The following is a 55,281-nucleotide window of genomic DNA, read 5'->3' on the forward strand; positions in this document are numbered from 1 at the left end:
GCGTTCGAGTTCGAGCGGGCCGGGCTGGAGGGACTGCACCGAGATGTTCGGGCGGGCGAGCAGGTCGGTGATGCGCTCCTTGACGTGGACCTGGGCCACCACTCCCGGAGCCGGGACGGGCCCACCGAAGTCGAGCCTGATGTCGCCGAAGATCGTGGGGCTCTGGATCTTGGAGATGTCGCCGGGGTTGAGGGAGAGCCGCAGGTCCGCGCCGTAGTTGAGGGTGTCAGCGGGGCTGGGGAAGAGCGTCGTCGCGGCCACGCCGCCGCTGTTGCAGGCGACGAAGAGCAGCACGAGCGCGCCGAACCGGAGCAGCCACGCGGACACACGCCTCCAGCGACGTGGGCTCTCCGGGGGCGTGCTCACCGGTCCACCGTAACCGGCGGCCGTCGGCGCCTCCTAGGCTGGCGGGTATGCCGCGACGCCTGGGGACGCTGGAAGGCCGCACCTTCGCTGCGGTCCTGTTCGACATGGACGGCACGCTGATCGACTCGATCCCCGTGGTGATCCGGTCGTGGCTGCGGTGGGCGCAGGAGGAAGGCGTCGACCCCCACGACCTGGCGGGCTTCCACGGGGTCCCCGCGCGTGGGGTCATCTCGGCGCTGCTGCCTCCGGACCGCGTGGACTCCGCCTTCGAGCGGATCGAGGCGATCGAGGTCGCCGACACCGAGGGCATCACCATCCTGCCCGGCACGCTCGACGCGCTCGCCGTCCTCACCGGCGACGTGGACCGGTGCGCCATCGCCACGTCCTGCACCCGACCCCTCGCGGACGCGCGCCTCGTCGCCACCGCACTGCCCGCGCCGCGGGTGGTCGTCACCGCGAGCGACGTGGCGCAGGGCAAGCCGCACCCTGACCCGTTCCTGCTCGCCGCCGCCCGGCTGGGGGTCGACCCGACCGACTGCCTCGTGGTCGAGGACGCCCCGGGCGGGCTCGAGGCGGCTCGCGCGGCAGGATGCTCGACGCTGGCCGTCACGACGACGACCGTCGCCGCCGACCTGCTCGCCGACGCCGTGGTGGACACCCTCGCCGACGTGCGCTTCTCCGTCGAGTCCGGCCGGGTCACGCTCACCGCGCGGTAGCTCGCGGACGGGGCGGGCCGCGGGGCGGACCACCCGGCATACCTCGGTGTTATCCATTGCCAAAGGTGACGTTATAGTCGGACGCATTGTCATCTGCCGACGCGACGCGTCGCCCGTCCCAAGGAACGTTCCCATGCGCACCCGCTTGTCACTGCTCGCCCTCCTGCTGGCCGCCACCACCGCGCTCGCCGGCTGCGGCGGCTCCGCCAGTCCCGAGACCGACCTCGCCCGCGTCAAGGACGCCGGTGTCCTGAAGATCGGCACGGAGGGCACGTACTCGCCGTTCAGCTACCACGACCCGACGAACAACCAGCTCACCGGCTACGACGTCGAGGTCGCCAAGGCGGTCGCAGCCAAGCTCGGCGTGAAGGCCGAGTTCGTCGAGACGCCGTGGGACGCCATCTTCGCCGGGCTCACCTCGAAGCGCTTCGACGTCATCGCCAACCAGGTGACCCGCAACAGCGAGCGCGAGGGCCTGTACGGGCTCAGCTCCACCTACACCGTCTCCGAGGGCGTCATCGCGACCCGCGCCGACGACTCCTCGATCACCGGGCTGGCCGACCTCAAGGGCAAGACCACCGCGCAGAGCCTCACCTCCAACTGGGCGCAGGTCGCCAAGGACGCCGGAGCCAAGGTCGAGGGCGTCGAGGGCTTCACCCAGGCCGTCACCCTCGTGAAGCAGAAGCGGGTCGACGCGACGGTCAACGACAACCTGGCCGTCCTCGAGTACCAGAAGTCCACGGGCGACACCTCGATCAAGATCGCCGCGCAGACGGGTGAGACCTCCGAGCAGGTCGTCGCCACCCGCAAGAACTCGGACCTCGTCGCCGCCATCAACACGGCGCTCGACGAGCTGCAGAAGGACGGCACGCTGAAGAAGATCTCGGAGAAGTACTTCAGCACCGACGTCTCCGTGAAGCAGTAGTCCGGCGGTGAACGGGCAGACCTTCACGCTGGTCGGGGACAGCCTCTGGCCGATGCTCAAGGCCCTGGTGATCGGGACGATCCCGCTCACCGCGGCGAGCTTCGTCCTGGGACTGGCGCTCGCGCTCGTCGTGGCGCTCATGCGGCTGTCCCCGGTCAGACTGGTGTCGGGCGTCGCCCGCGTCTACATCTCCGTCATCCGGGGCACGCCGCTGCTGCTGCAGCTGTTCCTCATCTACTACGGCCTGCCCTCGGTGGGGGTGCAGTTCGACCCCTTCCCCGCCGCAGTGATCGCGTTGTCCCTCAACGTCGGTGGGTATGCCGCGGAGGTGATCCGGGCGGCCATCCTCTCGGTGCCCAAGGGTCAGTGGGAAGCCGCCTCGACCATCGGGATGGGCTACCCCACGACGTTGCGCAAGGTCGTCCTCCCGCAGGCGACCCGCAACGCCATCCCGCCGTTGTCGAACACGCTGATCTCGCTCGTCAAGGACACCTCGCTCGCCTCGACGATCCAGGTCACCGAGCTGATGCGCAAGGCGCAGGAGGTCGCGGCGCCGACCTTCCAGTTCTTCGAGCTCTACGCGGTGGCAGCGGCGTACTACTGGGTCGTGTGCCACCTCATGTCGGTCGCCCAGAACCGGTTGGAACAGCGAGAGAACAGGTACGTGGCGCGATGACTGACTCCGTGGGCTACTCCCCGACCAGGCAGGACCCGGACGAGGGCGCGCTGGTCTCCGTGCGCGGCCTCGCCAAGGCCTTCGGTGACAACCAGGTGCTGCGCTCGATCGACTTCGAGGTGCACGCCGGCTCGGTGACCGTCCTGATCGGTCCGTCGGGCTCGGGCAAGACGACGGTGCTGCGCTCGMTGAACGCCCTCGAGCGACCCGATGCCGGCCAGGTGCGGATCGGACACGTGGACGTCGACTTCTCCGGGGCCGTCGCCAAGGACGACCTGGTGCGACTGCGGGCGCAGAGCGGCATGGTCTTCCAGTCCCACAACCTGTTCCCCCACATGACCGTCCTCCAGAACGTCACGGTGGGTCCGGTCGTCGTCCAGAAGCGCCCGGCCGAGGAGGCCGAGCGCGAGGCGCGCGCCCTGCTCGAGGCGGTGGGCCTGGACGAGAAAGCCGACGCCTACCCGTTCCAGCTGTCCGGGGGCCAGCAGCAGCGGGTCGGGATCGCCCGGGCCCTGGCGATCCGGCCGCAGCTGATGCTCTTCGACGAGCCGACGTCGGCCCTCGACCCCGAGCTGGTCGGCGAGGTGCTCGCCACGATGAAGGACCTCGCCGCGCAGGGCTGGACCATGGTCGTGGTGACCCACGAGATCCGCTTCGCCCAGCAGGTGGCCGACCAGGTGCTGTTCATGGACGGTGGCGTGATCGTGGAGCGCGGCACGCCGGCCGAGGTGTTGTCGCGACCCCAGACCGGGCGGGCGCGCCAGTTCCTGCAACGGATCCTCGATCCCTTGTGACCGACCCCTTGTGACCGCCCCCTTGTGACCGACCCCTTGTGACCGACCCCGCCGTGATCCCGAGCGCCGTAGGGTGCGGTCATGGACGCTGACGTCATCGTGGTCGGAGCCGGCCTGGCCGGACTCGTCGCCGCAGCCGAGCTCGCCGACGCCGGACGCCGGGTGGTGGTGGTCGACCAGGAGAGCGCTGCCAACCTCGGTGGGCAGGCGCACTGGTCGTTCGGCGGGCTGTTCCTCGTCGACAGCCCGGAGCAGCGGCGGATGGGCATCAAGGACACCGTCGACCTCGCCTGGCAGGACTGGCAGGGCTCGGCCGGTTTCGACCGCCTCGACGACGAAGACCGGTGGGGGGCCCAGTGGGCTCGCGCGTACGTCGACTTCGCCGCAGGGGAGAAGCGGTCCTGGTTGCACGAGCAGGGGATGCGGTTCTTCCCCGTCGTCGGCTGGGCGGAGCGCGGCGACGGGTCGGCGTCGGGCCACGGCAACTCCGTGCCGCGGTTCCACATCGTCTGGGGCACCGGTCCCGGGGTGCTGGCGCCGTTCCTGCGTCGGGTCGAGGAGCACGTCGCGGCCGGACGCGTGGAGCTGCGGCACCGCCACCAGGTCGACGAGCTGGTCACCAGCGACGGCACCGTCACCGGCGTCCGCGGGACGCTCCTGGCCGACGACTCCGCCTCCAGGGGCAGGCCGACCAGCCGTGACGCCGTGGGCGAGTTCGAGCTGACCGCCCAGGCTGTGGTCGTCACCAGCGGCGGCATCGGCGCCAACCACGACCTGGTCCGCGCCAACTGGCCCGAGCGGCTGGGCGCGCCGCCGGAGCACATGCTCACCGGGGTGCCGGCCCACGTCGACGGCCGGATGCTCGGCATCACCGAGGCCGCGGGCGGCCGGCTGGTCAACCGCGACCGGATGTGGCACTACGTCGAGGGCATCGAGAACTGGGACCCGATCTGGCCCTCCCACGCGATCCGCATCCTGCCCGGGCCGAGCTCGCTCTGGTTCGACGGCAACGGCGACCGGCTCCCTGCCCCGCTCTTCCCGGGGTTCGACACCCTCGGCACCTTGGCCCACCTGCGCCAGACCGGGCACGACCACAGCTGGTTCGTCCTGACGAAGAAGATCATCGGCAAGGAGTTCGCGCTCTCCGGGTCGGAGCAGAACCCCGACCTGACGGGTAAGTCGGTCAAGGACGTGCTGGGTCGCGCGCGGGCCGACATGCCTGGGCCGGTGCGGGCGTTCCTCGAGAAGGGAGCCGACTTCGTCTCGGCCGACACCCTGCGCGAGCTGGTCGACAAGATGAACGCCCTCACCCCCGACGCCCCCCTCGACTTCGCCCACCTCGAGCGGCAGGTCGTCGAGCGCGACCGCCAGATCGAGAACGAGTTCAGCAAGGACGCGCAGGTCACCGCGGTCCGTGGGGCGCGGAACTACCGTGGCGACAAGCTGATCCGCACCGCCACCCCGCACCGCATCCTCGACCCCAAGGCCGGACCGCTCATCGCGGTGCGCCTCAACATCCTCACCCGCAAGACCCTCGGCGGACTGGAGACCGACCTCTCGTCGCGCGTCCTGTCCGCGTCGGGTGAGCCGGTGCCCGGCCTGTATGCCGCGGGCGAGGTCGCCGGGTTCGGTGGCGGTGGGATGCATGGTTACCGCGCACTCGAGGGCACCTTCCTGGGTGGCTGCATCTTCTCCGGCCGCACCGCCGGACGGGCCGCCGCGGCAGCAACGGCCTGACGCGGTCGGTCAGGGGAGGCGGTCGCGGACGATGCCGTCGAGCACTCCGAGGGGCACGCTGCCCCCGTCGAGCACGGCGTCGTGGAAGGCCTTGATGTCGAAGGCGTCGCCCTGGCGCTCCTGCGCCTCGCGGCGGATGCGCAGGATCTCGAGCCGGCCGACCATGTAGCCGCACGCCTGGCCGGGCAGCACGGCATACCGGTTGACCTCGCTGGTGACGTTGGCGGTGGACATCGGCGAGTTGGCCACCAGGTAGTCGATCGCCTGCTGGCGGCTCCAGCCCAACGCGTGCAGCCCCGTGTCGACGACGAGCCGGCAGGCGCGCACCGAGTCCATGGTCAGCATGCCGAGCCGGGCCAGTGGCGTGGAGTAGAGCCCCATCTCGTCGGCCAGCCGCTCGGTGTAGAGCCCCCAACCCTCGGCGTAGGCGTTGAAGACGGTGTGCCGTCGCAGGGCCGGCATGTCGGTCAGCTCGGCGGCGATGGCGAGCTGCAGGTGGTGGCCCGGGATGCCCTCGTGGTAGCTGAGCGCCTCGATCTCGACGCGGCCCCAGGCGGAGGGGTCGGACGTGTTGACGTAGAAGACGCCGCCTCGGGAGCCGTCGTCCGAGGGCGGGTAGTAGAAGCCGAGCGCGCCCTGCGTGGTGGTCTTGATCGCGCAGTCGGCTGCGGGCAGCCGGTTGAACCAGGCCGGCATCTCGGCCCGCGCCCGGGCGAACGCGGTCTCGCACTCGGCCAGGATCTCGGCGGCGTCGTGGTGGCGTAGTGCCGGGTCGGTGCGCAGGCGCTGATAGATCGCGGGCACGTCGGTGGTGCCGAGGACCTCGCCCCCGAGGGTCGAGTACTCCTCCTCGAGCGAGGCGATCTGGCGCAGGCCGAGGTCGTGGATCTCCTGGGCGCTCAACGTCGTGGTGGTGTTGGCGGCCAGGGCGCGCGCGTAGGCCTGCTCACCGTCGGGCAGCCAGACCAGTCCGCACTTCTCGTCGGGTCGGGTGTGGGCCGCCACCTCGTCGACCAGGACGTCGCGGTACTCCTGGAGCCCGGGTCGGATCTCGTGCTCGATGGCGTGGGTCAGCCGGGCCCGCCACGCGTCGACGTCGACGTCGGTGGGCAGGTCGGCCGTCTTGAGCAGCGGGTCCTCGGACAGCGGCGTGGCCAGCCAGGCGTCGAGCTGCGGGACCGTGTCGGCGACGGCGAACGCGGCCGGGGTGCGCCCGGAGGCGACCCCCTCGCGGTGCCGCTGGGCGGTGTCGCGCAGGTGCTGGCCCATGCCGTGGAACTTGGCCACCATCGCCTCCGCGACGTCGGCGTTGGGGATGGCGAGGTTCGCCACGGTGAGTGGGAGGTCGACCTGGGGGCCGAAGACCGGGTTGACCGCGAACTCGGCGGTGCGACTCTCCTTGGTGTCGGCCGCGCTGGTGGCCTGGAAGGCGACGACGTCGCGGGTGGCGCGGTCCTGCAGGCTCAACCCGTCGTCCGGGATCGCGGCAGCCCGCGCGGCGAACTCACGCGAGGCGGCGATGAGGTCGTCCTCCGCGGCCCGGCTCGCGTCGTCGAACCGGTCGGCGAACCGGTAGTCACCCACCATGTGCGCCCAGCTCGGGCTCGTCCTCATCCAGTGGTCGTGGTAGTCGTCAGCCAGCTGTCGCACGTCGTCCGTCATGTCCCCGAACGTACCTGCCCCGTCGGACGGTCGCGCTCCATTTCCGGTCCGGCCCACCCGGGTTGAGGTGAAGCGGACTTCACCCTGCACACTCGGTGGGTGAGCTTCGACGACGGGGGACCCGACGCTGCGGTGGAGCGCGCCCGGCTGCGGGACGATGTGGACTTCCGGCGCTACTGGCTCGCGCGGATGGCCAGCCTCCTCGGGTCGCTGGTCACGGCCATCGCGATGCCGGTGCTGGTCTACCGACTCAGCGGCTCGACCACCCTCACGGCGCTGACGACGACCCTCGAAGCGCTGCCCTACCTGATCTTCGGCCTGTTCTCCGGAGCGGTCGGCGACCGCTTCGACCGCAAGCGGGTGATGGTGCTGGCCGACCTCGCGAACGTCGTCGTGGTCGGGTCGGTCCCGGTCGCCTGGTGGTTCGGCGGGCTCACCGTGCCGCACGTCCTGGTCGCGGGGTTCCTCGCCCAGTCCCTGTTCACCTTCTTCGACGGCGCCAACTTCGGCGCCCTGCCCGTGCTGGTCGGCCGCGACCGGGTGGGGGAGGCCAACTCCGCGGTCTGGGGGGTCGGCGGGATCCTCGACCTCACGGTGCCCGCGGGGGTGGGGCTGGCGCTCGCAGTGGTGCACCCGGCCGACCTGCTGGCCGTCGACGCCCTCACCTTCCTCGTGTCCGCTCTGGTCGTCCGTTCGATCAGCCGGGCCATGTCCGTGGCCCGGGAGCGTTCTGCGGCAAGGGGTTTCGCGTCCGTGCGGGCTGACATCCGCGAGGGTGTGCGCTTCCTCTGGCGGCACCACGGGGTGCGCTCCAACTCGGTGATCGGAGCGCTGCAGTCGGTCGCCGGTGCCGGCTTCATGGCGCTCGCGGTGCCCTGGTGCGACCGCGTGCTCCGGATCGGCACGTCGGGCTGGCGGTTCGGGCTCGTCTTCAGCGCCTGGGGTGTCGGTGGGATCCTCGCGGCCTGGCTGACGCCTCGCCTGCTGCGTCGCTTCTCCGCCGCCCGGCTCACCCTCAGCTGGATCCCGGTCTCCGCCGCCTTCGGACTGCTCGTCGCACTGTCGACCCACTGGCTGCTCGCGGTGCTGTTCATGGTCGGGTGGGGCATCGCCTACCAGTTGGTGATCATCAACTCCCTGAACTACCGCCAGCAGGTCACGCCCGAGCACCTGCTGAGCCGCGTCAACACCGCCGGCCGGATGCTCTCCTGGGGACTCGGGTGGACCATCGGCGCCCTGCTGGCCGGCGCGCTCGCCGACCAGGTGGGAGTCCGCGCCGCCCTGCTCACGGTCGTGGGTGTGGGGCTTGCCGCCGCTGCCTACGCCTGGCTCTCACCGCTGCGGCGGATCGCGCTGGTCGACGCGGCCGCACGCGCCGGCACGCCGGCCTGACCCGGCCAGCCTCGGACCCTGCGCCGCCTCCGGGCCCGGTGGTCACGCGCGGGCGGGGACCCCGGCCTGACCGAGCAGCCGGATCAGGACGGCGACCGCGCCGAGCCCGACGACGATGATGCCCGCCGTGAGGACGGTCATGCCCAGCCAGTTCGACTGGAACGCCTGCGGCACCAAGCGAGTCGGCACGGCGGCGACGCCGATGAACGCACCGCACAACCCGGCATACGTCCCGATCATGTTGCCGGCGTGGGCGCGGACGTTGCCACGCCGTGCGTTCCACAGCCCGAGGCTCAGGGTGACGATCGTGAAGGCGCTGAGGCCGTGGATCCACGAGAAGCTGCCGGGGCGCAGCTGCTGGATCCAGAACGAGCTGAACGCGGTGAAGTACATGAGCACCAACCAGATCCGGCCGATAGTCCGGTGTGGGCGGTCGCCCCGCTTGCGCCGCAGCACGTTGACGGCGCCGAACACCATGGCGAACGACGCGGCGAACGCATGGATGGCGATCAGGACGTTCCACGAGTGGTCCACGACGGCTCCTGTTGGATAGTGACGCTATCCACTGTATGCCGCGTGCCCGAGCCCGCGCAAACCCCCACCTCCCAGCCGCGTCACCGCGGCCGGTGGGGTGCGCTAGAGGTACTGGCCGGTCGGCCCGCTGTCGCCGGTGTCGGGGCGTAGCCCGGGGGGCGCGTCCACGCCCGGCCCGCCCTCGGGCGCGTGGCCCGGGGGGAGTGCCCGGCGGATCTGCTGGAGCTGCTGCTGGGCGGCCATCTGCTGGGCGAAGAGCGCGGTCTGGATGCCGTGGAACAAGCCTTCCAGCCACCCCACCAGCTGCGCCTGCGCGATCCGGAGCTCGGCATCGGTGGGTGCCACGTCGTCCTTGAAGGGCAACGCGATCCGCTCCAGCTCGTCGATCAGCTCCGGGGCCAGGCCGTCCTCGAGCTCCTTGATCGAGCGCCGGTGGATCTCGGCGAGCCGGACCCGGCCAGCCTCGTCGAGGGGCGCGTTGCGCACCTCCTCGAGCAGCTGCTTGATCATCGACCCGATCCGCATCACCTTGGCGGGCTGCTCGACGAGGTCGGCCGGGTTCGTGGGGCCGTCCTCGCCGTCGTGGTGCGGCGCGACACCCATGCCGTCCTGGGTCACGACGACGACGCGTTGCTGTCCGTCGTTCCCGCCGGTCTGATCCCCCTGCTGGCCCTGCATCTCCGGCCCGTCGCCGTGCTGGTCGCTCATGGCTCCGACACTACAGCCGGGACTCGGCCGCCTCGGCCCCGGTGGAAGCCGCCCCCCGACCAGCCCACGCCGGTGGATCTCCGTCCTAGTCCGCCCGCCGTGTCATCGCGGGCGCCCGCCGGATCGCGAGGGCCGACAGCGCCCCGGCCAGAAGGGGCACGCCGAGCACCACGAGGAGCAACGGCGTCCACGGGATCGCGAGGTAGGGCCCGGTCGTGTGGTCGACACCCGTGACGGCGTCGTACTCGTAGCTGACCGTCAGCGGATAGGTGATGGCGATGCCGGGAACGAGACCGACGGCGATGCCGAGGACGGCCCCCACGAACCCGACCACCATCGCCTGGGCGGCGGCGAACGCGCGTCGGGTGCGGCGGGTTGCGCCGACAGCGGCGAGGGTGCCGGAGTCCGCCTGCTGCTCGGCCATCGACAGGGCGGTCGAGATCAGCGTGACGATCAGCAGGAGCAGCGCGGCGACGCCCATCATGATCTTCATGGCCAGCTCGTCGTAGCGTTGGAAGCCGCGCTCGACGTAGAGCCCACCCTCGTCGCCCACCAGCTCGTCGAGCTGCTTCTCGGAGGCCTCGTCGATGGCACCGCCGTCCGGAGCGCGGAGCAGGACCATCACCTGGAAGGTGGGCCAGCCCAACCGCGTCGCCGTCTCCGGGGTCACGAAGGCCCCGGTCTGGGCCGGCATCGCACCACTGCGTCCGCTCGGGGCCACGGCAACCACCGGGAGCTCGGTGGTCGCCGTCGTCACGACGTCGGTGGGCGAGTAGGTGCTCTGGTCCATCACGAAGGTGCCGCGCGCGACGGAGAGGGTGGACGCCTTCGCCAACGCTGGCACGCCCACGGCGATCCCACCCTCGTCGATGACCCTGCCCTGCGCCTCGGACAACCGCAGCCGCACCTTGATCTCGCTCGCCGGGAGCACGCCGACCTGGCCACTGTCGTAGGACAACGTCCCGAGGGCGCTGCAGAGTCCTTGCGGACCATTGCGGTCGAGGGCCTTCTGGACGGTGCACCCCTGGGGTAGGGCTGCGACGAACGGCTGGGGCTTCGCAGGGCCGGCCGACGACGGGCCCCCGAACGGGTCCTCGGGACCGCGGACGAGCAGCAGCGGGGTGCTGCGCACGGCTCCCCCGACCTTGCCCAGCGCCGCGTCGACCGAGAGCTGTGTCTCGGCGTCGCCGGTGTAGATGGTGCCCTCACCCGGCAGGGCCTGGGGCTGGTAGGTCGCCATCTGCTGCTTGGTGTCGCTGGCCAGCCCGATGCTGAAGGCAGTCAGCGCGACGACCCCCGCGAGGATCGCGGCCACGGTGGGGGTCGACCGGCTGCGGTGCCGGGCGGCGTCACGGATCGCGATCCGTGGGGCCACCGGGAACCGCGCAGCGAGCGCGCCGAACGCGACGAGGATCGCCGGCACGAGGAGGAGGGTGCCGAGCACCAGAGCGACGGCACCCCCCGCGACGCGGAAGTCGCCGCCGGCCTGCACCCGGGCCGCGGACAGGACGACCGCACCGCCGAGCAGCGCGAGGACGAGCCCGACGACCGGGACCACCTTGTTGAGCCTGGGCGACACGCTCTGGCCGCGCATCACGCCGATGATGTCGAGCCGGCCGAGTCGCAGGGAGGGTAGGAGGGCCGCGACCACGGCGCTGAGCACGGCGCAGGGCACGAGGATCGCGAAGGCACCCCACGGGAGGTCGAGGCCGATCGAGGCGAAGGACGACTCAGGGTGGGTGCTGACCCACCACCACAGTCCCGCGCGCACCGCGAGGGTCCCGAGGACCACGCCGCCGAGCGCCGAGATGACGCCGAGGACGAGCGCCTGAGCGAGCACCGTGCGCCGCAGCTGGCGGGTCTCGGCTCCGTTGGTGGCGGCCAGGGCGAGGGTGCGCCGCTGGCGCGTCGCGCTGACCGCGAAGGCCGGGCCGACCAGCAAGGTGGTGAGGATGAACAGCATCACCCCGCCGATGACCGCGATCATCCGGCCGGTGTCCTGGGTGAAGTCGCTCTGGGGTCGGAGCTCGGGCGGCAGGGCGCTGTCCGGCGGCGGGTTCTCGAGGACGGCACGGCTGTACACGGTCAGGCCGTAGGTGTTGAGCCGTTGGACATCCTCCCAGCTCACCGGGCTCCCATCGAGCAGCACCCACGACCCGGCAGCTCCGACGCCACTGGCGTCAGGGCCGGCGCCGTCCGGCAGCGACGGCACCACGAAGTCGGGCATCCCTCCCCACTCCAGCAGCGCGCTCGCGGTGCCCACGACCTGCACCGAGCGCTCCGTCCCGCTCGCGGACAGGATCACCGAGCCGGAGCGCGGCAGCCCCTTGCGCTCGCCGGCCGGCGTGATGACGATCTCGTCAGGTCCGTTGCCCCAGGAGCCCGAGCTGAGCCGAGCCTTGTCACCGAGGTCCACGCCGCGGGGGTCGGCCACCAGTCCGGAGACGCGGACCCGGCGGTCGCCGATCACGAGCCGCATCTGGGTCTCACCGACCGCGACGGCGGTCCCTCCACCGACCAGCCGACCGATCGCCGCGGCGTTGTCCGACGGCGAACCATCGGCCGTGAAGCCGGGGATCGTGGCGGCCGGGTTGTCGTCGCTAGACCCGGTGCCACCTTGGTTGGGGTCGGGCGTCTGTTGCATCTTCCCCGTCTGGGGGCCTTGGACGAGCGCCTGGCCCGGGCCCATCCGGGCGGTGATGAGGTCGCCCGCGTCAGCCTGCTCGGTGGCGCCCAGGGTCGCTGCGCCGGCGAGCAGCCCGACCGGGATGGCGACCATGAGGAAGACGAGGACGGACCGGCCCTTGTGGCGACGGAGGTCGCGCTTGGCCATGCGCAGGGCCACCCGCCAGGACGCCCGCCACCGGGAGAGGCGCGAGCTCTTCACCTCTGCGCGGTCAGAGTCTTCCGAGAGGCCGGCGGGTGTCCTGGGTTCCATGAGGGTGGTCATGGTCGGCGCCTCAGGTAGTCGGCTCGAGGAGCGCTTCGGCCGTCTCGGCCGAGCCCGTGCTGTCGACCACCACTCCGTCGCGCAGGAAGACCACCCGGTCGGCCCACGCCGCGTGGCGCGCCTCGTGCGTGACCAACAGGCCGGCAGCGCCGGCGTCGCAGCGCTCACGCAGGACGCGGAGCACTCCCTCGCCGGTGTGGGAGTCGAGCGCACCGGTGGGCTCGTCGGCCAGGACCAGTCGGCGGTCGCCGACCAGCGCGCGGGCGATGGCGACCCGCTGTTGCTGGCCGCCCGACATCTTGTCGGGGTAGCGGTCGGCGAGCTCCTGCACCCCGACCATCGTCAACGCGTCGATGGCGCGTCGGCGAGCCCGGCTGACCCGCTGGCCGTCGAGCTCGAGCGGCAGCGCGACGTTCTCGACCGCGGTGAGCGACGGGATGAGGTTGAAGTCCTGGAAGACGAACCCGACCCGGCGCCGCCGGAGCCGGGCCAGCGCGTCGCCCCTGAGGGTGCCGATGCTCTGCCCTTCGATGAGGACCTGTCCGCTCGTGGCCGCGTCGAGCCCGCCCGCGAGGTTGAGCAGGGTCGACTTGCCCGAGCCGCTCGGCCCCATGACGGCCACGAGCTCGCCGGCACGCACCTCGAGGCTGACCCCGGCCAGGGCGCGGACGGCGGTGCCGTCGGTGCCGTGCACCCGGGTGACGTTGTCGAGCCAGAGGATGACCTCGCGGTCGTGGTCGGTGCTGCTCATCGTGGTGCCCCCTTGGTCGTCGTGCTGCGATCGTCTGCGATGGCCCCCATCGCAGGGTCAGTCGTGCTGCTCGCGGTGGTTGCGCTCGTGGCCCGCCGCGGGCGGTTCGCCTCGCGCACCAGCCGGGCCTCGACGTGGTCGAGCCAGCGGACCTCGGCCTCGCCGGCGTAGATGAGGTTCTCCAGCACCAGCAGCCAGGCGAGGTCGACCTGACCGTCACCGTCCTCGGCCGCCTCGTGGTGGGTGGTCGCCCGTTGCTTGAGGCGGGTGAGGTCCTGGAGGTGCCGCAGCGTCGCGGTGCGCTGGGTCTGCACGACGCGGTGCACGTCGACCCCCTCGACGGTGACGGCGAGCGCGAGCTTGATGACCAGCTCGTCGCGCGGGGTCGTCTCGCGGGTGACCGGGGAGACCCACCACCGGGCGACCTCGGCGTGCCCGGTGCGCGTCAGGCGGTAGGAGATGCGGCCCTCGGCGTCTTCGCCGATGGCCTCGACGAACCCGTCTCGCTCGAGGCGGGCCAGCGTCGTGTAGACCTGCCCGACGTTCAGCGGCCAGGTCCCCCCGGTCCTGGCCTCGAACTCGGAACGCAGCCGCGCGCCATACATCGGCTCCGTCGCCAGCAGGGCCAACAGCCCCTGTTTGACCGACATGCGCCGCCCCGCTCCCCTCGGTGTCCCCGACATACCCAGCGTGTCCCCTACATACCCAGTATCACCACTGGTGAGGAGATGTATACCGAGTATCTACCCGGCGCGTCAAGCACCTCGGGTCAGTCAGCGGGCGAGCAGGACTGCGGCCAGGGCGAGGGCGCCGGGGAGGGCCTGCACGAGGAGGATCCGGCGGCTGGCGGTGGCCGCACCGTAGAGCCCGGCGACGACGACGCAGAGCAGGAAGAAGACCTGGAACCCGAAGCGCAGGTGCTCGGGTCCGACCAGGCCCCAGATAAGCCCCGCGGCGAGGAACCCGTTGTAGAGCCCCTGGTTGGCGGCCAGCGCCTTGGTCTGTTGGGCGAACTCGGGCGTCAGCCCGAACGCAGCCTGTCCGCGCGGGGTGGTCCACAGGACCATCTCCAGCACCACGATGTAGACGTGGATGAGGGCGACCAGGACGACGAGCACGGTGGCGACGGCGGTCATGGCCTCAGCGTGGCAGACGAGAGGCGACCGGACGCCCGACTCGCCGGATCCCGGCACGAGGGGCGCCACCGAAGACAGCGCCACCTAAGACAGCGCCACCGAGGACCGCGCCATCGAAGGCAGCGTGGGTGACGGCGGTCAGGTCGTGAGCAGGATCTTGCCGATGTGTCCGCTGTCCTCGAGCTCGCGGTGCGCCTCGCCCGCATCGGCGAGTGAGTGCCGACCGTGCACCACCGGCACGACGCGGCCCGACTCGACCAGCGGCCAGACGTGCTCACGGACCGCAGCGACGATGGCGGCCTTCTCGTCGGCCGGCCGGGCCCGCAGCGATGTGGCGATCACGGCCACCCGCTTGCGCAGCATGAGCCCGAGGTCGATCTCCGCCTTGGCCCCGCCCTGCAGCCCGATGACGACCAGCCGACCGTTGACGGCGAGCGCCTCGACGTTGCGGGACAGGTACTTCGCGCCCATGTTGTCGAGGATGACGTCGACGCCGGCACCACCGGTCGCCGCCCGCACCTCCTCGACGAAGTCCTGCTCGCGGTAGTTGACGAGGATCTCGGCGCCCAGCGCGCGGCAGGCTTCGAGCTTGGCGGCCGAGCCCGCCGTCACAGCGACCCGGGCGCCGACCTCACGAGCCAGCTGGATGGCCATGGTGCCGATGCCCGACGAGCCACCGTGGACGAGGAAGGTCTGGCCGGGGAGCAGGTTGGCGGTCATGAACACGTTGGACCACACCGTGCTGACCACCTCGGGGAGCGCGGCAGCGTCCTCCAGCGAGACCCCTGCCGGCACCGGCAGGAGCTGCCCGGCGGGCACGCACACCAGCTCGGCGTAGCCACCGCCCGACAGCAGGGCGCACACCTCGTCGCCCACGGACCACTCGTCCACGCCGTCGCCCAGGGCGTCCACGGTGCCGCTGACCTCCAGCCCGGGGTAGTCGGGAGCACCCGGCGGTGGTGGGTAGAAGCCCATCCGCTGCATCACGTCGGCCCGGTTCACCCCGGCAGCCGCGACGCGCACCCGCACCTCACCGGGCGCGGGCTGGGGGTCGGGGACGTCGGCCAGGACGAGCGCTGACGCGTCGCCGGGCTCCGGGATGGTGATCGCCTTCACGGGTCGAGCCTATGGCGGGCGCGGTCGAGGTCCTCGGCGGTGTCGACGTCCAGGGCGGCACGGTCCCCCACGGACACCGTGGCTGTGCGCAGCGGGTCGAGCAGCCGCATCAGCGCAGTGCCGGCCGCAGGCTGCGGCACCGCAGCGCGCAGCGCTGAGGCCCGGTATGCCGCGAGCAGCGGTTGGAGGCGTCCGTCGCCGTCGCGACCGATCACCGCGTCGAGGTCGGGGGAGCGCTCGAGGGTGGCCACCAGCTCGGGAGCCGGCCCCGCGGCATACGGCATGTCGCCACCGAGCAGGACGAGGACGGGACCGTTGAGCAGGGGGAGGGCGGCGGCGATCGCGGCCACCGGGCCGCCACCGGGCGGGTCCTCGCGGCACCAGGTGACCGCTCGACGCGTGGGTCTCGACGCGCCCACGCAGACGACCGGCCAGTCGCCCGGGAGGCGGTCGAGCAGGTGGTCGAGCAGGGAGCTGCCCGCGAGGTCGGCCCGGGTCTTGTCGCCGCCGAACCGCCGACCCTCGCCCCCGCACAGGACCACGGCGGTTGCCAGCGTCGAGGTGGTGTCGTCCGAGGTCACCGGCCCATTGTGGGGGCTTCGTGGGGGTTCCGGGAGGGTGCGGGTCGGGTCTAGGTTGACGAGATTCGACGATCTCGGAGGAGAAGTGATGACGCTCGAGAGAAGGACGTTTCTGAAGGGGAGCGCGGCAGTGGCAGGGGGCGTGGCGATCGCCGGGCCGTTTGCCGGACTGGTCGCAGGGCCTGCATCGGCGATCGGTGCAGCGCCCTTCCGTGGCCTGCGCGCGACGCCCGACCTGCGTGACGGCAAGGTGCGCCTGCACCTGCCCGAGGGCTTCAGCTATCGCTCGTTCCACGACACCCAGTCGGTGCCGCCGCCGCTCGTCGACGGCAAGACCATGCCGGGACGCCACGACGGCATGGGTGCCTTCGAGGGACCGGACGGAGCCGTGACCCTGATCCGCAACCATGAGGTCGCCGGCACCGGGGCTCCCTTCGGGGCGGTGGGATCGTGGACCTACGACATGGGCGCCCGTGGTGGCTGCGTGCACGTCGACGTCACCGGCGAGGGTGAGGTGCTGGGCGCGCACACCGCCATCAACGGGACCGCGAACAACTGCTCCGGCGGCCAGATGCCCTGGGGCGCCTGGGTGACCTGTGAGGAGACGGTCAACGGGCCCGACGTCGGACCGGACTTCACCGGAGCCTCCAATGCGGGCTTCGCCAAGAAGCACGGCTATGTCTTCGAGGTCCCGGTCACGGGGCGCTCGGCGGCGATGCCGATCACCCGGGCGGGTCGGTTCTCCCACGAGGCGGTGTCGTTCGACCCGCGTGAGGGTCGGCTCTACCTGACCGAGGACAACTTCGCCTTCCCGTCGGGCTTCTACCGCTACACGCCGGGCACCAACCCGATGGAGAGCGGCCACCTCGACAACGACGGACACCTGCAGATGCTGGCCGTCAAGGGACAGCCGAACGCCCACCTCGAGGCGCACCAGGACAAGGGAGCGGTCTACTCCGTCGAGTGGGTGGACATCGCCGACCCCGACCCGACCTTCGCGCCGGGCCCCGGCGGGGTGCTGCCCACGAACGACTCCGCACTGGTGGCGGTCGGCGACCAGGGTCGGGCGCTGGGTGCAGCCGGCTTCTCACGGCTCGAGGGCCAGATCTACGACAACGGCGTCGTCTACTTCACCTCGACCCAGGGTGGTGGCGACGCCGAGACCGGAGCAGAGCTGGTTGCCGGCTACGGCAACGGTTTCGGCCAGGTGTGGGCCTACGACACCCGCTCCGAGAAGCTCCGCCTCGTCTACCAGTCGCCGGGCAAGCAGACCTTCGACTTCCCCGACAACATCACGGTCAGCAACCGCGGCACCCTGGTCGTGTGTGAGGACAGCAACCAGGACAACTACGTCCGTGGACTCAACCAGGGCGGCCAGCTCTGGGACATCGCTCTCAACCGGGCGGCCAACGCCAACGGCACGCCGCGGTTCGACGACGAGTTCGCCGGCTCGACCTTCAGCCCGGACAAGTCGACGTTGTTCGTCAACATCCAGGCCAGTGCCGGCCTCACCTTCGCCATCTGGGGGCCGTGGCACACGATCGGCGTCTGACCGCTGCCGCCGTCGGCCGGCCCGCAAGGGTCAGCCGGCGGCGGTGGGCCGGCGCGGCGGACACGTGGACGTCGCCAGGTACTCGAAGTGCCACCACTCGTTGTCATAGGTGCGACAGATGCCGTATGCCGCGCCGTGAGCCTGCAGCCACGTCGCCGCGGCCTGGGGGTGGACGTCGATGGCGTAGCCCTTCACGTGGGCCGACGCCGTCGGCGAGAGCACCCACTTCGACGCCTCGGCGCGCGAGCCGTACTTCGCGACCGCGCGGTCGAGGAGGATCTGCTGCCACTGCTCGCTGCGCCACGCCGACCTGATCTCAGGCGCGAGGCCGGCCGCCCGGGCGTCGGCGAAGGCGCGCTGGAAAGCCGCCGCGGCCGAGGCCTGCATGTTCGTCGTGCCGGGAACGGCCGCCGACAGGGCCAGGCTCATCGTGGGCGCAGGGATCCGATCGGTGACCACCGGTTGAAAACCATTGACACCACTAGCTTTTGCGTTGCTCTTCGCACTCGAAGTCGACGAGACCTGCGGGTTGGACTTCCTGCCCGCCGGCTTCGCCGCCGGGGGTGGGTTGCCGCCAGCTGACCCCTGACGCGCTTGGCGAGTGGCCGCGGAGGGGTGGTCGGCGTCGTCGCCGTGCCACGCGGCATACCCGGCAGTCGCTGCGGACGCGACGAGGAGGGCGGTCACGAGGAGGGTGCGGCGAAGGCGCTGTCGTCGCCGCCGCCCTGCCGACACGTGTGTCGTCGTGCGCATGACCTCACCCCCGTCGCCGCGGTCGCCTCGATTCTGGCAGCCGAGCGGGTGAAGTCAGCGGACCCCGCCGATGCGGGCCGACAGCGTGGCGGCGGCGCGCGAGACGGCGGCGACGAGCCTGGCGCGCTCGGTCTCGTCGACGCCGTCGCGGGGGAAGGTCAGGGCAACACCCGCGACAGGGTGGCCGGTGTGGTCCAGGACGGCCTGGGCCACCGACGACAGACCGGCGCTCACCGAGTCGTCCTCGGTGGCGTAGCCACGGGTGCGGACCTCGGTCAGCTCGCGCCGCAGCTCGCTGACCGAGGTCGGCCCGTGCCCGTCGCGCTGGACCAGGGTGTCGCGGTGCGGGAAGAGGGCCCGCACCTGCGCGGCGGGCAACCGCGCCAGCATGGCCAGCCCACTGGCGGTGAGCGTCGCCGGCAGCCGGACCCCGACGTCGGTGACGAGCAGCGGGCGACCGGGCGCGCGCTCCTCGATGACGTAGAGGACGTCGCGGCCGTGCAGGACGGCGAGGTGGGCGTTGTGGGTGGTCTGGTCGACGAGCCGCCCGAGCAGTGGTCGGGCGATGCGCTGCAGCGGCGCCTGCCTCTGGTAGGCCGAGCCGAGCTCGAAGGCGGCGACGCCCAACCCGTAGCGGCGCTCCTCCTCCAGGTGGGTGACGAAACCGGCGTCGCGCAGCACCGCGAGCAGGTGGTAGGTCGTCGAGCGGGGGAGCCCCAGCTCGCGGGCGATCGACCCGGCGGGGAGGGGCTCGGTGTGCCGGGCCAGCAGGGTGAGGAGGGTCAGGGCGTGCCGGGCGGCGGGTGCGTTGGCCACGCAGGCAGTGTCTCAGGTGCGAGACGTGCGACGGTATGCCGCGGACTCAAGCTCGGGTGACGAGCACCCCGTCCTCGTCGGCGAACAGCCGCTGCCCCGGCGCGAAGTCGACGCCTCCGAAGCTGACCACGACGTCCCGCTCACCGACCCCGTCCTTGGCGCTCTTGCGCGGGTTCGAGCCCAGCGCGAGCACGCCCAAGGAGAGCTCGCGCAGGGCCACGACATCGCGCACCGCGCCGTGGATCACGACCCCAGCCCACCCGTTGGCGACCGCGCTGGCGGCGATGAGGTCACCCAGCAGGGCTGACTCGAGCGAGGCGCCACCGTCCACGACCAGGACGCGCCCGGCACCGGGCTCGGTGAGGGTGGCCTTGACCATCGCGTTGTCGCGGTGACACCGGATCGTCGTGACCACGCCCTCGAACGAGGTGTGGCGCCCGTAGTGGCGGAGCTGCACGGAGCAGGACTGGAGCTCCTCGCCCCGCTCGTCGTAGAGGTCGGCCGTCGACACCGCGCCCATCAGGAGGCCGTCACGACTTGGGTGCCTTGACCGCCAGTACCGGCGCATCGGCCTCGAGGAGGACGGTCTGCGCGGCGCTGCCCATGATGAGCTTGCCCACCGGGGTGCGACGTCGCAGGCCGATGACGATCAGCTCGGCGTTCGTCTCCTCCGCGACCCGGAGCAGCTGGTCGGCCGGGTCGCGGGCCTCGATCGCCTGGGCGACCTCGTGCTCGACCCCCGACGCGTCGAGCTTTGCCTTGACCGCGTCCCAGTCCGCCTCCGAGGCGTACCGCGGGTCGACGAGGGCGTCACCCCGGCTGACGTTGAGGACGACGAGGCGGACACCCCGCAGGACGGCCTCCTCGATCGCGCGGTCGAGGGCCGCCTGACCCTCCGGGCGGGGCACGTAGCCCACGACGATCGCCATGGTCAGGTTCCTTCGGTGTTGGGGGTCAGGTGCGGGACGTGGTGCGTGCCGTCGCCGTCGTCGTCCCCGGCCCGGCTGGAGCGGACTCGGTCGATGACCACGGGCGCCACGACGAGGATGACCGCGAGGGCGTAGACCACCTTCGCGAAGGGCGTGTTGATGAGTCCGGACAGCGCGCCGTCGCTGATCTGCAGGGCCTGGCGCAGCTGGTACTCGGCCACCGGTCCGAGGATGATGCCGATGATCGCGGGCACCACGGGTAGGCCGTAGCGGCGCATGAAGAACCCGAGGATGCCGATGATCAGCAACAGCCACAGGTCGAAGGCCGACGTGTTCGTGGCGTAGGCGCCGATGCTGGCGAAGAACAAGATGCCCGAGTAGAGGTAGGGGCGGGGGATGTTCAGCAGCTTGGCCCAGACGGTCGCCAGGGGCAGGTTGAGGGCGAGCAGGATGGTGTTGCCGATGAACAGGGATGCGATGAGCGCCCACACCAGCTCCGCGTGGTCGCTCAGCAGCCGCGGACCCGGGTCGATGCCGTAGCTCTGGAAGGCGCCCAGCATGACGGCGGCGGTCGCCGTGGTGGGGATGCCGAGGGTCAGCAGCGGCACCAGGCCTCCGGCGGCCGAGGCGTTGTTGGTCGCCTCGGGCCCGGCGACACCCTCGATGGCTCCGTGCCCGAACTCCTCGGGGTGCTTGCTGAGCTTGCGCTCCAGGGCGTAGGACAGGAACGTCGGGATCTCGGCGCCACCGGCGGGGATCGCGCCGAACGGGAAGCCGATCGCAGTGCCCCGCAGCCACGGCTTCCAGGAGCGGCGCCAGTCCTCACGGCCCATCCTGGCGCCGTCCACCTGCACGACCTCGGCGTGTCCGCGACGAAGGTGGGCCGCGACCCACAGGGCCTCGCCGACGGCGAAGAGCCCGACCGCCACGACGACGACGTCGATGCCGTCCGCCAGCTGCGGGATGCCGAGGGTGAGTCGCTGCTGACCGCCGGCGGACCTGTCGATCCCGATGGTGCCGATGAGCAGGCCGATGCCCAGGGAGGCGAGCCCGCGGATCTTGGACGACCCCAACACGGTGGTGACCGCGATGAAGGCCAACAGCATGATGGCGAACTTGTCGGGGGCTCCGAGCTTGATCGCCAGCTTGACGATCTCCGGCGCCAGGAGCGCCAGGCCGAGCGTGCCGATGGTGCCGGCGATGAAGGACCCGATGGCGGCCGTGGCGAGTGCTGCCGCGCCGCGGCCCTTCTTGGCCATCTTGTTGCCCTCGATGGCAGTGATGACCGACGCACTCTCGCCCGGAGTGTTGAGCAGGATCGAGGTGGTCGAGCCGCCGTACATGCCGCCGTAGTAGATGCCGGCGAACATGATGAAGGCCTGGGTCGCCTCGAGACGCAACGTCAGCGGCAGGAGCAGGGCGATGGTCATGGCCGGGCCGATGCCCGGCAGCACACCGATGGCGGTACCGAGCACGACGCCGATCACGGCGTAGAGCAGGTTGACCGGCGTGAGGGCGGTGCCGAAACCGTCGATGAGGGCGTTGATGCCGTCCATCACAGAATTCCCTTCAGCAGGCCGACGGGGAGCTTGATGTCCAACCCGAGGTAGAACAGGTACCAGGACCCCACGGACAGCAGGATCGCGATCAGGGCCATCCGCACGTAGTGCCGTGCGCCCAGCGCGAAGGTCGTCCCGAAGAAGAGGATCGCGCCGGAGATCGGCCAGCCCACGCGTTCGATCAGCAGCGCGTTGGCCACGAACGCCCCGACCAGGAGTCCGATGGTGCGCCAGTCGCTGCCGTGCGAGAGGTCGACGTCCTCGCCGCCCTCGGCCTCACCACGACCACCGCGGACCAGATCGACCACGAGCAGGACAGCCATCGCGACCAGGAGCGCGCCGACGGCGATCGGCATGGTCTTGGCGCTGACCGGGCCGCGGGAGGCCGTGTCGGTGAGACTCAGGCCGTCGACGATGGCCCAGACGCCGAGGACCAGGAGAAGGAGGGCCACCCCGTACTCGGAGCGGCCTCCCTTCTCCGTGGTCGTTGCCGTGGTGGACATCAGGCCAGGCCCAGTTCCTTGAGGATGCTGGAGACGCTGTCGTTCTGGGCGGTGAGGAAGGTCTTGAACTCGTCACCGGTCTGGAACGCGTCGGTCCAGCCCTGCTTGGCCAGGGTGTCCTTCCACTGCTGGGAGCCGTGCATCGCGGTCACGAGGTCGACGTACTGCTTGGTCTTGGCCTCGCTGAGCCCGGGAGGGCCGACGATCCCGCGCCAGTTGGTGAACTCCATGTCGATGCCGAGGCTCTTCAGGGTGGGGGCGTCGACACCCTCCACGGGCTCCGCGCTGGTCACGGCGAGGATCTTGACGTCACCCGACTTGGCCTGCTCGGCGACCTCGCCGATGCCGGTCGCCGCGAACGCAACCTTCTTGCCGAGCACGCCGGTGAGGAGCTCACCGCCGCCGTCGTACGCGACGTAGTTGACGTCCTTGGGCGTCACGCCCACGGCCTTCGCCAGCAGCATCGGGGTGAGGTGGTCGGGACCACCCGGGTTGGAGGCGCCGCCCACGGGCACCTTGCCCGGGTTGGCCTTCCAGGCGGCGACGAGCTTGTCGAGGGTGTCGTAGGGGGAGCCCTTCGGCACGACGATGGCCTCCGACTCCTCGATCAGCTTGGCGATCGGGACGGTGTCGTTGAGCGTGGCCTTCGACTTGTTCGTGTAGACGGCCCCGACGACGCCGAGCCCCATCTGCATGAGGATGTCGTCGTTGCCCTTCTCGTTGACGAGCCGCTGCAGCCCGACCGTGCCACCGGCGCCGGCGGAGTTGAACACCTCGATGCTCTCGGCGAGCTTGGCGTCCTGCATGGCCTTGGCCGCGAGGCGGGCGGTGGTGTCGTAGCCGCTGCCGGGGGAGTTGGGGACGAGGATCCGCAAGCCCTTGACGGGTCCGGACGAGCTGCTGGCGTCGGACGACGCGTCGTCGCCGCTCACGCCACAGGCGCTGAGGGCGAGACCGGCGACCGTGGCGGCGGCCACGATCTTGAGGGGGGTCCGTACACGCACGGGTGACTCCTTTGTCTGAGGGGTGTTCGTCGCACACCGTGCCCGGCTGTGGGCCTGCTGTCACGGTTAGGTGCGCAAACTCTGTTTCGTCCTTTGTGCTCACGCGCTGCTGGCCCGACGACGGCGGCCCCGACACAATCAGGGTGTGGAGGTTCGATGGCGCGCCTGGCTGGCGGCTCGACGCTGGCCGTGGCAGCGTCGCTGGACGCTGGCCAGCCGCATGCTCGCGATGCAGCTCGGGATCGTCTGCGTCGTACTGGTGGGGGTCGCCGCGGTCTCGCTGGCGCAGTCCGATGCCCGGGCGCGCGACACCGAGGGCCGTCGCGCCCTGGCGATCGCGGAGCGTCTTGCCGTGACTGCGGGGGTGCGCGAGGCAGCCGCGTCGGGTGGCCGGGAGTACCTGGGCCAGGCCACGTCGGTGGTGGAGTCGGGTCGCACGTTCTCGAGCTCGACCACCGTGCTCCTGGCCTTGCGTGACCGACGGGTGATCGCGTCGAGCGATGCCCTGCCGCGCGACCCGCTCTACCTCCAGCAGACCGACGCGTTCGACGGACGGTCGTGGGTGGGGACCGAGCAGGGCACCGGTGCGGCCTTCGCCATGGCGCCGATCATCAACGTCGACAACCGCCAGACCGATGGGGTGGTGGCGGTCGTGCGGGCCTACCCCTCCGTCCTCGACAACCTCGCTGCCGCCGTGCCGAACCTGTTGACCTACCTGGGGATCGCCAGCCTGCTCGGGGTCGTCGGGTCGCTCCTGCTGGCCGGCCGCGTGAAGCGCCAGACGCTGGGCCTCGAGCCGCGTGAGATCGCCGGTCTGGTCGAGCAGCGCGAGGCCCTGCTCCACGGCATCAAGGAGGGCGTCCTGGCGGTCGACCTCGACCACCGGATCACCATGGTGAACGACGAGGCGGCGCACCTGCTCGGCATACCGCTCACCTCCGGGGGCCGCACGCTCCAGGAGGTCGACGCCACTGGACGCGCTGCGCTGATCTTCACCGACGCGGTCGAGCTCACCGACCACGTCATGCCCGTGCGCGGCCGGGTGCTGACCGTCAACCGGATGCCGGTCCGCAGCCGCGGTCGGCACATCGGGTGGGTGGCCACGATGCGCGACCGCACCGAGATGCTCGAGCTCCAGCGCGAGCTCGACCTCACCAAGAGCACCACCGACACGCTCCGCGCACAGGCCCACGAGTTCAGCAACCGCATGCACGTCGTCAGCGGCCTGATCGCGCTGGAGGAGTATGACGGGGTCCGCAACTACGTCCGCCAGATCACCGACGACTCGACGACACTCACGACCAATGTCGTGACGCGCGTGCAGGATCCGGCAGTCGCGGCGCTGCTCATCGCGAAGGCCAGCCAGGCGACCGAACGCGGGGTGGACCTCGTCGTCGACCCGTCCAGCGACGTGCCCCAGCTCGACGACGCGCTCGCGGCCGACGTCAACACCGTCATGGGCAACCTCATCGACAACGCCTTCGACGCCGCTGCCGGTGGTGACGCGCCCACCGTTCGGGTAGCGCTGGCGCACACCGGGGAGGCCGTCACGGTGACGGTGCGCGACAGCGGCCCGGGCGTCGACTCGACGATCGGCGAGATGGTCTTCGACCGCGGGTTCACGACCAAGGCGACGGCCACCGCGCAGGAGCGCGGGATCGGACTGGCCATCGTCCGGGTGATCTGCCGCAACCGGGGCGGCGACATCGTCGTCGGCAACGACGACGGTGCGGTCTTCGTGGCGACCCTGCCGGTGTTGCTCGGTCAGGGCGTCTCGTGATCTCGGTGCTCGTGGTCGACGACGACTTCATGGTGGCGCGCCTGCACTCCAGCGTCGTTGCCCGCGAGGACGGCTTCGAGGTGGCCGGCATCGCCAGCACCGGCACGGATGCCCTGCGTGCGGTCGAGGTCACCCGGCCCGACCTCGTCCTGCTCGACATCTACCTGCCCGACATGACCGGCCTCGAGGTGCTGCGCCGGTTGCGCGAGGGTGGCAGCGAGGACGTCGACGTGATCGTCATCAGTGCCGCGCGCGACCTCGACACCTTGCGGACCGCCTTGCGTGGCGGGGTCTTCCACTACCTGGTCAAGCCGTTCGAGATCGAGTCGCTCCAGCAGCGACTACGCGAGTATGCCGTGCACCGGGCTGAGCTGGACGAGCTCACCGAGGTGGGCCAGGACGACGTCGACAGGGTGTTCCGGGCCGGGGCCGTCGCCCGGACCGGGGGTGGCCTGCCCAAGGGGATCAGCCCGGAGACCACCGACCTCGTCCTGCAGGCCCTCGAGGCGGCCGACGAGGACGGGCTCTCCGCCACGGAGTGCGCCGAGTCCACCGGGCTGTCCCGCAGCAGCACGCGGCGCTACCTCGAGCACCTGGTGGCGGTGGGGAAGGCCGAGATGCGGCCCCGCTACGGCGCCGCGGGTCGCCCCGAGCGGCGCTACACGCTGCGCTGACCCAGGGGCGGGCCGGACCACCTGACTCGGTCAGTCGGACCGGTCGGTCAGTCGGTCAGTCGGACCGGTCGAGCCGGTCGGCGATGGCGTTGAGCGCGGTGTCGCGAGCCGCCAGGACGTGTGCCTCGGCGAGCGCGCGAGCCTGCTCCGGATCGCGCGCCACAAGGGCCTCGAGGATCTGGCGGTGCTCGGCCAGGGCGGCAGTGCGGCGCTCCTGGGACTGGTTGGTGAAGGCGCGGTAGCGAGCCATCTGGCCGTCGACCTGGGCGTGCAGTCGCGACGCCCACCCGTGTCCGGCGATGTCGCCGATGGCCAGGTGGAAGTCGTGGCCGGCGTTCATCGCGTCCGTCGGCAGGTCGACCAAGGCGGCGTTGCGCTCGACCAGGGCGCGCAGGGTGGCGACGCCGGCGTCATCGAGGCGAGTCGCGGCCTCGGCGGTCATCAGCCCCTCGAGGGCCGCGCGCACCGAGTAGAGCTCCTCGATCTCCCGGGCACTGAGCGGACGCACCACCATGCCTCCGGTCGGCAGCTGGTCGAGCAGGTCCTCGGCGAGCAGCAGCCGGAGCGCCTCCCTGAGCGGGGTGCGGCTGACCTGCATGCGGGTCGCCAGCTCGGGCTCGAACAGGCGCTGCCCCGGCTTGAGCTCGAGGTCGAGGATCTGCCGGCGCAGCTCGGTGTAGACGAGCTGTCCACCGGACGCCCGGCGCGGGCGGTCCACCATCTGGTCTCCGTTCTCGACGTAGTTGCATACTTGTATACAAGTATGCTTTCCTCTCCCCAGTCTTGCACAGCCGCACCGAGGAGGACGAGTGACCCCGTCAGTGACGCCCGACTCCCGACCCGCCGCAGGCCCCGGTTTCGCGGCGACCGACCTGGCCCGGTTCGCGACGGAGGTGCTGGTCGCCGAGGGAGTGGCCGGGGCCGACGCCGCCCTGCTCGCCGACACGCTGGTCACGGCCGAGCTCTGGGGCCACGCCTCCCACGGCATGCTCCGCCTGCCCTGGTACCTCACCCGGCTGCGGTCCGGGGCGATGGAGCGCAGCACCGCTGCCGAGGTCGTCCGCGACGGCGGCGCCGTCGTGGTGCTCGACGGAGGTCACGGCATCGGCCAGGTGCTGACCCAGCGCGCGGTCGAGCTCGGGATCGAGCGGGCCCGCACCCACGGCATCAGCGGGGTGGCGGTCCGCAACTCCGGTCACTTCGGCACCGCCGCCTACTTCACCCGCCAGGCCGCCGAGGCGGGCTGCGTCGCCCTCCTGGTCACCAATGCCAGCCCTGCCATGGCGCCCTGGGGTGGGCGGGACAAGGCGATCGGCACGAACCCCTGGTCCATCGCGGCCCCGGCCGGCCGCCACGGCGTCGTCGTCATGGACCTGGCCAACACCGCCGTGGCGCGCGGCAAGGTCTACCTCGCCGCCGAGCGCGGCGACGCGATCCCGGAGGGCTGGGCGGCCACCGCCGACGGCACTCCGACCACCGACCCCGCCGAGGCCATCGCCGGCCTGATCCTGCCAATGGCCGGACCCAAGGGCTACGTCATCTCGTTCATGATGGACGTCCTCGCCGGCGTGCTCACGGGCAGCGCCTTCGGCGACGGGGTCGCCGGCCCCTACGACCCCGACCGCCGCAGTGGGGCCGGTCACCTGCTCATCACCATCGACGTCTCCGCCGTGTCCGACGCGGCCGAGTTCGCGGCCCGCATCGAGGCCATGGTCGACCAGACACGTGGTGGTGCGCTCGCCACCTGGGCGGACGAGATCCTCGTCCCCGGAGAGCTCGAGGACCGCACCCGACAGCGGTTGGCCGCCGACGGCATACCCCTGGCTGCCACCACGAGGGACGCGCTGGCGACCCTCGGCAGGGAGGCCGGTGTCGCCCTTCCCGACCCCCTCACCCCGACCGGACCGGAGGTCCTCCCATGATCGCGCTCGTCGTCTCCCTCGACGTCGTCCCCGGCCGGCTCGACGAGTTCACCGAGGCCATCGCCACCAACGCCGAGCGGTCGTTCACCGACGAGCCGGGCTGCCTCTACTTCGACGTGGTGCAGGACCTCGCCGACGACCACCACTTCCTGTTCTACGAGCTCTACGCCGACGACGAGGCCATCGCCGCACACCGCGCTGCCCCGCACTTCGCGCAGTGGCGGGCCGCCGCAGACCGCTGTGTGGTGCCGGGCAGCCAGGTCAACACCCTTGCCGCACAACGGTTCCACCACCCGCAGGGGCAGTCGTGAAGCTCCTCGTCCTGCCCGGTGACGGCATCGGACCGGAGATCAGCGAAGCAACGGTCGCGGTGCTGGGCGCGCTCGACGAGCAGCTCGGGCTCGGCCTCGAGCTCGAGCAGCGCGACATCGGGCTGGCGTCCCTGGCAGCCGTCGGCACGACCCTGCCCGACGACGTGGTGGCCAGGGTGGCGGAGGTCGACGGCACCGTCCTCGGTCCGGTCTCGCACTACGACTACCCGGCCCGCGACCAGGGCGGGATCAACCCGTCCGCCGAGCTGCGGACGCGGTTCGCGCTGCACTCCAACATCCGCCCGTGCCGGTCCGTCGAGGGGTTGAGCGTGCTGCGCACGCCGATGGACCTCGTCATCGTCAGGGAGAACACCGAGGGGTTCTACTCCGACCGCAACATGTATGCCGGGAGCGGCGAGTTCATGCCGGACGAGGACTCGGCGTTCTCGATCCGCAAGGTCACGGCGCGGGCGTCGCATCGGGTGGCCAGGACCGCCTTCACGCTGGCCCGCTCCCGCCGCCGACACGTGACGGCAGTGCACAAGGCCAACGTCCTCACGCTGTCCGACGGACTCTTCCTACGGTGCGTCCGCGAGGTGGCCGCGGAGTTCCCCGACGTCGAGCTGCGTGAGCTGATCGTCGACGCGGCCGCCGCGAGGCTGATCCGCGACCCCGGGTCGTTCGACGTCGTCGTCACCACCAACATGTTCGGCGACATCCTGAGCGACGAGGCCTCGGAGCTCTGCGGCAGCCTCGGCCTCGGGGGAGCGGTCAACGCCGGTGACGGGACCTGCGTCGCGCAGGCCCAGCACGGGTCTGCCCCTGACATCGCCGGGCAGGGCATCGCCAACCCCGTCTCACTCGTCCGCTCGGCGGGCATGCTCCTCGACTGGCACGGCACCCGCTCGGGCCGGCCCGAGCTGTGCGACGGGTGGCGGTACCTCGACCGCGCCGTCACCACCGTCGTCGCCGACCCCGCCACCCGCACCCGCGACCTCGGAGGCTCCCTCAGCACCGCCGACTTCACCAGCGCCCTCATCGACACACTCACCCAGGAGGTCTCCCGTGGCTGACCAGCCGCTCGCCCCCAACCTGTTGATCCGACCCGAGACGGTGCGTCCGTTCGACCGGGGCAACGGCGTCGTCACCATCCCCTACGTCGGCAAGTGGAACTGCGAGAGCAACCACGTCACCACGGGTCAGACGCAGTTCCAGCCCGGCACCGGACTCCCGTTGCACAGCCACAACGTCGAGGAGTCGGTGCTCGTCCTCGAAGGCGAGGCCGTCGCGGAGATCGGCGAGGAGCGCTTCGACCTCGTGGCCGGCGAGGCGACCTGGGTGCCGGCCGGCGTCGCGCACCGCTTCTTCAACCGTGGCGACGGCGTCATGCGGATCTACTGGGTCTACGGCGGCCGCGACGTGACTCGCACGATCACCGCGACCGGGGAGACCTTCGAGCACCTCTCGGAGAGCGACCGCGGCGGGCTGAGCACCCCATGAGCGCCGACCTCACGGGCACCACCGCTGCGGTCACGACGAGCACCGTCACGACCAGCACCGTCACGACCAGCACCGTCACGACCACCAATCCCGCCGACGGGACCACCCTCGAGAGCTATCCCGCCATGGGTCCGGCAGAGGTCGAACAGGCCGTCGCGCGCGGTGCGGCTGCGGCCCGCGCCTGGGGCCAGGTCCCCGTCGCCGACCGAGCAGCGCTGCTCACCCGGTTCGCCGCCCACCTGCGGGCCGACGCGGAGCGCTACGCGGCGTCGGTCACCGCGGAGATGGGCAAGCCGCTGGCGCAGGCCCGGGGTGAGGTCGAGAAGTCGGCGGTGACGGCCGACTACTACGCCGCGAGGGCTGCGACGATCCTGGCTCCCCGAGACGTCGAGATCGACTCCCCCGCAGGGGTTTCGGCCTTCGTCGCGCCCGAGCCGCTGGGTCTGGTGCTGGCGGTGATGCCGTGGAACTTCCCGGTCTGGCAGGTGCTGCGGTTCGCCATCCCGACCTTGGCGGCCGGCAACGGCGTGCTGCTCAAGCACTCGCCCAACGTCACCGGGACGGCTCTGGCCCTGGCCGAGGCGTTCGAGCAGGTCGGCTTCCCCGCCCACCTCGTGACGGCCTTGGTCCTCGTCGAGGACGACGTGCCCCGCACCGTCGGCGGGCTCATCGCCGACGACCGGGTCGCCGCCGTCACCCTCACCGGCAGCAACCGCGCCGGCGAGATGGTCGGTGCCGCTGCGGGACGGGCCTCCAAGCGGTCGGTGCTGGAGCTGGGCGGGTCCGACGCGTTCCTGGTCCTCTCCGACGCCGATGTCCCCGCTGCCGCGGCCGCAGCCGTGGGTGCCCGTTTCACCAACTCCGGCCAGAGCTGTGTCTGCGCCAAGCGGTTCGTCGTCGAGGCACCCGTGGCGGAGGAGTTCACCCGCCTGTTCCTCCAGGGCGTCGAAGCCCTGTCCGTCGGCGACCCGACCGACCCGGCCACCAGCGTCGGCCCGCTCGCGCGCGGCGACCTCCGCGACGCCCTCCAGCGGCAGGTGGACGAGTCGGTGGCCGCCGGGGCCACGCTCGCGGCCGGGGGACGCAGCATCGACGGCCCGGGGTCCTTCTACGAGCCGACCGTCCTGCTCGACACCGGCCCTGGCATGCCCGTCTTCGACGAGGAGACCTTCGGTCCGGTCGCCGCCATCGCCGTGGCGACCGACGAGGACGAGGCCGTGCGGTTGGCCGACGCGACGCCCTACGGGCTGGGGCTCAGCGTCTGGAGCCGGTCCACCGAGCGAGCGCTGGGTGTCGCCCGCAGGATCACGTCCGGCGCGGCCTTCGTCAACGCCGTCGTCGCCTCCGACCCCCGGGTGCCCTTCGGCGGCACCAAGCGCAGCGGTTATGGCCGCGAGCTCGCCGAGGCCGGCATCCTCGAGTTCACCAACCAGCGCACCTACTGGGTGGCCGGCTGACGTCTCGCATCCGAGACGGTATGGCGCGTGCGTAGGGCGCGCTCGCGGCATACCTCCGCTGCAATGGAGGCATGACGACCACTGCCACCTCCGCGCCGACGGTCACCGTCGGCACCGGCCCCATCTCATTCGACGACGTCGTGGCGGTCACCCGCCACGGTGCCCGGGTCGAGATCTCGCCGGAGTCGCTCACCGAGGTGCGCCGCACCCGCGCCGTGATCGAGGCGCTGGCCGACGACACGGTGGCGCACTACGGCGTCTCCACCGGGTTCGGCGCCCTCGCCACCCGGCACATCCCCGTGGAGCTGCGGGCCCAGCTGCAGCGGTCGCTGGTGCGCTCGCACGCCGCAGGCTCCGGCCCCGAGGTCGAGCGCGAGGTCGTCCGGGCGCTCATGCTCCTGCGCATCTCGACCCTCGCGACGGGCCGCACCGGCATCCGTGAGGAGACCCTGACTACCTACGTCGCGATGCTCAACGCGGGCATCACCCCGGTGGTCCACGAGTACGGCTCACTCGGCTGCTCGGGCGACCTCGCCCCGCTGTCGCACTGTGCGCTGGCGCTGATGGGTGAGGGTGTCGTCCGCGACGCCGAGGGTGAGCGGATGCCGACGGCCGAGGCGTTCGCCGCCGCCGGAATCACGCCGATCGAGCTGCGCGAGAAGGAGGGCCTGGCCCTCATCAACGGCACCGACGGCATGCTCGGCATGCTCGTCCTCGCGATCACCGACCTGCGCATGCTGCTCAAGGTCGCCGACATCACCGCAGCGATGAGCGTCGAGGGCCAGCTCGGCACCGACGACGTGTTCGCGGCCGACCTGCACGCGCTCCGTCCCCAGCCCGGCCAGGCGCTGTCCGCCGCGAACCTGCGAAAGCTCATGCAGGACAGTGGGATCCGCGACAGCCACCGTGACCCGGAGGCATGCACCCGTGTCCAGGACGCCTACTCGCTGCGGTGCTCACCCCAGGTGGCGGGCGGGGTCCGCGACACCGTGGAGTATGCCGCGACGGTTGCCGGCTTCGAGCTCGCCTCCGCGGTCGACAACCCCGTGGTGACGCCCGACGGCCGGGTCGAGTCCAACGGCAACTTCCACGGGGCGCCGGTCGCCTACGTGCTGGACTTCCTCGCGATCGTCGCGGCCGACCTGGCGTCGATCTCCGAGCGTCGCACCGACCGCTTCCTCGACGTCTCGCGCAACCACGGGCTGCACGCGTTCCTCGCCGACGACCCGGGCGTCGACAGCGGCCACATGATCGCCCAGTACACCCAGGCCGCGATCGTGTCGGAGATGAAGCGGCTCGCGGCTCCGGCGTCGGTCGACTCGATCCCGTCCAGCGCGATGCAGGAGGACCACGTGTCGATGGGCTGGTCGGCGGCCCGCAAGCTGCGCCGCTCGGTCGACGGCCTCACCCGCGTGCTCGCGGTCGAGCTGCTCACCGCGGCCCGCGCCCTCGACCTGCGCGCGCCGCTCACCCCGTCCCCGGCCACGGCCGCGGTCGTCAAGGCGCTGCGCGACGCCGGTGCCCCTGCACCCGGCACCGACCGCTTCCTCGCCCCGGAGATCGAGACCGCAGTCCAGCTCGTCGCCACCGGCGGGGCGGTCGCAGCAGCCGAATCCGTCACCGGCCCCCTCAACTGAACCTCGGAAAGGAAACACCATGGAAGGCGCTCGCCCCGTCCGCTCGCCCCGCGGCACCCAGCTCACCCACGCAACGCACTGGGGTGCCGAGGCGCCGCTGCGCATGCTCATGAACAACCTCGACCCCGAGAACGCCGAGCGTCCCGACGACCTCGTCGTCTACGGCGGCACGGGACGCGCGGCTCGCGACTGGAAGTCGTTCGACGCCATGGTGCGCACCCTCAGCACGCTCAAGCAGGACGAGACGATGCTGGTGCAGAGTGGGCGCCCGGTCGGGGTCATGCAGACCCACGAGTGGGCGCCGCGCGTGCTCATCGCCAACTCCAACCTCGTCGGCGACTGGGCCACCTGGCCAGAGTTCCGCCGGCTCGAGCACCTCGGGCTGACGATGTACGGGCAGATGACCGCCGGGTCCTGGATCTACATCGGCACGCAGGGCATCCTCCAGGGGACCTACGAGACCTTCGCCGCCATCGCCGAGAAGAAGTTCGGCGGCACGCTCGCCGGCACGCTGACTCTGACCGGTGGCTGCGGTGGCATGGGTGGCGCGCAGCCGCTCGCGGTGACGATGAACGAGGGCGCCTGCCTCATCGTCGACGTCGACGAGACCCGGCTGCGTCGCCGCGTCGAACACCGTTACCTCGACGAGGTGGCCGACTCCCTCGACGAGGCGATCGAGAAGGCCGTGGCTGCCAAGAACGAGCGCCGGGCCTGGTCGGTCGGCGTCGTCGGCAACGCCGCCGAGGTCTTCCCGGAGCTGCTGCGCCGCGGGGTGCCGATCGACATCGTCACCGACCAGACCAGCGCCCACGACCCTCTGTCGTACCTCCCCGAGGGGATCGAGCTCGGGGACTGGCACGAGTACGCGGAGAAGAAGCCGGAGGAGTTCACCGACCGCGCGCGCGAGTCGATGGCCAAGCACGTCCAGGCCATGGTCGAGTTCCAGGACGCAGGGGCCGAGGTCTTCGACTACGGCAACTCGATCCGCGACGAGGCCCGACAGGGTGGCTACGACCGGGCCTTCGAATTCCCGGGCTTCGTGCCGGCCTACATCCGGCCGCTGTTCTGCGAGGGCAAGGGCCCGTTCCGCTGGGCCGCCCTCTCCGGTGACCCGAAGGACATCGCGGCCACCGACAAGGCCGTCCTCGAGCTCTTCCCCGACAACGACCGGCTGCACAAGTGGATCCGCGGCGCGCAGGAGCGGATCGCCTTCCAGGGGCTGCCCGCTCGCATCTGCTGGCTCGGCCAGGGCGAGCGCGACAAGGCGGGGCTGGCGTTCAACGAGCTGGTCCGCACCGGCGAGGTGAGCGCGCCCATCGTCATCGGCCGCGATCACCTCGACACCGGGTCAGTCGCCAGTCCCTACCGCGAGACCGAGGCCATGCTCGACGGCTCCGACGCCATCGCCGACTGGCCGCTGCTCAACGCCCTCGTCAACACGTCGTCGGGCGCCAGCTGGGTGTCGATCCACCACGGCGGTGGCGTCGGCATCGGCCGTTCGCTGCACGCCGGCCAGGTCTCCCTCGCCGATGGCACCGAGCTCGCCGCCCAGAAGCTGGCTCGCGTGCTGACCAACGACCCGGCGATGGGCGTCATCCGGCACGTCGATGCCGGCTACGACATCGCCGAGCGCACGGCGCAGGAACAGGGCGTCCGCATCCCGATGCGGGAGGGCTGAGCGACCCGCGCGGGCCGAGCGGCCCGCGCGGAATGGCCGACCCGAGCGCGCGCGGTTGTCCTGGCGGCACAGCAGCCAAGGGGCACCGGGTGCTCCACCGGACGACGTATGCCGGGTGGTGACCACCCGGCATACGCTGGCCTGACGGGGCGGTGCAACTCAGGTGGGTGACGGTGCATGGGGCGAGGGGCGAGGGGACGACGCGCGCTCGGGCTCGGCGCCTTGGGGTGCGCGTTCGCCCTCATGATGGTCGGGTGCACGACACCTGAGCCGCGCAGCCGGCCGGGCACCCCGGCGACCGCCACGACCACCGGAACGGCAGCGGTGCCCGGCCCACCGCAACCGACGGTGGAGCCGATCCCCACGATCGCCGACCCGGCCACCACCTTCTCCTTCGCCGTCATCCCGGACACCCAGCCCGAGGTGAGGCCGCAGGACCCCCGCACCGACAAGCGGATCGCCTGGCTCGTCGCCCACCGGGCGCAGCTGAACCTGCAGTGGGTGCTGCACAGCGGCGACGTCCAGGACTGGGACACGCCCGACCACCAGCAGTGGGTCAGCATGAGCACCCGGTTCGCGGCGCTGGCGGCGGCCGGCATCCCGTTCATCGCGTCGCCCGGCAACCACGACACGGCGGCCGTCTGCGAGGGGGGCGCGGCGTGTCCGGGTGCCGACACCACGGTGACGGTGCGCGACACCACCTTGTGGAACACGTACTACCCACCGTCCTACTTCGGCTTCGAGGGGCTGGCCGAGCCGGGCAGGTCCGACAACGGTTTCCGCACGTTCCGCGCCGGTGGTGACGACTGGCTCGTCCTCAGCCTCGAGATCTGGCCGCGACAGCAGATCATCGACTGGGCCACCGGCGTGGTGGCCTCGCACCCGCACCACAACGTCATCGTGCTGACGCACATGTTCCTCGAGAACGACGGGTCGATCTCGACGACCAACGGCGGCTACGGCGCGACCACCTCGACCCAGCTGTGGGACGCGCTCAAGGTCTACCCCAACGTCGTCATGACCTTCTCCGGGCACACCGGTCAGGTCTTCTCCGACTCCAGGCCCGCCGCCGACGGCCACCCCGTCGCGATGTTCCTGCAGGCCATGCACGCCCCCGACACCAACCCGGTGCGCATCGTCACGGTGGACACCGCTGCCGGGACCATCGCCACCCAGGTGCGGGCCAGCTTCGACCGCTCCAAGCCAGTGGGACAGCAGGACGTCGAGGAGGTCTACCCCTACTCGACGACCCTCACCGGCCTGCGCTGGGTGACTCCCTAGGCGGGCTCGGTGACGTCGGCGACCTGCGCGTCGAGGGCCCGGAGCACATCGTCGGAGTGTGCGGTCGCGGCGACGCCGTGGGCCCCGGCGCCGATCGAGATCAGGCGTCCGCTGACGGTCGCGTCCGCGACGACGGGGAGAGGGGTGGTCGAGCCGAAGGGCGTGATCGTGCCGCGCTCGTAGCCGGTCACCTCCTTGGCGACGGCCGCATCAGGCATCGACATCCGGTTGACGCCCAGCAGGGCCCGCAGCTTGGGCCAGGAGATCTCCCGGCCGCCGGGCACGAGGACGAACAGGAAGTCGTCCTCGGCGCGCCGCACGACCAGGGTCTTGATGATGTCCTGCGGCTCGACCCCCCTCGCAGCAGCCGCCTCCACGAGGGAGCCGACCCGTCCGTGCCGCGTGGTCGTGTGCTCGATCCCGCTGGCGGCCAGCGCCGCGGCGGCCCGCGCCTCGCCCTCGGTCGGGGTGGCGTCCCGGGCAGGGTCGGAGCCGGTGTCCTGGGTCATGTCGTCATGCTAGGTCCCGGGCCGCGACGCCGCTGCCGGGCGTTGGTCTGGGATCCGAGACGCATTGCCCGGTGTCCTGCCGTGCGCCGGCGGTCCCTGGTGTGGAATGGTCTCGGTGCCGGTTGAGCAGAGCGTCGCATGGACCTCGCCGTCGGCGTGGGCAGAGCTGAGAGGACACCGTGAGCTTCGAGTCGATGTGGTCTGACCTGCAACCGGTCGGACGCAGCGCCCAGAGCGGCGGCTACCGCCGGTTCGCGTGGACGCGCGAGGACCACGACCTGCGCGAGTGGTTCGCGGGCGAGTGCGCGACGCGTGGGCTCGACCTCACCGAGGACCGGATGGGCAACCAGTGGGCCTGGTGGGGAGACCCCGACTCGGCCGCGGCCAAGGGGGACAAGGGCGTCGTCACCGGCTCCCACCTCGACAGCGTGCCGGACGGTGGCGCCTTCGACGGCCCACTCGGGGTCGTCAGCGCCCTCGCGGCGGTGGACGCCCTGCAGGCCAACGGGTTCCAGCCGTCCAGGCCGATCGGCGTCGTCAACTTCGTCGACGAGGAGGGCGCCCGGTTCGGGGTCGCCTGCGCCGGCTCACGCGTCATCACCGGAGCCATGACCGCGCGTCGCGCGCGCAGCCTCACCGACGCCGACGGCACGTCGATGGCCGATGCGCTGAAGGCCGCCGGGCGCGACCCCCACCAGATCGGTCGGGACGACGACGCGCTGCGCCGCATCGGCAGCTTCGTCGAGCTGCACGTCGAGCAGGGCCGCGGGCTCATCGACCTCGACCACCCCGTCGCGGTCGGCAGCGACATCTGGCCGCACGGCCGGTGGCGCCTCGACTTCGCCGGCGAGGCCAACCACGCGGGCACGACCAGGCTCGAGGACCGTCACGACGCGATGCTCGGGTATGCCGCCGCGGTGCTCGCCGCCCGCGAGGCTGCCATCACGCACGGGTGCGTCGCCACCATCGGCAAGGTCGCCGTGACGCCCGGTGGCGTCAACGCGATCCCCAGCGCGGTCACCGGGTGGCTCGACGCCCGGGGCGCGAGCCCCCGCGCGGTCCGTCGTGCGGTCTCCGACATCACCGCCATGGTCGAGCAGTCGGGCGGCAGGATCACCCAGGAGTCGTGGACCCCGTCCACGCCGTTCGACACCTCGTTGAGCGCACGGCTCGGCACCCGGCTCGGCGGCATACCAGTGCTGGGCACGGGGGCGGGGCACGACGCCGGCATCCTCGCGAACGCCGGCATCCCCACCGCCATGCTCTTCGTCCGCAACCCCACTGGCGTCTCGCACTCCCCGGAGGAGTTCGCCGAGACGTCCGACTGCCTCGAAGGGGTCGCCGCCCTCACCGCGGTCCTCGAGGACCTCGCCGGGGACGCGGCATGACGACCTACTGGGCGGAGCACGCCTGGCTCCCCACGGGCCTGGCCACCGACGTGCGGTTCGACGTCGTCGACGGCGTCTTCGCAGGGGTGCGCCGTCGCGCGTGGGCGGAGGCCGGCGACGTGCGACTCCACGGAGTCGTCCTGCCCGGGCTGGCCAACGCCCACAGCCACGCCTTCCACCGCGCCCTGCGCGGCCGCACCCACGGCGACGGCGGCAACTTCTGGACCTGGCGACAGCAGATGTATGCCGTGACGCGGCACCTCACGCCCGACACCTACCTCGCCCTCGCCCGGGCGGTGTTCGCCGAGATGGTGCTGTCCGGCACCACCGTGGTCGGGGAGTTCCACTACCTGCACCACGACGTGTCCGGGCGGCCCTACGCGGACCCGAACGCGATGGGGGCAGCGCTCATCGAGGCCGCTCGCGAGGCTGGCCTGCGGCTGACGCTGCTCGACACCTGCTACCTCGCCGGTGGTCTGGCGGGCGACGGCCACGTGCCGCTCGACGACGTCCAGCGTCGCTTCACCGACGGCGACGTCGACCGGTGGGCCACGCGAGTAGCAGCACTCAGCCCCGACGCAACCACCCGGATCGGTGCCGCCGTCCACTCGGTGCGCGCCGTGCCCCGCGACGACCTGCGGGCGATGGCCGAGGTCACCCGCGGCCGGATCGTCCACGCCCACGTGAGCGAGCAGCCCGCCGAGAACCTCGCCACCCAGATGTTCTACGGCGCCACGCCCACCGAGCTGCTCGACGAGGCGGGGCTGCTGGGCGACCGGTTCAGCGCGGTCCACGCCACCCACCTGTCCGACCACGACATCCAGCTGCTCGGTGGGTCCTCGTCGACCGCCTGCTTCTGCCCCACGACCGAGCGCGACCTCGCGGACGGCATCGGCCCCGCGCGTGCCCTGGCGGAGGCGGGCGCCCGGCTCTCGCTCGGCTCCGACCAGCACGCCGTGATCGACCCGTTCGAGGAGGTCAGGGGCCTGGAGATGCACGAGCGACTGGCCAGCAACGAGCGCGGCCGCTTCACACCCGACGAGCTGATGACCGCCGCATCGGTGGACGGCTACCGCAGCCTCGGGTGGCAGGATGCCGGGCTCATCGCCGACGGCGCGGCCGCCGACTTCGTCGTGGTCCGCACCGACACCGTCAACACGGCGGGCGCCAAGGCGGGTCAGATCCTCTACAGCGCAACACGATCCGATGTCGACACCGTCGTCGTGGGCGGACAGGTGGTGGTCGAGTCCGGCCGACACCGGCTGGGTGACGTGGCGGCGATGCTGGGCAAGGCGCTGTCCGACGTCAGGGACCACCAGTGAGCAGCACCGTCGTCACCGGCATCGGCGAGCTCGTCACCTGCGACGGGACCACACCAGACGGGCTGGGCCTGCGCCACGACGCCGCCGTCGTCGTGGCGGACGGCAGGATCGTCTGGGTGGGCTCGTCCAGGGAGGCGCCGGCGGCCGACCGCGTCCTCGACGTCGACGGTCGGGCCGTGCTCCCCGGCTTCGTCGACTCCCACGCGCACCTCGTGTTCGCCGGTGACCGCGGTGACGAGTTCGCCGCCCGCATGGCGGGGACGCCCTACGACGGGGGTGGGATCGGGGTCTCGGTCGCGGCGACCCGAGACGCCACCGACGACGAGCTGCGGGCGCTGGTCGCCGCCCGGGTCGGGGAGATGCGCGCCCAGGGCACGACGACCGTCGAGATCAAGAGCGGATACGGCCTGACGGTCGAGGACGAGGCCCGGGCGCTGCGCATCGCCCGCGAGTTCACCCCGGAGACCACCTTCCTCGGCGCGCACGTGGTGCCACGCGAGTACGCCGGTGACCGCGCGGCATACCTCGAGCTGGTCACCGGGCCGATGCTGGAGGCTGCGGTCCCGCACGCACGGTGGGTCGACGTCTTCTGCGAGCCGCACTCGGCCCACGCCTTCACCGAGGACGAGGCGCTCGCGGTGCTGGTCGCCGGACGACAGGCGGGGCTGGAGCTGCGGGTGCACGGCAACCAGCTCGGCCACGGACCCGGCGTGCGCCTCGCGGTCGAGCTGGGCGCGGCCAGCGTGGACCACTGCACCTACCTGTCCGACGCGGACGTCGAGGCGCTCTCTGGCGCGGCCGACACGACGGTGGCCACCCTCCTGCCGGGCGTCGAGTTCTCGACCCGGTCGCCCTACCCGGACGCGGCCGCCCTGCTGCGGGCCGGGGTGTCGATCGCGCTCGCGACCGACTGCAACCCCGGCACCTGCTACTCGTCGTCGATGCCGTTCGTCATCGCGCTCGCGGTGCGCGAGATGGGGCTGACGCCCGGTCAGGCCGTGCTCGCTGCCACCGTCGGCTCAGCGAAGTCGTTGCGGCGCAACGACATCGGTCGCATCGAGGTCGGCGCGCGGGCAGACCTGACGGTGCTCGACGCGCCCTCGCACGTCCACCTGCCCTACCGCGCCGGTGTCCCGATCGCCCGGGCCCTCGACCTGTAGCGACGCGTCAGGCGTCGCCCTCCTGCATGGCCTTGGGGAGGTGGCCGGCCGACTTCTGGTAGTACTCGGCCGCCTTGCGGGTCGCGATGACCCTGGCCGCGCCGGCGGCCAGCCCGGTCAGCGCCGCGAACGCGACGGCGTCCTTCCACGGCGTCCGCGGGTCGCGGGGGTCGACCACGGCGTCACGGCCGGCCTTCTTCCAGACGGTGGTGACCAGCTTGTTGGCGATCACGCCGGCGAGCACCGCCGACCCGGTCCCGAGCACTCGCCACACCAGTGGTCCCATGTCGCACCTCTCCGTTCCGATCGCCCTCCGGCCGCCGCAAACTGCTGCTGACCTGCGCCTCCACCCTGTCACATCGTGGAGTAGTCTTCGACGCGTAACGACAGGGGAGCGCGTGAGCGCTGAGAGTGCGGGAGACCGCAGACCCTCACACCTGATCCGGTTCGCACCGGCGTAGGGAGTCGAGATCTCAGACACCTGTCGGGCGAGTGCGCCACCACAGGTGCTCCTCGTTCGGCAGCTGTCTCCCCGAGGTATCCACCGGATTCCACGGGAGAAGGACACATGAGCACCACCAACACCCCGGCCTCGGCCGACACCACCTCATCCACACCCACCACGCCCCGCCGCCGCAGCATCCGCGCGGCGGCGCCCTTGACCGGCTGGCGCACGGTCGACCTGCTCACGGTCACGTTCCTCGGCGCCGCGTTCGGCATCGCCTACTGGGGCTGGGGCCTTGCCTACGAAGCCCCGGCCAACGCCATCAGCGTCGGCTTCCCGCCGCTGTCCGGCCTCTTCGCCGGGCCCTGGTTCATGGCCGGCGTCGTGGGCGGTCTGGTCATCCGGCGTCCGGGAGCAGCGCTGGCCTGCGAGGTCATCGCCGCGCTCGTCTCGATGCTCCCCGGCACGCAGTGGGGGGCCACGACGCTGGTCTCCGGAGTCGTCCAGGGGGTTGGCACCGAGCTGGCCTTCGCCCTGTTCGGCTATACCGCTTTCGGACTGGTCGCGGCAGTGGCCGCGGGGGCGCTCGCAGGCCCGCTCGAGGCCGGGTACGAGTCGACCAACTGGATCAAGGACTGGGCACTCACCTGGAAGCTCGCGTATGCCGGGATCCTCACCTTCAGCGGAGGCCTCGTCGCCGGTGCGGGTGGCTGGCTGCTGACCAAGGCGCTCGCACGGGCTGGCGCACTGGGTGCCTTCCCCGCAGGACAGGAAGCCCGGGAGTCACGCGCTGTCTGATCACCCCGGTCCCGGCGCCTCATCGGGGCGTCGGGGGCACCTCGAGGTCCGGGGACTGACCTGGCGGCCCTACGGGCGTCGCGACCCGGTCATCCCCGGACTCGACCTCGACATCCCGGCCGGCCAGCGGGTCCTCCTTGTCGGCCCGAGCGGCTCCGGCAAGTCCACGCTCCTGCGTGGGCTGGCCGGGGTGCTTGAGGTCGCCGACTCGGGTGAGCGCGGTGGCACCGTGCTGCTCGACGGTGCCATCCCGGGGACCCGTGCCGGCGATGTCGGCCTCGTCCTCCAGGAGCCCGGCACGGGCATCGTGTCGGCGACCGTCGGACGTGACGTGGCCTTCGGCCTCGAGAACATCGGTATGCCGCGCGCCGACATGCCGGCGCGCGTCACGGCCGCGCTGGCCGCGGTGGGTCTCCAGATGCCGCAGGACACCCCCACGCACGCCCTGTCCGGGGGTGAGCAGCAACGGCTCGCCCTGGCGGGAGCGCTCGCCCTCGAGCCCGCGGTCCTGCTGCTCGACGAACCCACGGCGATGCTCGACCCCGCGAACGCCGACACCGTGCGCGCGACGGTCGACTGGGTGACGCGGTCCCGAGGCCTGACGACGGTCGTCGTGGAGCACCGGCTCGGCCCCTGGCTCGACCTGGTCGACAGGCTGGTCGTGCTCGACTCGACGGGCCGGATCGTGGCGGACGGGGAGACCGCCTCGGTGCTGGCCCTGCACGGGGAATCTCTTGCAGCCCAAGGCATCTGGGTGCCAGGGATCCCGGACCCGCAACCGCGCGGCATACCGGCTGGGGTGTTCGAGCCGTCGTCGACGGGCGCCAACGTGCTGACCCTCGACGCCGCAGACGTCACCATCAGCCGGTCGGTGCGCGCACTCGACGGATCGACCCGCACCACGGTCGCGGTGCAGGACCAGTGGTTCCAGGCTCGCGCCGGACAGGTGCACGCCCTGGTGGGCCCCAGTGGCGCCGGGAAGTCGACCTTCCTGCTCGCGCTGGCCGGGCTGTTGCAGCGGCAAGGCGGCGAGGTTCGGCTGCGGCCCGACCTCGCGGTCGAGGGGGAGCGCGACCCGCGTGGGCTGGGCACGGTCGACCTGGCCCGCCGGGTGGCCTGGGTGCCGCAGTGGGCCAGCTCGACGATCGTCAGCCACACCGTGCTCGACGAGGTGATGACCACGTCGCGAGCGGTCGGGTTGGTCGAGTCCGAGGCACTGGAGCGGGCCCGCGCGCTGCTGGCCCACCTCGGCCTCGCTCATCTGGAGCAGGCCGACCCCCGACACCTCTCGGGTGGGGAGCAGCGTCGGCTCGCGATGGCGTCGGTGGTGGTCCACCAGCCGGCGTTGGTGTGTGCCGACGAAGCCACCGTCGGTCAGGATCGGCTCACCTGGGCTGCCGTCATGGGCATCGTCGAGGCGCTGCGCGACACCGGGACGGCGATCGTCCTCACCACGCACGACGACGCCGTGACCAGTCGGGCCGACGCGGTCACGGTGATCGAGCGACCGGTCCAGCCGCCACCCGCGCCGGCCCGCCGCCGCCCGGTGGTGGCCCGGGCGGGACCCCTGTCGCTGTTGGCGGGGTCGAGCCTCGCCATCCCCGCGGGGGTCGTCTCGCCGCGGTGGTCCACCAGCCTGGTCGTGCTCGCGGCCCAGGCCGTGCTCGCGGTGATCGCACTCTGGGCGCCAGGACACGGACCGGCCCCCACCGGTCGGCTGCGGGGAGTCCTCCTGCGCCTGGGACCCGGGGTGCTGGGCGCCCTGTCCGTGGCCTGGTCGACCTGGCTGCTCGGGGGCCACGACACCGACACCGCCTTCACCGCGGGCCTGCGGGTGCTCATCATCGTCTTCCCCTCGGCCGTGTTGATCCAGCACGTCGACGCCGACGCCCTCGGCGACCACCTGGGGCAGCGGCTCCGCCTTCCCGCCCGCCCGGTCGTGGCCGTGGCCGCGGCACTGCAGCGGGTGCACACCTTCGGTGAGATCTGGTCCGAGATCGCCCGGGCCCGCCGGGTGCGTGGCATCGGAGCCTCCGCGCGCTCGCCTCGATCGGTGCTCGCCGAGCTGTCGGCCCTGACGATCGGCATGCTCGTCCGCTCGTTGCAGTCCGCGGCCGCGCTCGCCGTGGCGATGGACTCGCGGGGGTTCGCCACGGCATACCGGCGCACCTGGGCGGAGCCCGCCCCTTGGCGACGAGCCGACTGGCTCGTGGTCGCCGCCAGCGTGCTCCCTCTCGCGGTGGCGGTCCTCGTTCGCTGACCCGAGTGCCGGCTTCGAAGACCTCGTGCGGCGCGGTGGGTCATGCATCCACGGAGAGGCACAGATTCCGAAGTGTAGCCTATGAATCGCCCGGAGTGTAGTTCAATGGGTTCTCAAAGTGTAGCCTTCAGGACGCGTGAAGTGTAGCCTGACTGCATGGGCACCCTCGCTGGCACGGCGCGTGAATACCGACCACGTGTGCTCGATGAAGTCCTGAAGCTCCGCTTGCAGTCCGCCGGCGCAGTACTCGTCGAAGGTCCCAAAGCGTGTGGCAAGACGTTCACGGCCGAGCAGTTCACGGCGAGCCAGGTGTACCTCGATACCGATCAGGGGGCCTTGGAGGCGGTCCGTGTCGACCCTGCGCTCGTCCTCAACGGCCACCCTCCTCAGCTCGTCGACGAATGGCAGCTCGAAGCCACCCGCGTCTGGAACCACGTCCGCAGCGAAGTGAACCGGCGCGCTTCCCCAGGCCAGTACGTGCTGACCGGATCAGCCGTGCCCGAAGACGACGCACGGCGCCATACCGGAGCTGGGCGATTCGCCCGTCTCATCATGCGCCCGATGAGTCTGTTCGAGAGCGGGCACTCCAACGGGGCCATGTCCTTGGCAGCCTTGCTCGCCGGTGAGCGGCCCACTGCCACCGCGCCTCTCACTGTCCCCGACATCGCCGAGCTCGTCGTCCGGGGCGGCTGGCCACTCAACCTCAACCTGCCCATCGCTGCCGCCGCGCAGGCCAACGCCGACTACGTGCGCACCATCGCCGAGGTCGACATCTCCCGTGTCGATGGAAGCCGGCGCAACCCCGCCCTCGTCCAGCGACTCCTCCAGGCGCTGGCTCGCAACGTCGCCATGGAGCAGAAGATCGCCAGGCTGGCCGCCGAAGTCGAAGGCGAAGAGGGCACCATCGCGCGCACCACCATCTACGACTTCCTCGATGGGCTGCGACGACTCATGGTCCTGGAGGAGCAGCCGCCGTGGAGCACCCACCTGCGGTCCCGGGCGACCCTGCGCACCGCTAGCCGGACCCACCTGATCGACCCCTCTCTGGCGGCGGCCGCCGTGGGTGCTGGACCGAACCGGCTGCTGGACGACCTGAGCTACCTGGGACTCCTCTTCGAATCCTTGGTCGTCAGGGACGCCCGCGTCTACGCAACCCCACTCGACGCGACCATTCACCACTACCGCGACAGCGACTCCCTCGAGGTCGACATCGTCATCCAGCTTCGGGACGGCGGTTGGGGAGCCTTCGAGGTCAAGCTCGGCGGGGAGCAAGGCGTCAACGACGGAGCGGCTGGTCTGCGCAGGTTCGCCGCCAAGGTCGACACAGACAAGATCGGCAAACCCGCTGTCCTCGGCGTCATCACCGCGGCGGGCGGCTACGGCTACACGCGCGAGGACGGCATCGTCGTCATCCCGATCGGAGCCCTGGGGCCGTAGCGTGGCCTGGTGCCGGCGGCGGAGACCTCTTGCGGCGCGGTGGGGACCGGAGCAAGGTGACTTCCATGAACCGTGTCAGCGACGCCGCGGGCCCCTCCTCGCCGGAGCAGATCCGCAACGTGGTCCTGGTGGGAGCGAGCGGGGCCGGCAAGACGGCACTGTTCGACCAGCTCGTGGCGGCCCGGATCCCGGGCCGCCGCGCTCGTGAAGGGGGCGACCTCACCGCGACCCAGTCCCTGACGGCCGCCTCGATCCCGAGCGGTGAGGTCACCCTCAACCTGTTCGACACCCCCGGTCACCCCGACTTCATGGGCGACGTGCGGGCCGGGCTGCGGGCTGCCGACGCGGCCATCTTCGTCGTGGCCGCGGCTGACGGCGTGGACGAGCCGACCCGGCTGCTGTGGCGCGAGTGCGAGGTGCTCGGTATGCCGCGCGCCGTCGCCATCACGCGCCTCGAGCAGGCGCGGGCCGACTTCGAGGCGACCGTCGCCGGGTGCCAGCGGGCGTTCGGTGACGCCGAGCCACTGGCCTTGCCGCTGGTGGTCGACGGCGCGGTCACCGGACTGCTGAACCTGTTGCGCCGCAGCGTGACCGAGCAGCGCCCCGGTGGCGGTGAGGCCGACCGGGAGCCCAGCACCGACGAGGGAGAGCTGATCGACGCCCAGCGGGGCGAGCTGATCGAGTCCGTGATCGAGGAGTCCGAGGACGAAGGGCTCCTCGAGCGCTACCTGGGGGGCGAAGAGGTCGACACCGAGGCCGTCTCCGGCGACCTGCGCCTCGCCATCGCGACGGCCCGCTTCTTCCCGATCCTGCCGACCCACGCTCCGAGCGGCATCGGCGTCGGGGCGCTCCTCGAGCTGTGCGAGAGGGGTTTCCCGTCTCCTGTGGGGGCAGCCGTGCCCACGGTCTACACCCCGGCTGGCGGTGACTTCGGCCCGGTCACCTGCGACCCCGCTGGCCCACTCGTGGCCGAGGTCGTGCGCACGACGACCGACCCGTTCGTCGGACGTCAGTCACTCGTGCGGGTGTTCTCCGGCACGCTGCGACCCGACGATCCGGTGCACATCTCCGGTCACCTCCAGCACTTCGCGAGCCACCTCGTGGACGAGCACGCCGACCACGACACCGATGACGAGCGGATCGGACCACTCTCAGCGCCCGTGGGCGACGAGACGCGACCGATCGCCGCCGGGATCGCCGGTGACGTGGTCGTCGTCGCCAAGCTCGCCGGTGCCGAGACCTCGGACACGTTGTCGCGCAAGGACAAGCCGGCCCTCGTCGAGCCCTGGCTGCTGCCCAACCCGTTGCTGCCCGTGGCGATCCACGCCAGGTCGAAGGGCGACGAGGACAAGCTCGCGACCGCGTTGCAACGGGTGGTGGCCGAGGACGTCACGATGCGGCTCGAGCACAACGCCGAGACCCACCAGCTCGTGCTGTGGGCGATGGGCCCGGCGCACGTCGACCAGCTGATCGCCACCCTCGACTCCCGCTACCACGTCCCCGTCGAGGTCGAGCCGGTGCGCACCTCGTTGCGCGAGACCTTCGTCCGGCCCACCAAGGTGCAGGGCCGGCTCGTGAAGCAGTCGGGTGGGCACGGCCAGTACGCCGTCTGTCACCTCGAGATCGAGCCCCTGGAGCGCGGCGCCGGCATCGAGTTCGTCGACAAGGTCGTCGGCGGCGCGGTGCCCCGGAACTTCATCCCCTCCGTGGAGAAGGGCGCCCGGAACCAGCTCGAGAGAGGGGTGCTGGCTGGCTACCCCGTGGTCGACGTGCGGATCACCCTCGTCGACGGCAAGGCCCACTCGGTCGACTCCTCCGACATGGCGTTCCAGACCGCGGCGGGCATGGCGTTGCGTGAGGCGGCCAACGACTCCACGGTCGCCATGCTCGAACCCGTCGACGAGGTGCACATCGAGGTCAGCGACGACGCGGTCGGCGGGGTCCTGGCCGACCTGCGCGGCCGTCGGGGCCAGGTGCACGGCACCGAGCCCTCCGACGTGGGTGGGCGCACCGTCATCCACGCGGAGGTGCCGGCCCACGAGCTCGCCCGCTACCCGGTCGACCTGCGCTCGGTCTCGCACGGCACCGGCACCTTCACCCGCAGCTTCGTCCGCTACGACTACATGCCACCAGCCCTCGCCCGCGAGGTCACTGCCGGCTGACGCCGCGCTCCGTCCACCAGCGGGTCGTGGGTCAGCCGAGGACGCTGAGTGGTGTCTCCGACCGGCCGCGCCGCACGAGGTAGCCGTGCCAGAGCAGCCGCGCCGCGGTCGAACGGTGCGGTCGCCACCTCTCGCCCAGCGCCTCCAGCGCGGCCTGGTCGGGCACGTCGTCGAGCCCCAGTGCCTCGGCCGCAGCAACCTGCAGTGCTCGGTCGCCGACCGGCCAGAGGTCCGGACGGCCCAGGCAGGCGAGCAGGTAGACGTCGGCCGTCCAGCGTCCGATGCCCGGCAGGGCGATGAGCGCTCGTCGCGCCTCGTCGTCGGACAGGGCGACCAGCCCGAGCAGGTCGAGCTCGCCGGTCACGACCGCGGCGGCCAACGCCCGCAGGTAGCGATCCTTCTGGCGGGACACCCCGTCGACCCGCAGGTCGTCCGGCGTGGTCTCGAGCAGGGCTTCGGGCACCATCGTGCCCACGCGCTCGAGCACCTTGCGATACGCCGCGGCCGCCGACGCGAGCGAGACCTGCTGCTCGAGGATGAACAGGACCAGGCTCGCGAAGCCTGGTGGCCGCAGCCACAGCGGAGGTATGCCGTGGGCGGCCACGAGCGCGGCGAGGTCGGCGTCGTGGGCCGCCAGCCCGGCCACGGTGCGCGCGAAGAGTCGGTCGTCCACGAGCGGCGACGCTACCCGAGCGGAACCGAACCAGCCGGGGGTCAGCCGGCGCGTAGTCTGCGGCGCTCGTCGCGCAGGGCCTGGAGCTCGGCCCAGTAGTTCCCGGTTGGGTCGGTGTCGGCGCGCGAGACCTCAGGAGTCCGCCCGGGGGCGGACGGGGTGGGGACCACCCTCAGGTGTGACGGACGCTTCTCGGCCATGACGCACACGGTAGGTGGACCCACTGACAGTCCACGGGGCATACCTCGGACGGACGGGAAGGTGCCACGACCGGATCCCTCATCCGGCAGAGGCGGTCGGCTGACGCGCAGGGTGTCGACGTAGCGTGAGAGCCCGACGGTGAGGAGGTGCGGCTGATGCGGTGGACCAGGCTCGCCGTGCCCCTCCTGGCCGTGTCCGTGCTCGGTGGTGCCGGGCTGGCCGTCGCGGGGTCGAGCGGCACCCCTGCGCCGCCACCCCTCGAACGGCTCGACAAGGTCGTGCTGCTCGGTGACTCCTACTCGGCGGGCAACGGTGCCGGGGGTTACGTCGACGCGTGCTTCCGCACGCCGCTGAGCGCAGGACGCCGGTATGCCGCGCAGGTGCGGGCCGTGGTCGTCGACGTCTCGTGCAGCGGGGCTGTCGTGGCGGACCTGACCCACGCCCGTGACCAGGCCCACCCCGCCCAGGTCGACGTCGTGGACCGCACGGCAGACGTGGTGGTGCTGACCATCGGCGGCAACGACGTCGGCTTCGGGAGCATCGTGCTCCAGTGCTTCCTGTTCGGCACGGGCACTGCCGACGGGGGCTGCGCCGACGGCATCTCCCGCGCGAACCGCCTACTGCCCCAACTGCAGTCCGACCTCACCGTCGCGCTCACGCAGGTGCGCTCGCGGATGCGGCCCGACGCGACCCTCGTCCTGCGCAGCTATCCCCTCCTCGCGCCCGACCGACCGCTGATGGAGCAGGGCGGCTACGACGCGAACCGCGGGATCCGCGCGCTCGGGAAGGCCGGCACGGCGGTGCAGCAACGAGTGGTCGACGCCGTCAGGGCATCAGGCCCCGGGCGTGAGCGCACCTACCTCGACACCTCGGCCGCGACCGTCTTCGCGGGCCACGAGCTCGGCGCCAAGGCCCCGGCCGGCTCGAAGGCAGGCCCGTGGTTCGTCGGGTTCGGCACCAAGGGCGGACGACAGGCGGAGGTCTACCACCCCAACCCGGCCGGCTGGGCCGCCTGGGGCGACTCGCTGACCCGGTTCCTCGCCACCCACACCCCCTGACCCCCCGACTTCTGGCCACTGGTGCCTCAAGACCACTCCGAAACCCGCCCGTTGTGCGACACCGTCGGCCAGAAGTCGCGGGCGGATTGCTCGCTCCGGGTCAGCCGCGAGAGGCTGGCCGCATGCCCGAGGTGTTCGCAGGTCTCGTCGACGTCCATTACGGCTTCATCGACCTCTACTCAGACCCGGACGGCAGTGGCGACGAGTCCGACGACCTGGTCGGGGCGCGCCGCGGTCAGGCCAACGGGCTCGTCGGCGCGCAGGTCCCGCACCAGCTCGGCATGGTGACGGGGCTCCACACCGGCGAGGTCCCCCTGGTCGTCACGTGGAGCGAGGACGCGCCCGAGGTCGACGAGGAGTGGGAGGACGTCGTCGAGGTCTCGGTCGAGCTGTCCACGCCCGACCTGACGATCGCGACCTTCGAGAGCGCCTACGGGTGCACGATCCCCCAGCCCGGGTGGCACCGGGCGCGCTACTGCGTCGCCGGGATGGACGAGGGGCAGGAGCTCGACACCCCGGAGGATGACGAGACCGCGCCCGACCGCTACCTCCTGCAGCTCTGGCCGGCCCCGCCCGAGCCGGACGCCGTCCTCCGCGAGGGCAGCGAGATCGCCGCCTACTGGCACGGCGTCGCCCGCGGCGAGGACTGACCGACAGATCCTGTCATCTGCGGGAACAATCTCCTCCCGCACGAAGTTGAGCGAAGTGAACGCAAGTTTGGCGCTTGGATTTGCCATGCGGCATACCGGCTCCTAACTTGAGTGCAGGCAACTCAACCCCAACGCAACAGGAGATTCACCATGGCACGTGCGGTCGGCATCGACCTCGGTACCACCAACTCGGCCGTCGCCGTCCTCGAGGGCGGGGAGCCGACGATCATCGCCAACGCGGAGGGCGGTCGCACGACCCCGTCCGTCGTGGCGTTCTCCAAGGGCGGTGAGGTGCTGGTCGGCGAGATCGCCAAGCGCCAGGCCGTCACCAACGTCGACCGGACGATCCGTTCCGTCAAGCGCCACATCGGCACCGACTGGAAGTCGCCGGAGATCGACGGCAAGACCTACACCGCGCAGGAGATCAGCGCCCGCATCCTGCAGAAGCTCAAGCGCGACGCCGAGTCCTACCTCGGTGAGGACGTGACCGACGCCGTCATCACCGTCCCCGCGTACTTCGACGACCACGAGCGCCAGGCCACCAAGGAGGCCGGTGAGATCGCCGGCCTCAACGTCCTGCGCATCATCAACGAGCCCACCGCCGCGGCGCTCGCGTACGGCCTCGACAAGGGCAAGGAGGACGAGCTCATCCTCGTCTTCGACCTCGGTGGTGGCACCTTCGACGTGTCCCTCCTCGAGGTCGGCAAGGACCCGGACGACGGCTTCTCGACCATCCAGGTCCGCGCGACCAGCGGTGACAACCAGCTCGGTGGCGACGACTGGGACGAGCGCATCGTCAACCACCTCCTCACCACCGTGAAGAACACCTCGGGTGTCGACCTGTCCAAGGACAAGATCGCGATGCAGCGGCTGCGGGACGCGGCGGAGCAGGCCAAGAAGGAGCTCTCCTCCTCGACCAGCACCAACGTGTCGATGCAGTACCTCTCGATGTCCGAGAACGGCCCGATCCACCTCGAGGAGACGATCAGCCGCGCCCAGTTCGAGCAGCTGACCAAGGACCTGCTCGACCGGACCCGTCAGCCGTTCCAGAACGTCATCAAGGACGCCGGCATCGCGCTGTCCGACATCGACCACGTGGTCCTCGTCGGTGGCTCGACCCGCATGCCCGCCGTGAGCACGCTCGTCAAGGAGCTCACCGGCGGCAAGGAGCCCAACAAGGGCGTCAACCCCGACGAGGTCGTGGCCGTGGGCGCGAGCCTGCAGGCCGGTGTCCTCAAGGGTGAGCGCAAGGACGTCCTGCTCATCGACGTCACGCCGCTGTCGCTCGGCATCGAGACCAAGGGCGGCCTGTTCACCAAGCTCATCGAGCGCAACACGGCCATCCCGACCAAGCGCTCCGAGGTGTTCTCCACTGCCGAGGACAACCAGCCGAGCGTGCTGATCCAGGTCTTCCAGGGCGAGCGTGAGATCGCGCAGCACAACAAGCAGCTGGGCACCTTCGAGCTCAGCGGCATCGCGCCGGCTCCGCGTGGCGTGCCGCAGGTCGAGGTCACCTTCGACATCGACGCCAACGGCATCGTCAACGTGTCCGCCAAGGACCGCGGCACCGGCCAGGAGCAGAAGATCACCATCTCCGGTGGCTCCGCCCTCGCCAAGGAGGACATCGAGCGGATGATCAAGGAGGCCGAGGCCCACGCCGACGAGGACAAGAAGCGTCGCGAGGAGACCGAGGCCCGCAACACCGCCGAGAACCTCGTCTACTCGACCGAGAAGTTCCTGGGCGACAACGCCGACAAGCTCCCGGCCGACGGTCGTGCCGACGTCGACGCTGCCCTCGCGGACCTCAAGGAGGCCCTGAAGCCGGAGTCGGGCGCCACGCCCGAGGACATCTCGGCCAAGACCTCGAAGCTCTCCGAGGAGTCTCAGAAGCTGGGCACCGCGATGTATGCCGCGGCCGCCGAGTCCGAGCAGGCCGGCACCGCTGGTGACGGCGCGGCTCCTGACGACGCCGGCTCCGCCGACCCGGGTGCGTCCGACGACGACGTGGTCGACGCCGAGGTCGTCGAGGACGACGAGGAGAAGAAGTGACCGACCAGGCCCCCACGCCTGACGGTGCCGAGGGGGTGGTGGGCGCCGGCGAGACCGCCCCGCCCACCACCGCCGAGGCGGCCCCGCTGCAGGGGGACATCCTCGACGAGGGTGCCGACCCGCAGCGCGCCGGTGACGCCACCGAGCCGGCCGGCGAGGAGTCGTCCGACTCGGCCGACCTCCATCCCGACACGGTTCTTGCGGGGGAGCGGCTCGCCGACCTGCAGCGCCTGCAGGCGGAGTACGTCAACTACAAGCGCCGCGTCGACCGTGACCGGGCCGTCGTGCAGGAGCGTGCCGCCCAGTCCGTCATCGAGGCGTTGCTTCCGGTGCTCGACGACATCCACGCGGCGAGGGAGCACGGCGACCTCGCCGACGGACCGTTCGCGGCCATCGCCGACAAGCTGGAGTCCACCCTCGGCAAGTTCGGGCTGGAGCGCTACGGCGCTGCCGGTGAGCAGTTCGACCCGAACCTGCACGAGGCGCTGATGCACACGGCCTGGCCGCAGGACGGTTCGGTGCAACCCACCGACTCGACCACCGTGGTCCAGGTGCTCCAGCCCGGCTACCGCGCCGGCGAGCAGATCCTGCGTGCCGCGCGCGTCGCCGTGGCCGATCCCGAGTGACGGCCGCATCATTCACAGCATGACCCGCGTCCCGTCCGCCGGCCCGACCCGCGCCACCCGCGCGGGCCGGGCCGACCGGCCGGACGAAACCAGCACCACGCAGGAAGGAGGGCGCCGACATGGCTAGCCAGGACTGGTTCGAGAAGGACTTCTACGCGATCCTCGGCGTCCCCCAGGACGCCGACGACGCGGCGATCAAGAAGGCCTACCGCAAGCTCGCCCGCACCCACCACCCCGACAAGAACCCCGGGGACACGGCTGCAGAGCAGCGGTTCAAGGACATCGGCGAGGCGAACTCGGTGCTGGCCGACCCCGAGAAGCGCCGGGAGTACGACGCCGTCCGCCAGATGGCCCGGGGCGGCGCGCGGTTCACCGCCAGTGGTCCCGGCGGCGGAGCGGGTGGCTTCGACGACGTGTTCTCCTCGATGTTCGGTGGCGGGAGCAGCGGAGGCGGCGCCCGCGTGCGGTACTCGACCGGTGGCGGCGGTGAACCCAACCTCGAGGACATCCTCGGTGGGATGTTCGGAGGAGGCGGCGGCCCGGCATACGGGGGCACGGGTTTCCGCGCTCCCCAGGGACCGCGCAAGGGCGCGGACCTGACCGCGCGCACGAGCCTGCCGTTCCGCGACGCCGTCGAGGGTGCCACCGTCACCCTCAGCACCACCGGTGGCGGCCAGATCACCACCCGGATCCCGGCCGGGGTCAGGGACGGACAGAAGATCCGCCTGCGCGGCAAGGGCCAGCCCGGCGACTCCGGGGCTCCCGCGGGCGACCTCATCCTCACCGTGGCGGTCGAGAAGCACCCGGTCTTCGGCCGGGAAGGCGACAACCTCACCATCGAGCTCCCGGTGACCTTCGCCGAGGCGACCCTCGGCGCCACCGTGGCCGTGCCCACCCTCGACGGCTCGACCGTCAAGGTGCGCGTCGCACCCGGCACACCCAGCGGCCGGGTGCTGCGGATCAAGGGCCGTGGCGTGCCGGTCAAGGACAAGCCGGGTGACCTGATGGCGAAGGTCAGCATCGTGGTGCCGCAGCGGCTGTCCGACGAGGCGATGGCCGCGGTCCAGACCCTGCAGACCCTCGACGATGGGTTCGACCCGCGGGCCGAGCTCTTCGCCAACGCGAGGCGGTGACCGGTCGTGGACGACCCCCGCTCGTTCTCGCCTGACGACGACGCCCCGATCTTCGTCATCTCGGTCGCGGCCACCCTGGCCGGCATGCACGCGCAGACCTTGCGGCAGTACGACCGCCTCGGCCTGGTCAGCCCGTCGCGGACCCGCGGTGGGGGACGGCGCTACTCCGGGCGCGACGTCGCGATGCTGAGGGAGGTCCAGCGCCTCTCCCAGGAGGAGGGCGTCAGCCTCGCCGGCATCCAGCGCATCCTGGAGCTCGAGAACCAGGTGGCTGCCCTGCGCGGTCGGGTGCTCGAGCTCACCGACGAGCTGGAACGCTCGCGGCGCTCGTCCCAGGCGCGGTCGGCCTCCCGGGTGTTCGCCGTCGGTCCGACGGGTGACGTGATCGCGGTGCGGGCCGGGCAGCGGCCCCGGATGCAGCGCTCGCAGGCCCTGGTGGTCTGGCGCCCGAGCCAACCCTGACCCACACCGGTTGGCCCGCGGCATCCGCATTCCCACATCCCCGCTTCCCGGTATGCCAAGAGCCCCCACTCGCAGCAGGGTGGGGGCTCTCGGCATGCACCGGCGCTTGGGGGAGGAGCCGGGCAGGTCAGGCGGACACCTCGTCGCGCAGCGGCGCGGTGGCCAGGAGTGCCCGGTAGTCCTCGATCTGCAGCTCGCGCAGCAGCGCGGCGTAGACCTCAGGGCTGACGCGGAACTTGCTGCCGTTCTCGAGGTGCCGGATGTAGGACGGGTCCACCTCCACGGCCGCGGCGAGGTCAGCCACCGCACGACCCCTGGCCCGTCGGATGACTCGCAGTGCGTAGCCGTGCACCTCGATCACGTGGTTTGGGGGTGTTTCCCTAGGCATGGCCATGAACATAGTCAGGAACGGCTGGTCCGGCAAGAGTTCTGCACAGGTGTCACCAGAATGGGGCGTGATCGCGTCGGCTGCCCCGGGTGTTGCCTCACACAGTGGCGGAGCCGACGGTCTTGGCGGGCCGATCCGTGACTGAGCAGGACTAGAAGTGACTGGGTGTGACTGGCAAGATGCGCAGCATGAATCGTGAGCAGCTCGAACGCCTCGGCCAACGCGTCGAACGGGCCCGTCTCGGCCACGGGTGGAGCAAGGAGCAGGCGGCCAGGGAGGCGCGCATCTCCTCCATCACGTGGAAGCGCGTGGAGGACGGGCTCGGGGTCCAGGACGTCAAGCGAGCCAAGGTGCTCGAGGTGCTCGGGTTGGACGACCGTGGTGAGCCTGTCGGTGGGCCGGCGCAGGATGGGGGCTACGTGACCGCCCCGGGTCAGCGGGTCCGGTCCGGGGTCAGTGACGAGGAGGTCCTCGCGCTGATCGACGACGTGAGGAGCAGGCTTGACGCCATCGAGCGACGCATCCGGGGTACCTGACCCCTGGGCGGTGCTGCGCGAGATGCGCGACGTGGTGCTGGTGCGACAGCCCATCGCCGAGCCCGGTCGCTACTACCACGGCCGTCGGGCGATCGTGCTGCGCTCCGGTCGCAGCCTCGAGGAGGAGCGCTGCTCCCTGTGGCACGAGCTGGTCCACGCGGAGCGGGGCGACGTCGAGTGCAGCGGCTGGACGGCTTCGGCCACCGAGCGCAGGGTGGAGCGCGAGGCGGCCCGACGGGCGATGCCCCTCGACGTCATGGAACGACGGCTCTCCCTCGCCACCGACTGGGACGACTTCGTCTGGCACATGAAGGTGCCCGAGCGGTGGGTGCGGTTCCGGCTCACCCACGCCGCCCCGGCCGAGCGGGCCCGGTTGCGGCGCGCCTGCCGGTGGGCCGACTGACGCCGCCCCGCGGCATACTCGTCCTGTGAGTGAGCACCTGCTGGTCTTCCCCGACCGTGAGACCGCCGACGACGTGGCCGCCGAGCTGGCCCACGAGGGGTTCTCCGAGGTCCGCGTCGTGCGGGAGGCGTTGGCCGGGGAGGACGACTCCGAGGACCACGAGTGGGCCGTCCACGTCGTCGAGGAGATGGTCGCCGACGAGTCCGGACCGGTCGAGTCCG

General features: G+C 71.5%; 56 protein-coding genes, 1 pseudogene and 1 riboswitch (2 of these 58 only partly in view). Of the genes and pseudogenes, 34 read left to right on the forward strand and 23 right to left on the reverse strand.

The genetic code is table 11. The features are described from left to right. A protein-coding gene (locus tag ACXJKD_RS12530; protein ID WP_457254927.1) for a metallophosphoesterase family protein crosses the window boundary here: on the reverse strand, positions 1–366 show its beginning. 1,287 nt of this gene lie to the left of the window's left edge; only the first 366 of its 1,653 coding nucleotides appear in the window; it begins with the start codon at positions 364–366; its stop codon lies off the left edge, out of view. 47 nt (positions 367–413) lie between these two features. Here ACXJKD_RS12530 and ACXJKD_RS12535 point away from each other — a divergent pair, with 47 nt between their 5' ends. The 5 genes from ACXJKD_RS12535 (at position 414) to ACXJKD_RS12555 (ending at position 5,214) form a co-directional block, all read left to right on the forward strand. Next, the gene (locus ACXJKD_RS12535) at positions 414–1,082 is read left to right on the forward strand and encodes an HAD-IA family hydrolase (protein ID WP_457254928.1); all 669 of its coding nucleotides are present in this window, start codon (positions 414–416) and stop codon (positions 1,080–1,082) included. A 133-nt stretch (positions 1,083–1,215) separates the two neighbouring features. Next, positions 1,216–2,007: an amino acid ABC transporter substrate-binding protein gene (locus tag ACXJKD_RS12540; RefSeq protein ID WP_457254929.1), complete on the forward strand. Its 792-nt coding sequence runs from the start codon at positions 1,216–1,218 to the stop codon at positions 2,005–2,007. Between the two features lie 52 nt (positions 2,008–2,059). After that, positions 2,060–2,683 (forward strand): amino acid ABC transporter permease, encoded by a 624-nt coding sequence (locus ACXJKD_RS12545; RefSeq protein ID WP_457255189.1) that lies wholly within the window; start codon positions 2,060–2,062, stop codon positions 2,681–2,683. After that, the gene (locus ACXJKD_RS12550) at positions 2,680–3,477 is read left to right on the forward strand and encodes an amino acid ABC transporter ATP-binding protein (RefSeq protein WP_457254930.1); all 798 of its coding nucleotides are present in this window, start codon (positions 2,680–2,682) and stop codon (positions 3,475–3,477) included. The genes ACXJKD_RS12545 and ACXJKD_RS12550 overlap by 4 nt, the downstream gene beginning before the upstream one ends. Before the next feature lie 81 nt (positions 3,478–3,558). Further along, positions 3,559–5,214: an FAD-binding dehydrogenase gene (locus ACXJKD_RS12555; RefSeq protein ID WP_457254931.1), complete on the forward strand. Its 1,656-nt coding sequence runs from the start codon at positions 3,559–3,561 to the stop codon at positions 5,212–5,214. A gap of 9 nt (positions 5,215–5,223) precedes the next feature. On the opposite strand, the gene ACXJKD_RS12560 is transcribed toward ACXJKD_RS12555, so the two are convergent. Further along, positions 5,224–6,876 (reverse strand): DUF885 domain-containing protein, encoded by a 1,653-nt coding sequence (locus ACXJKD_RS12560; protein ID WP_457254932.1) that lies wholly within the window; start codon positions 6,874–6,876, stop codon positions 5,224–5,226. A 99-nt stretch (positions 6,877–6,975) separates the two neighbouring features. Here ACXJKD_RS12560 and ACXJKD_RS12565 point away from each other — a divergent pair, with 99 nt between their 5' ends. Next, positions 6,976–8,268 (forward strand): MFS transporter, encoded by a 1,293-nt coding sequence (locus tag ACXJKD_RS12565; RefSeq protein ID WP_457254934.1) that lies wholly within the window; start codon positions 6,976–6,978, stop codon positions 8,266–8,268. A gap of 42 nt (positions 8,269–8,310) precedes the next feature. Here ACXJKD_RS12565 and ACXJKD_RS12570 read toward each other — a convergent pair whose 3' ends face one another. The 8 genes from ACXJKD_RS12570 to mobA all read right to left on the reverse strand — a co-directional run bounded on the left by ACXJKD_RS12570 (position 8,311) and on the right by mobA (position 16,044). After that, positions 8,311–8,802 carry a DUF2306 domain-containing protein gene (locus tag ACXJKD_RS12570; protein WP_457254936.1) on the reverse strand — a complete coding sequence of 164 codons (492 nt, stop codon included), beginning with the start codon at positions 8,800–8,802 and terminating at the stop codon, positions 8,311–8,313. Positions 8,803–8,904: 102 nt separating this feature from the next. Next, complete coding sequence (locus ACXJKD_RS12575) at positions 8,905–9,510, reverse strand: bacterial proteasome activator family protein (protein WP_457254937.1); 606 nt, start codon at positions 9,508–9,510, stop codon at positions 8,905–8,907. Between the two features lie 85 nt (positions 9,511–9,595). Then, on the reverse strand, positions 9,596–12,460 hold the full coding sequence (locus tag ACXJKD_RS12580) for an FtsX-like permease family protein (RefSeq protein ID WP_457254939.1): 2,865 nt from the start codon (positions 12,458–12,460) through the stop codon (positions 9,596–9,598). A gap of 10 nt (positions 12,461–12,470) precedes the next feature. Beyond that, entirely contained in the window at positions 12,471–13,211 is a 741-nt protein-coding gene (locus ACXJKD_RS12585; protein ID WP_457254940.1) for an ABC transporter ATP-binding protein, read from the reverse strand. Beyond that, positions 13,208–13,861 (reverse strand): PadR family transcriptional regulator, encoded by a 654-nt coding sequence (locus ACXJKD_RS12590; protein WP_457254941.1) that lies wholly within the window; start codon positions 13,859–13,861, stop codon positions 13,208–13,210. The genes ACXJKD_RS12585 and ACXJKD_RS12590 overlap by 4 nt, the downstream gene beginning before the upstream one ends. Before the next feature lie 123 nt (positions 13,862–13,984). Then, the gene (locus ACXJKD_RS12595) at positions 13,985–14,347 is read right to left on the reverse strand and encodes a DUF1304 domain-containing protein (RefSeq protein ID WP_457254942.1); all 363 of its coding nucleotides are present in this window, start codon (positions 14,345–14,347) and stop codon (positions 13,985–13,987) included. Between the two features lie 138 nt (positions 14,348–14,485). Then, positions 14,486–15,463, reverse strand: coding sequence for an NAD(P)H-quinone oxidoreductase (locus ACXJKD_RS12600; RefSeq protein WP_457254944.1), 978 nt, complete (start codon positions 15,461–15,463; stop codon positions 14,486–14,488). Next, on the reverse strand, positions 15,460–16,044 hold the full coding sequence (mobA, locus tag ACXJKD_RS12605) for a molybdenum cofactor guanylyltransferase (protein ID WP_457254945.1): 585 nt from the start codon (positions 16,042–16,044) through the stop codon (positions 15,460–15,462). Before mobA ends, ACXJKD_RS12600 begins: the two co-directional genes overlap by 4 nt. An 88-nt stretch (positions 16,045–16,132) precedes the next feature. Here mobA and ACXJKD_RS12610 point away from each other — a divergent pair, with 88 nt between their 5' ends. Next, complete coding sequence (locus ACXJKD_RS12610) at positions 16,133–17,596, forward strand: PhoX family protein (protein WP_457254947.1); 1,464 nt, start codon at positions 16,133–16,135, stop codon at positions 17,594–17,596. Positions 17,597–17,626: 30 nt separating this feature from the next. On the opposite strand, the gene ACXJKD_RS12615 is transcribed toward ACXJKD_RS12610, so the two are convergent. The 7 genes from ACXJKD_RS12615 to ACXJKD_RS12645 are packed head-to-tail and all read right to left on the reverse strand — an operon-like array spanning position 17,627 to position 23,160. Then, positions 17,627–18,349: a D-alanyl-D-alanine carboxypeptidase family protein gene (locus ACXJKD_RS12615; protein ID WP_457254949.1), complete on the reverse strand. Its 723-nt coding sequence runs from the start codon at positions 18,347–18,349 to the stop codon at positions 17,627–17,629. Between the two features lie 54 nt (positions 18,350–18,403). Continuing rightward, positions 18,404–19,165: an IclR family transcriptional regulator gene (locus ACXJKD_RS12620; RefSeq protein ID WP_457254951.1), complete on the reverse strand. Its 762-nt coding sequence runs from the start codon at positions 19,163–19,165 to the stop codon at positions 18,404–18,406. Positions 19,166–19,211: 46 nt separating this feature from the next. Next, positions 19,212–19,685, reverse strand: coding sequence for a ribonuclease E activity regulator RraA (gene rraA, locus ACXJKD_RS12625; protein ID WP_457254952.1), 474 nt, complete (start codon positions 19,683–19,685; stop codon positions 19,212–19,214). 10 nt (positions 19,686–19,695) lie between these two features. Further along, positions 19,696–20,094 carry a universal stress protein gene (locus tag ACXJKD_RS12630; RefSeq protein ID WP_457254953.1) on the reverse strand — a complete coding sequence of 133 codons (399 nt, stop codon included), beginning with the start codon at positions 20,092–20,094 and terminating at the stop codon, positions 19,696–19,698. A 2-nt stretch (positions 20,095–20,096) separates the two neighbouring features. Further along, on the reverse strand, positions 20,097–21,650 hold the full coding sequence (locus ACXJKD_RS12635; RefSeq protein WP_457254954.1) for a tripartite tricarboxylate transporter permease: 1,554 nt from the start codon (positions 21,648–21,650) through the stop codon (positions 20,097–20,099). Next, the gene (locus ACXJKD_RS12640) at positions 21,650–22,156 is read right to left on the reverse strand and encodes a tripartite tricarboxylate transporter TctB family protein (protein WP_457254956.1); all 507 of its coding nucleotides are present in this window, start codon (positions 22,154–22,156) and stop codon (positions 21,650–21,652) included. The genes ACXJKD_RS12635 and ACXJKD_RS12640 overlap by 1 nt, the downstream gene beginning before the upstream one ends. Continuing rightward, positions 22,156–23,160: a Bug family tripartite tricarboxylate transporter substrate binding protein gene (locus ACXJKD_RS12645; protein WP_457254957.1), complete on the reverse strand. Its 1,005-nt coding sequence runs from the start codon at positions 23,158–23,160 to the stop codon at positions 22,156–22,158. Before ACXJKD_RS12645 ends, ACXJKD_RS12640 begins: the two co-directional genes overlap by 1 nt. A gap of 145 nt (positions 23,161–23,305) precedes the next feature. On the opposite strand from ACXJKD_RS12645, the gene ACXJKD_RS12650 reads away from it, so the two are divergent. Both ACXJKD_RS12650 and ACXJKD_RS12655 read left to right on the forward strand, forming a co-directional pair. Further along, entirely contained in the window at positions 23,306–24,940 is a 1,635-nt protein-coding gene (locus tag ACXJKD_RS12650; RefSeq protein WP_457254958.1) for an ATP-binding protein, read from the forward strand. Beyond that, entirely contained in the window at positions 24,937–25,614 is a 678-nt protein-coding gene (locus ACXJKD_RS12655) for a response regulator transcription factor (RefSeq protein ID WP_457254960.1), read from the forward strand. Before ACXJKD_RS12650 ends, ACXJKD_RS12655 begins: the two co-directional genes overlap by 4 nt. Before the next feature lie 55 nt (positions 25,615–25,669). Here the strand turns inward: ACXJKD_RS12655 and ACXJKD_RS12660 are convergent, their stop codons facing one another. After that, entirely contained in the window at positions 25,670–26,335 is a 666-nt protein-coding gene (locus ACXJKD_RS12660; protein WP_457254961.1) for a GntR family transcriptional regulator, read from the reverse strand. 88 nt (positions 26,336–26,423) lie between these two features. On the opposite strand from ACXJKD_RS12660, the gene ACXJKD_RS12665 reads away from it, so the two are divergent. The 8 genes from ACXJKD_RS12665 (at position 26,424) to ACXJKD_RS12700 (ending at position 35,400) form a co-directional block, all read left to right on the forward strand. Next, complete coding sequence (locus ACXJKD_RS12665; RefSeq protein ID WP_457254963.1) at positions 26,424–27,536, forward strand: Ldh family oxidoreductase; 1,113 nt, start codon at positions 26,424–26,426, stop codon at positions 27,534–27,536. Next, entirely contained in the window at positions 27,533–27,847 is a 315-nt protein-coding gene (locus ACXJKD_RS12670) for a putative quinol monooxygenase (protein WP_457254964.1), read from the forward strand. The genes ACXJKD_RS12665 and ACXJKD_RS12670 overlap by 4 nt, the downstream gene beginning before the upstream one ends. Beyond that, entirely contained in the window at positions 27,844–28,920 is a 1,077-nt protein-coding gene (locus ACXJKD_RS12675) for an isocitrate/isopropylmalate dehydrogenase family protein (protein ID WP_457254965.1), read from the forward strand. The genes ACXJKD_RS12670 and ACXJKD_RS12675 overlap by 4 nt, the downstream gene beginning before the upstream one ends. Further along, entirely contained in the window at positions 28,913–29,347 is a 435-nt protein-coding gene (locus ACXJKD_RS12680) for a cupin domain-containing protein (RefSeq protein WP_457254966.1), read from the forward strand. The genes ACXJKD_RS12675 and ACXJKD_RS12680 overlap by 8 nt, the downstream gene beginning before the upstream one ends. Beyond that, the gene (locus tag ACXJKD_RS12685) at positions 29,344–30,804 is read left to right on the forward strand and encodes an aldehyde dehydrogenase family protein (RefSeq protein ID WP_457254967.1); all 1,461 of its coding nucleotides are present in this window, start codon (positions 29,344–29,346) and stop codon (positions 30,802–30,804) included. Before ACXJKD_RS12680 ends, ACXJKD_RS12685 begins: the two co-directional genes overlap by 4 nt. 71 nt (positions 30,805–30,875) lie before the next feature. Continuing rightward, positions 30,876–32,441 (forward strand): histidine ammonia-lyase, encoded by a 1,566-nt coding sequence (hutH, locus tag ACXJKD_RS12690; RefSeq protein WP_457254968.1) that lies wholly within the window; start codon positions 30,876–30,878, stop codon positions 32,439–32,441. A gap of 19 nt (positions 32,442–32,460) precedes the next feature. Beyond that, positions 32,461–34,119, forward strand: a complete 1,659-nt coding sequence (gene hutU, locus ACXJKD_RS12695) for a urocanate hydratase (RefSeq protein WP_457254969.1) — start codon at positions 32,461–32,463, stop codon at positions 34,117–34,119. 177 nt (positions 34,120–34,296) lie between these two features. Beyond that, a complete protein-coding gene (locus tag ACXJKD_RS12700; RefSeq protein WP_457254971.1) occupies positions 34,297–35,400 on the forward strand; it encodes a metallophosphoesterase in 1,104 nt (367 codons plus the stop codon). On the opposite strand, the gene ACXJKD_RS12705 is transcribed toward ACXJKD_RS12700, so the two are convergent. Beyond that, positions 35,397–35,909: an aminoacyl-tRNA deacylase gene (locus ACXJKD_RS12705; protein WP_457254973.1), complete on the reverse strand. Its 513-nt coding sequence runs from the start codon at positions 35,907–35,909 to the stop codon at positions 35,397–35,399. The two genes, ACXJKD_RS12700 and ACXJKD_RS12705, sit on opposite strands and share 4 nt — an antisense overlap. 179 nt (positions 35,910–36,088) lie before the next feature. Here ACXJKD_RS12705 and ACXJKD_RS12710 point away from each other — a divergent pair, with 179 nt between their 5' ends. Genes ACXJKD_RS12710 through hutI form a run of 3 tightly spaced genes read left to right on the forward strand, consistent with a single transcriptional unit; the run spans position 36,089 to position 39,779 of the window. Continuing rightward, a complete protein-coding gene (locus tag ACXJKD_RS12710) occupies positions 36,089–37,297 on the forward strand; it encodes an allantoate amidohydrolase (RefSeq protein ID WP_457254974.1) in 1,209 nt (402 codons plus the stop codon). Then, positions 37,294–38,619: a formimidoylglutamate deiminase gene (locus ACXJKD_RS12715; RefSeq protein WP_457254975.1), complete on the forward strand. Its 1,326-nt coding sequence runs from the start codon at positions 37,294–37,296 to the stop codon at positions 38,617–38,619. The genes ACXJKD_RS12710 and ACXJKD_RS12715 overlap by 4 nt, the downstream gene beginning before the upstream one ends. Then, positions 38,616–39,779, forward strand: coding sequence for an imidazolonepropionase (gene hutI, locus ACXJKD_RS12720; RefSeq protein ID WP_457254976.1), 1,164 nt, complete (start codon positions 38,616–38,618; stop codon positions 39,777–39,779). The genes ACXJKD_RS12715 and hutI overlap by 4 nt, the downstream gene beginning before the upstream one ends. Positions 39,780–39,786: 7 nt before the next feature. Here the strand turns inward: hutI and ACXJKD_RS12725 are convergent, their stop codons facing one another. Then, on the reverse strand, positions 39,787–40,065 hold the full coding sequence (locus ACXJKD_RS12725) for a DUF4235 domain-containing protein (RefSeq protein ID WP_457254977.1): 279 nt from the start codon (positions 40,063–40,065) through the stop codon (positions 39,787–39,789). A 92-nt stretch (positions 40,066–40,157) separates the two neighbouring features. Continuing rightward, positions 40,158–40,260: riboswitch (TPP riboswitch) on the forward strand. An 87-nt stretch (positions 40,261–40,347) separates the two neighbouring features. Between ACXJKD_RS12725 and ACXJKD_RS12730 the strand changes: the two genes are divergently transcribed. The 5 genes and pseudogenes from ACXJKD_RS12730 to ACXJKD_RS12750 all read left to right on the forward strand — a co-directional run bounded on the left by ACXJKD_RS12730 (position 40,348) and on the right by ACXJKD_RS12750 (position 46,881). Next, on the forward strand, positions 40,348–41,022 hold the full coding sequence (locus ACXJKD_RS12730) for an ECF transporter S component (RefSeq protein WP_457254979.1): 675 nt from the start codon (positions 40,348–40,350) through the stop codon (positions 41,020–41,022). Further along, complete coding sequence (locus ACXJKD_RS12735; RefSeq protein ID WP_457254980.1) at positions 40,976–43,282, forward strand: ATP-binding cassette domain-containing protein; 2,307 nt, start codon at positions 40,976–40,978, stop codon at positions 43,280–43,282. The genes ACXJKD_RS12730 and ACXJKD_RS12735 overlap by 47 nt, the downstream gene beginning before the upstream one ends. Before the next feature lie 156 nt (positions 43,283–43,438). After that, a pseudogene (locus ACXJKD_RS12740) lies at positions 43,439–43,798 on the forward strand (ATP-binding protein); the annotation flags it as partial. A 45-nt stretch (positions 43,799–43,843) separates the two neighbouring features. After that, positions 43,844–44,719 (forward strand): ATP-binding protein, encoded by an 876-nt coding sequence (locus tag ACXJKD_RS12745; RefSeq protein ID WP_457255190.1) that lies wholly within the window; start codon positions 43,844–43,846, stop codon positions 44,717–44,719. A 65-nt stretch (positions 44,720–44,784) separates the two neighbouring features. Then, positions 44,785–46,881, forward strand: a complete 2,097-nt coding sequence (locus tag ACXJKD_RS12750) for an elongation factor G-like protein EF-G2 (protein ID WP_457254982.1) — start codon at positions 44,785–44,787, stop codon at positions 46,879–46,881. 31 nt (positions 46,882–46,912) lie between these two features. Here ACXJKD_RS12750 and ACXJKD_RS12755 read toward each other — a convergent pair whose 3' ends face one another. Both ACXJKD_RS12755 and ACXJKD_RS12760 read right to left on the reverse strand, forming a co-directional pair. After that, positions 46,913–47,554: a DNA-3-methyladenine glycosylase family protein gene (locus tag ACXJKD_RS12755; protein WP_457254983.1), complete on the reverse strand. Its 642-nt coding sequence runs from the start codon at positions 47,552–47,554 to the stop codon at positions 46,913–46,915. 41 nt (positions 47,555–47,595) lie between these two features. Next, positions 47,596–47,754 carry a hypothetical protein gene (locus ACXJKD_RS12760; protein ID WP_457254984.1) on the reverse strand — a complete coding sequence of 53 codons (159 nt, stop codon included), beginning with the start codon at positions 47,752–47,754 and terminating at the stop codon, positions 47,596–47,598. 156 nt (positions 47,755–47,910) lie between these two features. Between ACXJKD_RS12760 and ACXJKD_RS12765 the strand changes: the two genes are divergently transcribed. From ACXJKD_RS12765 to ACXJKD_RS12790, 6 genes are all read left to right on the forward strand, one after another. Beyond that, a complete protein-coding gene (locus tag ACXJKD_RS12765; RefSeq protein WP_457254986.1) occupies positions 47,911–48,813 on the forward strand; it encodes an SGNH/GDSL hydrolase family protein in 903 nt (300 codons plus the stop codon). 122 nt (positions 48,814–48,935) lie between these two features. Further along, positions 48,936–49,463, forward strand: coding sequence for a hypothetical protein (locus tag ACXJKD_RS12770; RefSeq protein ID WP_457254987.1), 528 nt, complete (start codon positions 48,936–48,938; stop codon positions 49,461–49,463). A 150-nt stretch (positions 49,464–49,613) separates the two neighbouring features. After that, a complete protein-coding gene (dnaK, locus tag ACXJKD_RS12775) occupies positions 49,614–51,512 on the forward strand; it encodes a molecular chaperone DnaK (protein ID WP_457254989.1) in 1,899 nt (632 codons plus the stop codon). Then, the gene (grpE, locus tag ACXJKD_RS12780) at positions 51,509–52,138 is read left to right on the forward strand and encodes a nucleotide exchange factor GrpE (protein WP_457254990.1); all 630 of its coding nucleotides are present in this window, start codon (positions 51,509–51,511) and stop codon (positions 52,136–52,138) included. The genes dnaK and grpE overlap by 4 nt, the downstream gene beginning before the upstream one ends. Positions 52,139–52,257: 119 nt before the next feature. After that, complete coding sequence (locus ACXJKD_RS12785; protein WP_457254991.1) at positions 52,258–53,271, forward strand: DnaJ C-terminal domain-containing protein; 1,014 nt, start codon at positions 52,258–52,260, stop codon at positions 53,269–53,271. Between the two features lie 6 nt (positions 53,272–53,277). Then, positions 53,278–53,733: a heat shock protein transcriptional repressor HspR gene (locus tag ACXJKD_RS12790; protein WP_457254992.1), complete on the forward strand. Its 456-nt coding sequence runs from the start codon at positions 53,278–53,280 to the stop codon at positions 53,731–53,733. A 127-nt stretch (positions 53,734–53,860) separates the two neighbouring features. Here ACXJKD_RS12790 and ACXJKD_RS12795 read toward each other — a convergent pair whose 3' ends face one another. Continuing rightward, positions 53,861–54,133 (reverse strand): helix-turn-helix domain-containing protein, encoded by a 273-nt coding sequence (locus ACXJKD_RS12795; RefSeq protein ID WP_457254993.1) that lies wholly within the window; start codon positions 54,131–54,133, stop codon positions 53,861–53,863. 176 nt (positions 54,134–54,309) lie between these two features. Between ACXJKD_RS12795 and ACXJKD_RS12800 the strand changes: the two genes are divergently transcribed. The 3 genes in view from ACXJKD_RS12800 to ACXJKD_RS12810 are tightly spaced (at most 25 nt apart) and all read left to right on the forward strand, a layout consistent with a single transcriptional unit that may run on beyond the window. Further along, on the forward strand, positions 54,310–54,657 hold the full coding sequence (locus ACXJKD_RS12800; protein ID WP_457254995.1) for a hypothetical protein: 348 nt from the start codon (positions 54,310–54,312) through the stop codon (positions 54,655–54,657). Next, positions 54,623–55,060 (forward strand): ImmA/IrrE family metallo-endopeptidase, encoded by a 438-nt coding sequence (locus tag ACXJKD_RS12805; RefSeq protein WP_457254996.1) that lies wholly within the window; start codon positions 54,623–54,625, stop codon positions 55,058–55,060. Before ACXJKD_RS12800 ends, ACXJKD_RS12805 begins: the two co-directional genes overlap by 35 nt. A gap of 25 nt (positions 55,061–55,085) precedes the next feature. Continuing rightward, positions 55,086–55,281 carry the 5' portion of a ribonuclease E inhibitor RraB gene (locus ACXJKD_RS12810; protein ID WP_057376376.1) on the forward strand. It continues 77 nt past the right edge of the window, so 196 of the gene's 273 nt are visible here — the first part of the coding sequence; its start codon is at positions 55,086–55,088; its stop codon lies off the right edge, out of view.

The organism is Pedococcus sp. P5_B7 (assembly GCF_054049895.1).

Bases quoted from the DNA above. Each gene is read 5' to 3' on its own strand.
- ACXJKD_RS12770 (WP_457254987.1), top strand. From the start codon at position 48,936: ATGCCCGAGGTGTTCGCAGGTCTCGTCGACGTCCATTACGGCTTCATC.
- rraA (WP_457254952.1), bottom strand. From the start codon at position 19,685: ATGGGCGCGGTGTCGACGGCCGACCTCTACGACGAGCGGGGCGAGGAG.
- ACXJKD_RS12575 (WP_457254937.1), bottom strand. From the start codon at position 9,510: ATGAGCGACCAGCACGGCGACGGGCCGGAGATGCAGGGCCAGCAGGGG.
- ACXJKD_RS12640 (WP_457254956.1), bottom strand. From the start codon at position 22,156: ATGTCCACCACGGCAACGACCACGGAGAAGGGAGGCCGCTCCGAGTAC.
- hutH (WP_457254968.1), top strand. From the start codon at position 30,876: ATGACGACCACTGCCACCTCCGCGCCGACGGTCACCGTCGGCACCGGC.
- hutU (WP_457254969.1), top strand. From the start codon at position 32,461: ATGGAAGGCGCTCGCCCCGTCCGCTCGCCCCGCGGCACCCAGCTCACC.
- ACXJKD_RS12760 (WP_457254984.1), bottom strand. From the start codon at position 47,754: ATGGCCGAGAAGCGTCCGTCACACCTGAGGGTGGTCCCCACCCCGTCC.
- ACXJKD_RS12615 (WP_457254949.1), bottom strand. From the start codon at position 18,349: ATGCGCACGACGACACACGTGTCGGCAGGGCGGCGGCGACGACAGCGC.
- ACXJKD_RS12730 (WP_457254979.1), top strand. From the start codon at position 40,348: ATGAGCACCACCAACACCCCGGCCTCGGCCGACACCACCTCATCCACA.
- ACXJKD_RS12715 (WP_457254975.1), top strand. From the start codon at position 37,294: ATGACGACCTACTGGGCGGAGCACGCCTGGCTCCCCACGGGCCTGGCC.
- ACXJKD_RS12685 (WP_457254967.1), top strand. From the start codon at position 29,344: ATGAGCGCCGACCTCACGGGCACCACCGCTGCGGTCACGACGAGCACC.
- ACXJKD_RS12630 (WP_457254953.1), bottom strand. From the start codon at position 20,094: ATGGCGATCGTCGTGGGCTACGTGCCCCGCCCGGAGGGTCAGGCGGCC.
- ACXJKD_RS12590 (WP_457254941.1), bottom strand. From the start codon at position 13,861: ATGTCGGTCAAACAGGGGCTGTTGGCCCTGCTGGCGACGGAGCCGATG.
- ACXJKD_RS12750 (WP_457254982.1), top strand. From the start codon at position 44,785: ATGAACCGTGTCAGCGACGCCGCGGGCCCCTCCTCGCCGGAGCAGATC.
- ACXJKD_RS12800 (WP_457254995.1), top strand. From the start codon at position 54,310: ATGAATCGTGAGCAGCTCGAACGCCTCGGCCAACGCGTCGAACGGGCC.
- ACXJKD_RS12670 (WP_457254964.1), top strand. From the start codon at position 27,533: ATGATCGCGCTCGTCGTCTCCCTCGACGTCGTCCCCGGCCGGCTCGAC.
- dnaK (WP_457254989.1), top strand. From the start codon at position 49,614: ATGGCACGTGCGGTCGGCATCGACCTCGGTACCACCAACTCGGCCGTC.
- ACXJKD_RS12765 (WP_457254986.1), top strand. From the start codon at position 47,911: ATGCGGTGGACCAGGCTCGCCGTGCCCCTCCTGGCCGTGTCCGTGCTC.
- ACXJKD_RS12795 (WP_457254993.1), bottom strand. From the start codon at position 54,133: ATGTTCATGGCCATGCCTAGGGAAACACCCCCAAACCACGTGATCGAG.
- ACXJKD_RS12580 (WP_457254939.1), bottom strand. From the start codon at position 12,460: ATGACCACCCTCATGGAACCCAGGACACCCGCCGGCCTCTCGGAAGAC.
- ACXJKD_RS12545 (WP_457255189.1), top strand. From the start codon at position 2,060: ATGCTCAAGGCCCTGGTGATCGGGACGATCCCGCTCACCGCGGCGAGC.
- ACXJKD_RS12785 (WP_457254991.1), top strand. From the start codon at position 52,258: ATGGCTAGCCAGGACTGGTTCGAGAAGGACTTCTACGCGATCCTCGGC.
- ACXJKD_RS12585 (WP_457254940.1), bottom strand. From the start codon at position 13,211: ATGAGCAGCACCGACCACGACCGCGAGGTCATCCTCTGGCTCGACAAC.
- ACXJKD_RS12535 (WP_457254928.1), top strand. From the start codon at position 414: ATGCCGCGACGCCTGGGGACGCTGGAAGGCCGCACCTTCGCTGCGGTC.
- ACXJKD_RS12595 (WP_457254942.1), bottom strand. From the start codon at position 14,347: ATGACCGCCGTCGCCACCGTGCTCGTCGTCCTGGTCGCCCTCATCCAC.
- ACXJKD_RS12660 (WP_457254961.1), bottom strand. From the start codon at position 26,335: ATGGTGGACCGCCCGCGCCGGGCGTCCGGTGGACAGCTCGTCTACACC.
- ACXJKD_RS12560 (WP_457254932.1), bottom strand. From the start codon at position 6,876: ATGACGGACGACGTGCGACAGCTGGCTGACGACTACCACGACCACTGG.
- ACXJKD_RS12555 (WP_457254931.1), top strand. From the start codon at position 3,559: ATGGACGCTGACGTCATCGTGGTCGGAGCCGGCCTGGCCGGACTCGTC.
- ACXJKD_RS12745 (WP_457255190.1), top strand. From the start codon at position 43,844: ATGAGTCTGTTCGAGAGCGGGCACTCCAACGGGGCCATGTCCTTGGCA.
- ACXJKD_RS12705 (WP_457254973.1), bottom strand. From the start codon at position 35,909: ATGACCCAGGACACCGGCTCCGACCCTGCCCGGGACGCCACCCCGACC.
- ACXJKD_RS12610 (WP_457254947.1), top strand. From the start codon at position 16,133: ATGACGCTCGAGAGAAGGACGTTTCTGAAGGGGAGCGCGGCAGTGGCA.
- ACXJKD_RS12540 (WP_457254929.1), top strand. From the start codon at position 1,216: ATGCGCACCCGCTTGTCACTGCTCGCCCTCCTGCTGGCCGCCACCACC.
- ACXJKD_RS12635 (WP_457254954.1), bottom strand. From the start codon at position 21,650: ATGGACGGCATCAACGCCCTCATCGACGGTTTCGGCACCGCCCTCACG.
- ACXJKD_RS12700 (WP_457254971.1), top strand. From the start codon at position 34,297: ATGGGGCGAGGGGCGAGGGGACGACGCGCGCTCGGGCTCGGCGCCTTG.
- ACXJKD_RS12725 (WP_457254977.1), bottom strand. From the start codon at position 40,065: ATGGGACCACTGGTGTGGCGAGTGCTCGGGACCGGGTCGGCGGTGCTC.